Source organism: Nonomuraea sp. NPDC049378 (assembly GCF_055586745.1).
The window spans coordinates 78,489-135,099 of sequence record NZ_JBVJHP010000018.1 but is presented as its reverse complement, the minus strand read 5'-3'; the positions used below and the strand labels follow the sequence as shown (position 1 = coordinate 135,099).

Here is a 56,611-nt window from a genome sequence, read left to right as displayed (position 1 = left end):
GGCGAGGCCGGTGGCCGGAGCGGAGGCGCGCTCGCGTTCAGGGACCTGCTCGCCGGGCGACACGAGCAGCGCGCGACCGCCGATGACCAGCAGTGTCACCACGGCTCCCGCCGCCAGGACGGTGAGGGCTAATCGGGCCATGCCCATCGGATCTGACCTGTGGCGTCCCACAGGGGGAGCGTACAGCGGATGATCCGCCGTCGCGGCTAGTGCCGGCCGTTGGTCACCCGATGCCTGCCGCCGGGGACGGCGGCGACCTTGTCACCCCTGCGCTTCTTGATCACCTCGACGATGATGGGGATGATCGAGATGAACACGATGAGGAAGACGCCGGGCAGGATGTACTTGTCGATCTGCTTGGGATCGACCTCTCTGCCGAGGGCGTTGCCGAGCAGGATGAGCCCCTCGGTCCAGACGATGCCGCCGATGACGTTCCAGACGAGGAAACGTTTGGCCGGCATCTCCAGCACGCCCGCCACCGGGTTCATGAACGTGCGGACGATCGGCACGAATCTCGCCAGCACCACCGCCTTCGCGGGGCCGAACTTCTCGAAGAACTCCTCGGCCCGCAGCACGTGCTCGCGCTTGAACAACCGTGAATCCGGCTTGTCGAACATTCTCCGGCCGAACCTGGCCCCCAGGTAATGCCCGAGCTGGGCGCCCGCGATCGCGCACAGCGGCGTGCCGACCAGCAGCACGGGCAGCGAAAGCGGGGTGATGCCCATTCCCTGGGCCACCGCCGCCGAGCTGAAGATTCCCGCCGCCACCAACAGCGAGTCGCCGGGCAGGAAGAACCCGAGCAGCAAACCGGTTTCGGCGAAGATGATCGCCAGAACGCCGACCGTGGCGAAAGCGCCGAGAATCGTCAGCCACCACGTCGGGTCCAGGAGGTTCCAAAGCCAGTCCACCAGGAGAGCCTACCTGTACTGGAGAGGCGCCAGATGACCAATGAGGTCGCGTTGTCTCTACCACGCGGGGTAGGGAGCCGGGATACTGGGCTCGCGCGAAGCCGTTTACTTCTCAGGGAGATGAATCATGCCTATAGCGACTCCAGAGGTCTACGCTGAGATGCTCGACCGGGCGAAGGCCGGCGGATTCGCCTACCCGGCGATCAACGTGACCTCATCGCAGACGCTGAACGCCGCCCTGCGGGGCTTCGCCGAAGCCGAGAGCGACGGCATCGTGCAGGTCTCCACCGGCGGCGCCGACTTCCTGTCCGGCACCACGGTGAAGGACATGGTCACGGGCGCGACGGCGCTGGCCGAATACGCCAGGGTGGTGGCCGCCAACTATCCGGTCACGGTGGCGTTGCACACCGACCACTGCCCGAAGGACAAGCTCGACGGCTTCATGCGGCCGCTGATCGACATCTCGCTGGAGCGGGTGGCCAAGGGGCTCGACCCGCTGTTCCAGTCGCACATGTGGGACGGCTCCGCCGTACCTCTCGAGGAGAACCTCGACATCGCCAAGGAGCTCCTGGACAAGTGCGCCCGGGCGCGGATCATCATGGAGATGGAGATCGGCGTCGTCGGCGGCGAGGAGGACGGCGTCGTCGGCGAGATCAACGAGAAGCTCTACACGACCGCCGGCGACGCGCTGGCCACCGCCGAGGCCGTGGGCATCGGCGACAGGGGCCGCTACATGCTGGCCGCCACGTTCGGCAACGTGCACGGCGTCTACAAGCCCGGCCACGTCAAGCTGCGCCCGAGCGTGCTGAAGGAGATCCAGGACGCGGTCGGCGCGAAGTTCGGCAAGGACAAGCCGTTCGACCTGGTCTTCCACGGCGGCTCCGGCTCGCTGCTCGAGGAGATCCACGAGGCCATCTCGTACGGCGTGGTGAAGATGAACGTCGACACCGACACGCAGTACGCCTTCACCAGGCCGATCGCGGACCACATGTTCCGCAACTACGACGGGGTGCTCAAGGTCGACGGCGACGTGGGCAACAAGAAGACCTACGACCCGCGCTCCTACGGCAAGGCCGCCGAGGCCGGGATGGCCGCGCGCGTCGCGGAGGCGTGCCAGAGCCTGAAGTCGAGTGGGACGAAGATCTCCTAGCCACTTCGGCGGCCCGGCGGGTATGACTTGTCGTATGGATAACCTTCTCGCCGGGCCGCCCCCGACGCACCTGCCGGACCTGCCCGAGGCCAGGGAGGCGCTCGAATCCGGGGCCAAGGCCTCCGACGTGGCCGCCCGCTTCCCCGCATTCCCCGCGGCCTGGGCTTCGCTCGCGGAAGAGGCCTTCGCCCAGGGGCACGCCGTCACCTCGTACGCCTTCGCCCGCACGGGCTACCACCGCGGGCTCGACCAGTTGCGCCGTAACGGCTGGAAGGGTCACGGGCCCGTTCCCTGGGAGCACGAGCCCAACCGCGGCTTCCTGCGCTGCCTCTACGCGCTGTCCAGGGCCGCCCAGGCCATCGGCGAGAAGGACGAAGCCGAGCGGTGCCTGCAGTTCCTCAAGGACAGCACGGAAACGGGTTACGACGCGCTGACCCAGAGCTAGCCCTTGGGACGAATAACCACGTTCGGGTAGTCTCTCCACGCAAGAGCCCCTGTCGCGCTTGCGCCAGGGGTTTCGTTTTGTGCTCGGGAGACTGAACCATGCCGGCTGCCGTACTCGTTGGTGCCCAGTGGGGCGATGAGGGCAAGGGCAAGGCCACCGATCTGCTCGGTGGCGACGTCGACTACGTCGTCCGCTATCAGGGTGGCAACAACGCGGGTCACACCGTGGTCATCGGAGACCAGAAATACGCGCTGCACCTGCTACCGACGGGGATCCTGTCGCCTGAGGTGGTGCCGGTCATCGGCAACGGCGTGGTCATCGACCCCGGCGTGCTGCTGGGCGAGATCGACGGGCTGGCCGCGCGGGGCATCTCCGCGGAGCGGCTGCTCATCTCGTCCAACGCGCACCTGATCATGCCGCACCACAAGGCGCTCGACAAGGTCACCGAGCGCTACCTCGGCAAGGCCAGGATCGGCACCACGGGGCGCGGCATCGGGCCCGCGTACGGCGACAAGGTCGCCCGCATGGGGGTGCGCGTCCAGGACCTGCTCGACCCCGGCATCCTGGCGAAGAAGATCGAGGTCGCCCTGACCGAGAAGAACCAGGTGCTGACCAAGGTCTACAACCGGCGCGGGATCGACCCGGCGGCGGTCGTGGAGGAATATCTCTCCTTCGCGGAGCGCCTCAAGCCGCACATCGCCGACACCTCGCTGGTGCTGTCCAAGGCACTGGACGACGACAAGTTCGTGCTGCTGGAGGGCGGGCAGGGCACGCTGCTCGACCTCGACCACGGCACCTACCCGTTCGTCACGTCGTCGTCGCCCACCTCGGGGGGCGCGTGCGCCGGGGCCGGCATCCCGCCCAACCGCCTCACGAAGATCATCGGGATCCTCAAGGCGTACACCACCCGCGTCGGCTCCGGGCCGTTCCCGACGGAGCTCACGGACGACATGGGCGAGTGGCTCCGCCAGACCGGCGGCGAGTTCGGCGTCACGACCGGCCGCGACCGCCGCTGCGGCTGGTTCGACGCGGTGATCGCCCGGTACGCCACCCGCATCAACGGCGTCACCGACTATTTCCTCACCAAGCTGGACGTCCTGTCCGGGCTGGAGCGCGTCCCGGTGTGCGTCGCGTACGACGTGGACGGCGTGCGCCACGACGAGATCCCCATGACGCAGACCGACTTCCACCACGCCAAGCCGATCTACGAGGAGTTCCCCGGCTGGCAGGAGGACATCACGGGGGCCAAGGTCTTCGAGGACCTGCCGCCGAACGCCCAGGCGTACGTCAGGGCGCTGGAGGAGATGAGCGGCGCCCCGGTCTCCGCCATCGGCGTCGGCCCCGGCCGCGACCAGACCGTCGTGGTCCGGCCGCTCGTCTAGCCGTTTCTGCGGGGGTGGGTCACGCCCCCCGCAGGTCCCGGGAAGCCGTGCCCCATGACGGCGGTTCAGGGGCCGGTGAGGACCACGGCGGTCATCGGGGTGTGCAGGGTCCAGCCGAGCGTTTCGTACAGGGCCCTGCCGTCTGCCGTGGCCACCAGGACGCCCTGCCGCGCGCCCGCCGAGGCGGCGGCCGAGGCGAGCGTGCGCATGATGACGGTGCCGAGGCCGCGCCGGCGGTGGCGGGTGGCCGTCTCCACCTGGTCAACGACGGCCGTCCTGCCCGCCGGCGCGAACTGGCCCCTGGCCGCGACCTCGCCGGCGTTCGTGAGCAGGCGGGCCACCGTGACGCCCGCCCTGGTCGTGACGGCCGCCGTGTAGCCCGCCGGGGCCGCGGGCCGGGCCGTGCGGGGCAGGCGGGTCGTGGTCATCATGAACTCCGGCTCCTGGATGCGCCAGGAGGGCGGGAGGTGCGGGACGACGGCCTCGGCGGGCGCGCAGAGTTTGAGCCAGGTGCCGGGGGTCGTGATCCTGCTGGTCAGCTGGTGGAGGATGTCGGGGGTGGGGGCGGCCACGATGTGGCGGGCCACGTGTCCGGGGAGGCCGACGTCGACTCTCCACCCCCACGGTTGGGGTACGGGCCGTGGGGCTCTGCGGGAGATCACCCACCCGTCCACCCATGCCCCGACCGTTGCGGAATGGGCCTTTTTGAGAACCTCCGTCATGCAATCCAGCCTATTGTCTGAGGTCTAGTCATCGACCGGGCGTAGCAGGATAAAAAGGACACGGCGTGGCACTGTCTAGTCGCCCCTCCAGCCAGGTAGGGTCCGGGTTGTGCGCGTTGAGATTCATGGTCACCGGGGTGCTCGCGGCCTCTGGCCGGAAAACACCCTGCCGGGGATGAGCCGCACGATGGAGCTGGGCGTGCACGCGCTCGAGCTCGACGTCGCGCTCACCGCCGATCGGCGCCTCGTGCTCACGCACGACCTCACGGTCTCCGCCGTGACCAGCGCCGACAGGCGTCCCATCCGCGCCGGCGACCCGCTCTTCCCCTATGTCGGCCGGCCGATCAACGCGCTCACCCTCGCGCAGCTGCGCACGCTCGACGTGGGCGTGCGGCTGCCGCGCCATCCCGACGACCCCTTCGCGCTGACCCAGGTGCCGATGCCCGAGACCCGGATGCCGACGCTCGGCGCGGTGCTGGGCCTGGTGAACGCCTACGACGCCGAGAGCGTACGCCTGCACGTCGAGCTGAAGTCCGACCCGACCAGGCCCGAGCTGACGCCCGACCCCGAGGCCTTCACCGAGCTCGTCGTGGAGGAGCTCGACCGGCACGGACGGCTGGACAACGTCGCCGTCCTCAGCTTCGACTGGCGGATCATCCGCCACGCCGCCCGGCTCGTCCCGGGCACGCGCAGGTTCGCGCTGATCGAGCCCGACACCCTGCACTGGCACGACGACCTGGGCGACGACATGCCGGCCACCGCGCGCGAGGCCGGTGCGACCACGCTCTCGCCCAAGCACCCCATGGTCGACGAGGCCCTGATGGCGCAGGTGGGGGCGGCCGGTCTCGACGTGGCGGTGTGGACGGTCAACGACACCGAGCTGGCGGGCCGGATGCTGGATCTGGGAGTGGCCGGGATCGTGACCGACTATCCCGACCGGATGCGGGAGTTGTGGCGCGAGCGCGGCCTGGAGCTGCCCGAGCCGGTGGGCCCGCTCAAGCCGGTCGGCGTCTAGAGGGCCGGAGCCGGCCGGTGCCTAGAGCCAGCCGTTGCGGCGGAAGCCGCGATGGAGCAGCACGCAGGCCGTGATCATGACGCCCAGCACCGCCGGATAGCCCCAGACCTGCTCGGTCTCCGGCATGAAGTCGAAGTTCATGCCGTAGATGCCGGCGATCATGGTGGGCACCGCGAGGATGGCCACCCACGAGGAGATCTTGCGCATGTCCTCGTTGGCCAGCGCGTTGGAGCGGGCGAGCGCGGCCTGGAGGATGGAGCTGCACAGCTCGTTGGACGACTCCACCTGCTCGCACACCCGCGACAGGTGGTCGCCGACGTCGCGGAAGTATTCGCGCATCTCCGACGGGACGACGCGGCGCTGGGGCAGCGCCGACAGCGGCGCCTGCAGCGGGGTGACGGCCCGCTTCATCTCCAGCATCTCGCGCTTGAGCTGGTAGATCCGGTTGATGTCACGGGAGCTGACGTCGGCGAACACGGTCGCCTCGACCTCCTCCAGCTCGAGCTGCATGAGGTCGGACACCTGGAGATACTGGTCGACCACGTGGTCGGCGATGGCGTGCAGGACGCCGGCCGGGCCGCGGCTCATCAGCGTGGGCTTGTCCTCGAGGCGCTCGCGGACCGCGGTGAGCGGGCAGTGCTCGCCGTGCCGCACGGTGACCACGAAGTCGGCGCCGAGGAACACCATGATCTCGCCGGTGGCGATGATCTCGCTGGTGCCCGGCGCCCGGACGGGGTCGAGGTAGGCGATGGTCTTGAGCACCATGAACAACGAGTCGCCGTACCGCTCGATCTTGGGGCGCTGGTGGGCCTTGACCGCGTCCTCGACGGAGAGCGGGTGCAGGTCGAACACCTCGGCCAGCCACTCCACCTCGGGCGCGCCGGGCTCGTGCAGCCCGACCCAGACGAACGCGTTGGCGCCTTCGGCGCTCTCGTTGTGCTCGCGTACGAGGTCGAGTGCTTCGACGATGGCCGGGGCCGCGACCTTCTCGCCGTGGACGTAGGCGCCGAACTCGACGACCGAGTCAACGGGAGGGACGCGGACGTCGCGCACCGCGCCGCCCGCCGGAGCGGCGTGCTGGCGTGCGACGTGCTGGCGCACAGGGTGACGGTTGATGCGACGGAAAAGAGTGGACGAGCGCATGGCGGGCCCTTTCCGCCCGACCTGGCACGCTCCACGCGCGACGAGAAGTCACCTCAATCAAGAACAAGGGCGTGGAGGCACGATCAGGCTGCCGTATTGGAGTGGTCGGGGGTACGCACGGAGTACGTGAAAAAGCACGTACTGCTGGGATCACCAGGTTTCATCCCGGACCACCTCCAATCACACAGGGACGCCGCAAAGCCGCCTCAACCTATCACAGGCGGGTGAACCAATCTGACGATACTCGCCTGAGAGCACGCGTCTCCGGTAGAACTCACCAAAGATTGTCGCCTGTTCCGGCACGTGTCGGGCGCGGCGGACCTGTGGGTGCGCATGGCGGCGGGCCTGCGACAATGAGCGGGTGCGCGTTCTAGTCATTGGTTCCGGTGGGCGTGAGCACGCCCTGTGCCGTTCCCTCAAGCTCGATCCCCAGATCAGCGAGCTCCACTGCGCTCCGGGCAATCCGGGCATCGAGCAGGTCGCGACCGTCCACGCGGTCGATCCGCTCGACCCGGGCCAGGTGGCCGGCCTGGCGACGCGGCTGCGGGTCGATCTCGTCGTCGTCGGGCCCGAGGCGCCGCTCGTGGCGGGGGTGTCCGACGCGGTGCGCGAGGCCGGCATCGCCTGCTTCGGGCCGTCCAGCCAGGCGGCCATGATCGAGGGCAGCAAGGCGTTCGCCAAGGAGATCATGCAGGCCGCCGACGTGCCCACCGCACGGTCGCGGACCTGCGACAGCGAGGAGCAGGCCGCGGCGGCGCTCGACGAGTTCGGCCCTCCCTACGTGGTCAAGGACGACGGGCTGGCGGCGGGCAAGGGCGTCGTCGTCACCGATGACAGGCGGGCGGCGCTCGACCACGCGCGGTCGTGCGGGCGCGTGGTGATCGAGGAGTTCCTCGACGGGCCCGAGGTGTCGCTGTTCGCGCTGTGCGACGGCAGCACCGCCGTCCCGCTCCAGCTCGCCCAGGACTTCAAGCGCGCCCACGACGGCGACCAGGGCCCCAACACCGGCGGCATGGGCGCCTACACGCCGCTGCCGTGGGCGCCCGACGGGCTCACCGACCAGGTCATGCGGGAGGTCGTGCACCCGACGATCGCGGAGCTGGCGCGGCGCGGGCTGCCCTACCAGGGGGTGCTCTACGTCGGGCTGGCCCTGACCACGAAGGGCCCGAAGGTGGTCGAGTTCAACGCGCGCTTCGGCGACCCCGAGACGCAGGTGCTGCTCGACCGGCTGGAGACGCCGCTGGGCGGGCTGCTGATGGCGAGCGCGACCGGTGAGCTGGGGCTCGACCCGGTGTTCAAGGGCGGCTCCGCCGTCACGGTGGTGATCGCCGCCGAGAACTACCCCGACACCCCGGTCAAGGGCGACGTGATCACGGGGATCGAACCGTCCGACGACGCCTACGTGATCCACGCCGGCACCAGGCGCGAGGGCGACACGATCGTCTCCAACGGCGGGCGGGTGCTCAGCGTGGTGGGCCACGGCCCCGACCAGGAGAGCGCGCGGCGCAACGCCTACGACCTCGCCGCGCGGATCACGCTGCGCGGCTCCCACTACAGGACGGACATCGCCCCATGAAGCACGTGCACTCCGGCAAGGTGCGCGATCTCTACGAGACGGACGACGGCCTGCTGCTGATGGTCGCCTCCGACCGGGTCTCGGCCTTCGACCACGTGCTGGAGCCCGGCATCCCCGACAAGGGCGCGATCCTCACGCAGATGTCGTTGTGGTGGTTCGACCAGCTCAAGGACGTCGTGCCCAACCACATCGTGGCCAGGGGCGACGAGCCGCGCAGCGTGGTGTGCAGGCCGTTGACGATGGTCCAGGTCGAGTGCGTGGCCCGGGGCTATCTGACGGGCGGCGGGCTGGCCGAATATCGCGAAAGCGGCACCGTCTCCGGGGTGCGCCTGCCCGAAGGGCTGCAGGACGGGTCGCGGTTGCCCGAGCCGATCTTCACGCCGTCCACCAAGGCGCCGATGGGACAGCACGACGAGCCGATCTCCTACGGCCAGGTGGTGGCGGAGGTCGGCGCGGAGACGGCGGAGGAGCTGCGCCGCATCACGCTGGCCGTCTACACGCGCGGCGCCGAGATCGCCCGCGAGCGGGGCATCATCGTGGCCGACACCAAGATCGAGCTCGGCTGGGACTCCGACGGTGTGCTCACCCTGGGCGATGAGGTTCTGACGCCCGACTCGTCGCGTTTCTGGCCGGCTGACGCCTGGCGACCAGGCCGTTCGCAACCTTCTTTCGATAAGCAATTTGTACGCGATTGGCTACTATCGCCCGAATCCGGATGGGACAAAGCATCTGGAAACCCCCCACCTCGCCTACCTGACCCCATCGTGGAACGCACACGCGAACGATACCTAGAAGCGTATGAGCGCATCACGGGAGCTCCCTTTAGCGGATGATTCGGCTGGGTCATGTGGTGTTAGCGACTACTGTTGGCCCGATCGAGCCTCACCGCCAGAATTCAAGGAGCCGCACGAAATGGTCCGTTACCGCGTGCGCGGTGGCAACGCACTGCGTGGAACCGCGTTCATCCAGGGCGCGAAGAACGCCGTGCTTCCCATGATCGGTGCGGCTCTGCTGGCCGCGAAGGGCCGCACCGTCCTGCGCAACGTGCCGATCATCGAAGACGTCCGCCGCGCGATCGAGCTCGCCGAGGCGGTCGGCGCGTACGTCGAACTCCACGAGTCCGAGCGCACGCTCGTCATCGACGCCTCCCGGCTGTCCAGCCCGGTGCTGCCCGCGGAGATCGCCCGGCGCTTCCGCGGCTCGGTGCTGTTCACCCCCGCGCTGCTGCACCGGCTCGGCGAGGCCGTCGTCGAGGGCGTCGGCGGCTGCAACCTCGGCAGCCGCAACCTCGACTTCCACTACCTCGGCTACAAGCGGCTGGGCGCGATCGTCGACGAGGGCGAGACCGTCATCCACGTCAAGGCGTCCGGCCTGACCGGGGCGACCCTCTACCTCGACACCCCCTCGCACACCGGCACCGAGAACCTCATCATGGCCGCCTCCCTGGCCAACGGCACCACCGTGATCGAGAACGCCGCGCTCGAGCCCGAGGTGCTCGACGTCATCGACATGCTCACCAAGATGGGCGCGCGCATCAGCGGCGGCGGCACCGGCTTCATCACCGTCGAGGGCGTCGACGAGCTCCACGCCGTCGAGCACACGGTCATGCCCGACCGGCTCGACGCGGGCGTGTTCGCGATGGCCGCGGCGATCACCGGGGGCGAGCTGAGCCTCGTGGGCACCGGCCTCGACCTGGGCGTGGTGCGCTACAAACTGGAGCAGATGGGCGTCGAGTTCGCCCGGCAGGGCGCGGTGCTGCACGTGCGCTGCGAGGGCCCGCTGCGGCCGATCAACATCATCACCGACACCTATCCCGGGTTCGCGACCGACCTGCAGTCGCCGATGATGGCCGTCGCGGCGCTCGCCGACGGCACCAGCTACATCCACGAGCGCATCTTCGACGGCCGCTTCGCGCTGGCCGGCGAGCTCAACAAGATGGGCGCCGGCGTCGAGGTCGACGGCAGCAGGGCCATCGTGCGCGGCCGCACACCCCTGACCGGCGCCGAGGTGACGGCCCACGATCTGCGTTCCGGGATCGCCCTCGTGCTCGCCGGACTCGCCGCTGAAGGCGAGACCGTGATCGGCTCCGGCTACCTGATCGACCGCGGCCACGCGCATCTCGCCGCCCGAATGCGCGCGCTCGGCGCGGACATTACACGAGAGATTTCCACGCACTAACAAAGGCGAGAAAAACCTCGTTGAGCTGCTAGGACATCTTGTCGGGCGGTCAACCTGAACGGCTTTCCGGAAAAGTCGGGCGTGACATTACGGCCCCCGCGAGCGATCGTTCCAAAAGAGAGCACTGCAACGGACAGCAGGATGGGACGAACATTGGTCGAGAGGGCCGAAGAAACTCCCCGAGTGTCACGCCCGGGCGCCATGACACCGGACCTCACCATCGGCGTGGTCGGACCCCACGACCTTGTCGAGCGAGTCATGCTGATGGGTCACGCCGCGGCACCGCTGCCATGTCGACTGGTGGCGGCCGCCTACCGCGACGAGCAGGAGGCACCCGACAAGGTGACGAGGCTCGGGCCCGGTGTCGACGCATGCTTGTTCGCCAGCCCGGTCCCCTACGACCTGGCCAGGCGATCCGGCGTGCTGACGATGCCCGCGACCTACGTGCAACTCGGCGGAGCAGCACTGGTGGCGGCGCTGGCCAAGGCCGCGATCGACACCCGGATGGACCCCAAACGGGTCAGCATCGACGTGGTCAGCCGGGCTGACGTCGAGGAGGCGTACACCGACCTCGGCATCCCCGCCACGGACGTGCACAGCCGCGACGAGCCGGGAGCCACCGGCACGATCGCGGCCTACCACGAACGCCTGGCCAGGCAGGGCGCGACCACGGGAGCGCTGACGTGCCTGCCCTCGGTGGCCGAGCGCCTGCACACGGCGGGCGTACCGGTCATCAGGATCAGGCCGACCTCCGCCGCGGTCCGCACGGCGCTGCACACAGCGGCGCTGCTCGGGGCGCATCACCGGCTGGAGGAGTCGCAGCTGACCGTGGTGCTGGTGGAGGTGCCGACGCTGCGCGAGCCCGTGCGCCGCGCCGCGCCCCGCTACTGGCGCGACGAGCTGCGGCTGTCGCTGCACCGGCTGCTGGTCCAGGAGGCGAACCGCATCAACGCCACCGTCTGGCCCATCGACGATCACAGCTATCTGGTCACGGCGACCAGGGGCTCGATCGCGGCGGCCACCGACGGCTTCCGGGTGTTGCCGTTCGCGGCCAGGATCAGGGACGAGCTGGGGCTGGCGGTCGAGGTCGGCGTGGGCATGGGTCGTACGACCCACGACGCGGAGTCGCACGCGCGGGCGGCGCTGGCCCGCACGCAGGCGGGCAAGCAGGCGCAGGGGTTCGCGGTCGACCGCGAGGGGCGGGCGCTCATCCCGGCCCCGCGGATGCCGCCGACCGGGGCCACCGCACTCAAACCCAAAGGGGTCGAGGTGCTGGCCCGGCTGGCGGCCAAGCTGGAAGGCGGCGACACGGTCGTGGACGCCGAAGGGGCCGGCAAGATGCTGGGGGTGACACCCCGTACGGCTCGGCGGTTGCTGCGCACGTTGGTTGACGAGGGACTCGCGTGGCCGCTACCGCCCAACCGCACCCCCCAGCCCGGCCGGCCCCGGCAGCTGTACCGGCTGATCGTGGAGAAGCTCGGGCCGCGCTGATCCGTCAGGGCTGATCCGGGCCGATCCTCCACCGGGCTGACCCCCGGAGGGCTGATCCACCGGATACAGGGCCCGCCGCCGCACCTTCCCCCTCCGACGGCGGCGGGCCCGCTTCCGGTTGCCCCGCAGCGGGGCCTCCCGTGCCCTGGCGACTGTCCGGCGGGCCAGCACTTGGCCAACTGGCGGTTGACATTTGGGGAAATGGCGGTTGGTCCTCGTGAGAAGGGGTATGAATTGCGACGCCCCCGATCGACGGGATTCGGACGGGGGCACCAATCTTTCGATGGTCCCTCGTCCGGCGCGCGCAGGTGAGAGCTCCCCGCAACCGCAAGGATCGGGCCAGTAGGTTGTCCGATAGTCGCGCGGTTTCTGTCGGGCTGCTCGACTACTGTCATGACCCATGGACCGCAACGCTCCTGACCAACGATCCCCGCTCATCGTCTGGGGCGCCCTCGCCATCGTCTACGTGGTCTGGGGGTCGACCTACCTCGGCATCGGCATCGTGGTCGAGTCGATCCCGCCGCTGCTCGGCGCCTCCATGCGGTTCCTCGCCGCGGCCGTGCTCCTCGGCGGGTTCCTGCTCCTCACGTCCGGCAGGCGGGCGTTCACGATGACCCGGCGGCAGCTCCTCAGCGCCTCGCTGGTGGGCGTGCTGCTGCTCACCCTGGGCAACGGCATGTTGTCCGTGGCGGAGCAGTACATCTCGACCGGGCTGGCGGCGCTGCTCGTGGCGTCGGTTCCGCTGTGGCTCGTCGCCTTCAGGTTCGCGGTGCGTGACCGTCCCAGGGCCGCCACGATGGCGGGCGTGCTGGTGGGCCTCGGCGGGGTGGCGGCGCTCTCACTCACCGGCAACGAAGGGGCGGCCGCCACGGGGATCGCGGTGGTGCTGGTCGCCTCGCTGCTGTGGGCCGTGGGAGCGTTCCTGTCGGGCCGCGTCACGATGCCGGCCAACTCGTTCGCGACGAGCACGATCGAGATGCTCGCGGGCGGCCTCGGCCTGGCGGTGCTCGGCACCGCGACGGGTGAGCGGCTCGACCCGTCGACGATCACCGGCAGGTCCTGGATCGCGCTCGCCTACCTCATCCTCGTGGGATCGCTGATCGGGTTCACGGCGTTCTCGTGGCTGCTCGGCAACGCCCCCATCTCGCTCGTGTCCACGTACGCCTACGTCAACCCCGCCGTGGCGGTGGTGCTCGGCGCGCTGGTGCTGAGCGAGCCGATCACGCCGCGGATCCTCGTGGGCGGCGTGATCATCCTGGTCGGCGTCGCGCTGGTCATCTCGACCGAACGCAGGTCAAAGGTCCCGCAGCGCGCCGGCGAACGCGTCGACCGTGGCGGCGACGTCCGCCTCGGTGTGCGCCGTGGACATGAACCACAGGCCGCGCGGGACCATGTTGACTCCCCGGTCGAGTAGCGCGGCGTGCAGCCTGGCCATCCCGGCCCGGTCGGTGGCGGCGAAGTCCCGGTAGTTCCGCACGGCGGGCGCGTCGGTGAAGTACGTCTGGAACACCGGTCCCGGGCCGTCCACGAGCATCGGCACGCCGGCGCCGGCCGCGGCCGACCGCAGGCCCTCCATCAGCGACTTGCCGCGCTCGTACAGCGTGCCGTAGATCTCGTCGCGCTGCTCGTCGAGGATGCGCAGCGTGGCCTCGGCGGCGGCGATGCCGACCGGCTGGGAGTTGAACGTCCCCGCGTGGGCCACCTTGCCCGTCGAGATGTGGTCCATGACGGCCGCCCGGCCGGTCAGCGCCGACACCTGCATGCCCGCGGCCATGGCCTTGCCGAACACCGACAGGTCGGGAGTGACCCCGAGGTGTTCCTGGGCGCCTCCGGGGGCAAGCCGGAAGCCGGTGATGATCTCGTCGAAGATCAGCAGGGTGCCGTGCTCGTCGCACAGCCGCCGCACGCCCTCCAGGTAGCCGGGGTCCGGGCTGATCGCCCCGGTGTTGCACAGGATCGGCTCGGCGATGACGGCGGCGATCTCCCCCGAGTGCCGTTCCATCAGGCCGGCCAGGGTCTCCAGGTCGTTCCACGGGCAGATGACCAGGTCGTCCGCGTGCCCCGGCTGCTGTCCCGCCGTGCCGGGCACCGCCATGGGGGCGCCGGCCGGCCCGGCCGCGTCCACCGCCGGGTGCACGCTGTAGAGGACGGGGTCGAGCCAGCCGTGGTAGTGACCCTCGAACTTGAGGATCTTCGACCGGCCGGTGTAGCCGCGGGCCAGCCTGAGAGCGCCGTGGACGGCCTCCGACCCGACGGTGTTGAACCTGACCCGTTCGGCCGAGGGCACCATGGCACAGATCCGCTCGGCCACGCGCACCTCGGCGGCGTGCTGGGCCGAGTAGACCATGCCGCGCGCCGCCTGGGCCGCGATGGCCTCGACGACCGCCGGCGGGCAGTGGCCGAGCAGCGCGGGCCCCTGGCCGAGCACGTAGTCGACGTAGGAGTTGCCGTCCACGTCCCACAGGCGCGCGCCCTGGGCACGGTCCACGTAGAGGGGGACACCGGCCACCCGGCGGGCGTCGCTGGAGACGCCGCCGGCCAGGTAGTGCCGGCCGGCGGCATAGAGGTCACGGCTGACGTGCAAGGTCCTGCTCATGTGACCATCAAAGGCCGCGGCTCCGCCCGCCGACAAGGAGGAGAGCAACAAGGAGGGCGGCATCGCAAGGACGGGCCCTTGTGAGGCCCGCGACGCTCCTGGTGAGCTGCTCATGGAGATCTGCTGAGCGGGCTGCCGCCACGGCCTGACCGGAGAAGACGTCTGAGCAGGTTTCCTGTGAGTGAAGCGACTTCCAGGAAGGAACGGCCGTGTTTCTCGGGCGCATCCGGCGGTCTCCCGCCGAGCAAGTCGAACTGGTGGCCTGGCGCGAGGGTGGCGAACTCCTCAGCCTGGCCGGGCTGGACGCCGGTGACGATCCGGTGGCCCTGCTCGATCGGTACGGGCTGGACCGGCTCACCGGCGAGGTGAACCGGCTCTGGGCCGGCACGCCGGCCGTGCTCGACGAGTCGTCGGTGGTGTTCGAGCCGCCGGTGGCGACCTGCACCAAGATCTGCTGCCTGGCGCTGAACTACGTCGCGCACGCCGAGGAGAGCGGGCTGGAGGTGCCGCCCGAGCCGGTGCTGTTCTTCAAGCCGCCGTCCGCGCTGACGGGCCACAACCGCCCGGTGACCGCTCCGGCCCGTACGAGGCATCTGGAGCACGAGGTCGAGCTGGCGGTCGTGATCGGCTCGACGGTCCGCGACCTGCCCGCCGAGCGCTGGCGGGAGGCCGTGGCCGGATACACCGTGATCAACGACATGACGGCCCGCGACCTCCAGCTGGCCAACATCGCCCGTAACGCTCCGTGGGACCAGTCCAAGGGGTTCGACACGTTCGCCCCCGCCGGGCCGTACCTCGCGACGGTGGACGAGGTGCCCGACCCGCAGGACCTGGAGCTGACGCTGGAGGTCGACGGGGAGGTGCGGCAGCGGGCGAACACCAAGCAGATGGTGTTCGGGATCCCCGAGCTGATCGCCGACCTGTCGGACGGGATGACGCTGCTGCCCGGCGACCTCATCGCCACCGGCACCATCGCGGGGATCGCCCCGCTCAGTGACGGGGACGTCATGCGGGCCACCGTGCAGGGCGTGGGCACTCTGGTCAACCGTGTCGACTTTCGGCCCGCCTAAACCATAGATATCGGCGCACCTTACTCGTACCCTTGGAGGCATGGACTTCACGGTCGGCGCCCTCATCGACATCGACGACTACGTCGCCTCGACGCGGGCCCGCGGCCGGGAGTGGGCACGCCGGCAACTCGGCCAGGCCGATCGCGCGGTGCGCGCGGTGGCGGCACGACGGCCGGCCTCCTGCGAGCCGCTGCCTCCCGACGAGTGGCTGGTCCGGCTGAGCGGCGACGACCCCGACAGGCTGATGGGCGAGGCGACCGCGCTGGCCGAGCAGATCCGCGCCGGCATCGTCAGCGCCACCGACCTCACCGCGACCGTGAGCCTGGGCACCCCTCGGCGGGGCCCAGACAGCACGACGGCGACCGAACGGGACGCGCGGCGTACCAACGCCTACAAGCTGCTGCTCGGCGGCGACAGGGTCATCACGGCCCCGCAGGAGGAGCCCTCCGAGGCGGCGCCGCCCGTGCGCATCGAGGCGGAGCTGGCCCGCCGGATCCAGGCCGGCGACAGGGGCGGCGCGGCCGGGCTGCTGGCGGGCTGGGTGGACAGGTGCGTCCAGGAGCGCGGCCTGTCCCCGAGGACGCTGCACAACTGGCTGATGGGCGAACTGCTCTTCGTCGTGGACGTGGTCAACAGGGGCCGGCTCGCGGGCGGCTCCACCGACTGGGTCGACGCCTTCGCGCGCCTGCCGATCGAGGAGCTCACGACGGTGACCCAGATCCACGAGCGCTCCTACCTGCACATCTGGATCGAGGAGACGTTGTGGCGGCTGATGCCGCCCGCCGCGCGCGACATCCTCTCGATGGCCGAGAGCTACATGGCGGCGCACTACACCGACCCGCGCCTGCGGCTCGCGACGGTCGCGGAGGCCGTCTCGGCCAGCCCGTTCTACATCGCGCACCTGTTCGCCGACGTGCGCGGGACGACGTTCCTGCGCCACCTGACCGGGCTGCGGCTGCGCCACGCCCGCGTCCTGCTCACCGCCACCACCGCGCCGATCGACACGGTCGCCGCCCGCTCGGGCTATCTGAGCGCGAAGGTGTTCCGCGGCGTGTTCAAGCGCCACGTCGGCTGCTCGCCCAGCGAATATCGCCGCAACCACCGGCCCCTGCCCTTGTGAGACCCGCACCCGGGCGCGCTAGTCGACGCGCGACACCAGCCGGTACGGCTGCCTCGGCCGCCCCGCCTGCGACGACCTGACCGGCGGGAGAGCCCACGCCAGCCCTTCCTCGACGAGGCTCTGCAACACCCGGCGGGCGCTGCGCGGCGCGACGCCCAGCACCTCGGCCACGCTCTCCGCGTCGACCACCATCGCCTCGGGGTCGTCGCCCAGCCGCTGGAGGAGCCGGTCGAGCGTCCTGGCCGCCTTGGAGTCGGCCATGGGCTCGTCCACCTGCTCCCGCCTGCGCCGCTGCCGCAGGGGCAGCGAGGTCGCGGTGCCGTCGCCGCTGACCAGGAAGGCGGCGGTGGCGTCGGCCGCACGCGCCCGCTCGACGGCGATGAGGGCGTGGGCGTCGGCGTCGCGGGCGGTGTTGCCGAGCCCGATGCCCACCTCGACGACCATCCCAAGGTCGGCGCGCACCCGGTCGGCGAACGGCGCCACCCGGAACCCGTCGGTGGCCTGCGAGAGCGCCCCCACGGTAGCCGTGATCACGTAGCTGTTCTCCTCGCGCGGGGCCACGGTCGCGCCCATCAGCCGGGCCTCGGCGAGCAGCGACCTGTGCAACGACAGCTTCAGCTCCTGCTGCCAGTAGTTGCCAGGACCCGACTGGGCGGGGCGGGCCGAGGCCGCGAGCTCGACCAGCACGATGGCGATCTGCGACTCCTCCAGGCGGCTGCCCGTGCCCAGCAGCGTCGCGGTGTTGATGGCCAGGCGCAGCGTGTGCGGAGTGGGCATCATCCGCAACACCGGCACCTTGGCCGCCTCCAGCTTGCGGGCCACGGTCCTGACCGTGGTCAGCGCCGCCGTGGTGGCGCCCTCGCGGTAGAGGCGCTCGTGGAAGCCGACGAAGTCGCGCACCGAGTCGGGCTGGCGGTATTCGGAGACGTGCACGCCGTCCATGGGCACGCCGATCTCCTGGTAGGCCTCGGCCACGTCGGCGCGCGCGATCGAGTCGATGCTCACCCTGGCGGGGTCGATCCGCATGGACAGCGTGCCGCGCAGCAGGCTGGAGTAGAGGCCGGCCCCGCTCACCGGCACGAACGTGGCGGGCACCGGCAGCTCGCCCGCCTCGGTGGCCAGGTCGTGCTGGAGAGGCCCGGTGAACAGGACCGCGTCGATGTTGCCCGCTATCTTGGCGAGCTTCTCGCGCGTCTCGTGCTCACCCGCGTGGGGGGCGCCCACCAGCCGGAACGACGCGGCCGACGGCAGGCTCGCGCCGATGTGCACGATCTGCTCGACCAGATCGTGCGGCCCCACCACACCAATCGCGATCTTGGATCGTAGCCCGTCCACCTCTATGCCCCTGTTCTCCCGAGCAGAGCGGTGATCGTGCCCCCGAGTACCGCTGCCCTGTCGTCGTCGCCGAGATCTGAGAACAGTATCCGCCCTAGCGACATGCGCAGATCGATGAAGGGAAAGTCCGACCCGTACACGACCCGGTGCGCGCCGAGCCTGCGGACCATCTCGGCGATGTCCGCGCCCGTGTTGAAGGACCCGCACACCTCCAGGACGACCCGCTCGTGCCGCTCGGCCACCTCGATCGACTGGTCGATGCCCAGCGGCGTCACCCCCGAGTGCCCCGCCAGGATCGTGGCCCGCGGGTGCCTCCCGGCCACCTCGTCGACCAGGGGCAGGTCGTTGTACGGCGAGCCGGAGTAGGTGTGGGTGAGCACCGGCCGCCCGGTGAGCTCCGCGTACTCCCAGACCGGCGCGTAGCGCGAGCCGGTCAGCGGGTATTCGTGCAGGTCGGGATGGAGCTTGATCCCGCCGAAGCGCGGGTCGCCGCCCCACCGGTCGAGCTCGGCCACCGGGTCCTGCCACGGGTTGACGGTCAGGTAGCCGGTGAACCTGTCGGGCGCCCGGTCCACGATCTCCGCGGTGACCGCGTTGCCCCTGGCGGCGTCGAGCTGGATCGCCAGATGGCTGGAGAGCATCGCGTGCGCGACGCCGCACCGGTCCATCACCCCGATCATCCCGGCCGGGTCGGGGTCGGGGATGAAGAACACGCTGTACGGCCCGGCATGGGCGTGCGCGTCGACGATCCTCGTCGCCTGCTGCGGGCGGCGCTCCCACAGAGCCGTCGTCAGCTCGTTCATGCCGCTCTGATCTCCCTCCTCAGCAGCCGGTGCACGTTCCCCGCGCCGATGGCCGCGACCTCCGCCTGCCCGAGCTCCGACCAGAGCAGCCGGGTGACCGCCTCGGCGGGATCGCGGTAGGGCGCTCCGGTGCCGAAGACGAACCTGTCCGCGCCGAACCGGGCGACCAGCCACTCCAGCCCGCGGTGGGAGGACAGGTCGGCCAGCCCGATGTGCACGTTGCCGGTCCTGTCCAGGACGCCGGCGATCTGCCGCAGTTTCCGGTAGCCCACGCCGCCGACGACGATCCGCAGGCACGGGTGCGCCCGCGCGAGCGCCTCCACCTCCTGCCAGCTGGTCTGGCCGGCGTCCACGAGCAGCGGCAGGCGTACGGACTCCACGGCGCCGAGAACGGCGGCCGCGTCGGGGCCCGCGAGGTCCCAGCCGTGATCGAGCGGGAAGGCGCGCACGGCGACCACGCCCGCCTCCACGGCGGCCCCGGCGAACCCGGCGCCCGTCTCGCCGCACGTGTCGGGCACCATCACCCAGCAAGGGCTGAGCCTGGGCTCCCCCGCGAGCCGGCCGATCAGCTCGCGGTTGCCCCGCGCCGGGTCGTGCAGCCACGACGTCATGCTGCCGACCACGGCCTCGGCGATGCCCACGCGGTCCATCGCGGCGAGCAGCTCGGCCACGGTCCCCCCGCCCACGTCGCGACGCGGATGGCGGCCGAGCATGACGTCCGCGTCGATCAGGACCGGCCGGTCCTCGCTCATCGGCCGCCCCAGTGCTCGGCGAGCCCGTCCCGCGCCCAGCCGTGCGCGGTGAACGTGTCGGTCACGCCGCCCACGCTGATGGTGGACGGGCTCGCCTGCACCTCGGGCGGCGCGTCCCTGAACGGGAAGACCGCGACCGTGAACCGGCCGTCGCGGCGGCGCAGCCCCAGCGAGTGGATCTCGCCGTACGGGGCGGTCGCGGTCTCCGGGTCGGGGATCCTGGCCCGCCCGCTGCCGAACGTGACCTCGTCCGGCGGCTCCACGGGCACCACGAGCAGCCCGGGGCCCTGGCTGCTCGCGTAGCCGCCGCCGTGCTCGACCCACGGCGACGTGCCGTGCAGCAGCCAGATCGCCTCCGCGTCGATCGCGTCGGTGATCAGCCAGTACGACGGCTCGCTCCTGACGAAGACGATCCGGCGGTCGTGCCTGGCCCGGTAGCCGTGGTGGTGACCGGCGAAGACGTCCACGTGCTCGCCCGCGTGGAACAGGTCGCGGGCCGCCCTGCGGTCCTCGGTGTACTCCTCGCCGGGCACGAGCAGGGTGTTGTGGCCCCTGGTGGCCTGGAACCAGTCGTAGTAGCCGGGATCGTCGTACGACGGCGGGCCGCCCGCCTCCCACGCCAGCGGCACCCCCCAGCCGGACAGCACGAAGTCGAGCGCCGCGTGGTGGCTGTGCGGCTCCAGCTCGTGCCCGATGTACGGGCCGTGGTTGATCACGGTGTGCAGGGTGCCCGCGCGGAAGATCGTGTAGGCGCTGTCCTCCAGGGCGTGCGAGCCCTCGGCGGGCGCGATCGCCTCACCCAGCAGCCTCTCCCCTGTGCGCACCATCTCGGCGGGCCAGACCACGCCGCTGTCCTGCAGGTGCGGGACCCACCCGCCCGAGGTCGTCAGCGAGACCAGCCAGTCGTGCATGGCGCGGAAACGGGGGTGCGCGACCAGGTCGGAGTCGACGGACGCGGCCCGCTGCACGCCTCCCAGGCACATGCCGTGGTAGCCGGGGGAGCGCTCGTGGTGGCCGCCGTCCTCACGCACGTCCCGTTCCAGGTGTTCCAGGATGCGCGCCCTGGCCACCTCGGCCCACTGCCCCGACTCGGGCAGGTCGGCGAACACGCGGGCGACGTGCAGCAGCTCGCAGACGGTGGCGAACTGCCAGTTGCCGTGCCGGAACTCGTCGTGCTCCTCGGCCGCCCACCGGGCGCCGCCGAGCACGGTCTTCATCATCTGCAGCCAGCACTCGTCGCTGAGCGCGGGCTCGGTGGAGAAGACGGCCAGCGCCCGGGTGACGTGCATCGACCGGGAGGACACCCCGAGGGAGTACCAGACCACGTCGAGCCCTGGCCAGTCGCCTTCGACCTGGTCGCGGCTCGCGTACCACTGCCGGAAGAAGCGGTCCCACTCGCGGGCGTAGCGCGGGTCACGGGTCTGCGCGTAGGCCGAGACCAGGGGCATCATCCACCGCAGGTAGTGGAACCCGTACAGCCGGGACCGGCCGTGGCCCTTGTCGAGGAAGTCGACCTCGGTCCCGATCAGCCGGTCCGCCTCCGCCACGTCCTCGGGACGGGGCTGCGGCCACACCGGGTCGGGCCGCCGCCACGGCCGGGCCTGCGCGACCGTCGTCACGCCCAGCTCGGCGAGCAGCGCCTCGTCGGTGATGTGCCGCATCCGCGCCTGGTCAACGTGCGGCGGCTTCTCCACGTACGTCCCCATCAGAGCTTCACCGGCTGCCCCGTCCGGGCCGACTCGTGCGCGGCCGCCAGGACCGCGGTCACGTGCCGGGAGCTCTCCACGGTGATCAGCGGCTCGGTGCCGGCGATCGCGCAGTCCACGAAGTGGTGGATGGCGTCGCGGTAGGCCCCCGCGGGCACCCCGTGCACGACCCGCTGCAGCATGTTCCTCGGGTAGGTGTAGCCGTCCTCGGTGGCCAGCTGGATGTTCTCCTTCTGCCGGTCGAGCTGGATGACGCCCGTCTCGCCGGCCACGGTGACGTAGCTGTCCACCATGGTCGGGAAGGTGTTGGGGTAGATCCAGGCCGACTCGAACGTGGCGACCGCGCCCCTTCCGAACCTGGCCTGGATCTGCATGGCGTCGGGAGTGTCGATGCCCCGGCCGCGCAGCTTGCCGTATCTGGCCGTGGCGAACACCTCGACGACCTCGTCGTCGTACAGCCAGGTCAGCAGGTCGATGTCGTGGCTGGACAGGAACCAGGCGCAGGTGGTCCGGTCGGCCCAGCCGATCATCTCGGTGGGCACGTAGATCGTGTCGTCCTTGCGCGCGTAGCCCACGACCGGCTCGCCGATCACCCGCATCTGCTCCTTGGCCTGCGCGTACGCCGGCACCCAGCGGTGGTTGAACAGGCACATGGCCACCACGCCGGCCGACCGGATCGCGGCGACGGCGCGGTCGGCGTCGGCCACGGTGGTGGTGAACGGCTTCTCGACCAGGATGTGCACGCCGGCGCGGGCGGCGGCCACCATGACGTCGGCGTGCAGGTGGTCGGGTGTGGTGATGGAGATCGCGTCCACGGTGCCGGAGTCGAGCAGCTCCTGGTAGCCGGGGTAGACGGTCGCTCCTGGGGCGTGTTCGAGGGGCCTGCGGGCGACCGCGGTGATCTCGGTTGCGGGATGGGCGGCGAGGACCTCGGCGTGGCCGCGGCCCATCAGGCCGGCGCCGACGATCCCGATGCGAAGTTCAGGCAAGTGCGTCATTCCATTTTTTCTCGGCGGCGTCGAGTGCTTCCTCGGCGCTCTGGGATCCCTGGAGGAAGGCTCTGACCTCTTCCATGAGGTATTCGGCGAGCTCGGCGTCCTTGCTGGTGCCGAGCGGGAGGTACTGCAGCTGGGGCAGCCCCTTGACGATCACCTGGCGGGCGGCGGCCATGGGGTCGTCGCCCGCGGCCTCGGTGAAGAAGGGGTCCTTGGTCGACGAGACCGTGGACGGGTAGATCGGCACGATCTTGCAGAACGCCAGCTGGTTGACGCCGTTGGTGAAGAACTTGATGAACTCGGCGGCGGCCTTCTTGTGCGTGGAGGCCTTCGGGATGGAGAAGGCCTGCTGCGCGAGCAGCAGGTAGCCGCCGGTGTTCATCTTCACCGGCTCGGTGATGACGAGGTCCTTGTAGACGTCGGGGGCGTTCTTCTGGATGTTGAGCAGCTCGGCGGCGTTGGCCATCGGTTTGAAGGCGACCTGGCCGTTCTCCAGCGACTGGGGCAGGTTGCGGATGTCCTTGGAGATGGCGCCGGGCGCGATGCCGTGCTTGTCGTAGCTCTTCTTGAACGTCTCCAGGACGGCGATCGCCTCGGGCGTGTTGAAGGCCGCCTTCTTCTTGTCGTCCGTCAGCAGGGAGACGCCGTGATAGCGCAGCGCGGTGTGGTCGGGGATGGCGTTGGTGCCGTTGACCTTGGTCTTCTCGTAGACCTTGTCGGCCAGCGCGAGCGCCTCGGCGAAGGAGGTGGGCGGAGCCTTCTCGTCGAAGCCGGCCTTGCTGACGACCGACTTGCGGTACATCGCGACCGGGGAGCCGCCGTTGTACCAGGGCACGGCGTAGAGCTTGCCGTCCATCCGCATCGGCTCGACCAGGTTGGGCTGGAAGTCGGCCAGCTCTTTCTGGCCGAAAAAGGCGTCGAGCGGCTCCAGCGACGGGACGAACCTGCCCAGCTCGACCGAGTTGACGTTGACCGCGTCGGGCACGTCGCCGCTGGCGACGGCGGCGAGCAGCTTGGTCGCGCTCTCCTGACCGGGGACGTCCACCCACTTGATGCTGACCTTGGGGTGTTCCTTCTCGTACTGGGCGATCAGGCCGGTGATGTAGTCGCTGTAGTTCTTCTTCAGGTTGATCGTCCAGAACTCGACCTCACCCTCGAAGGGCTGGTCGTCCGCGGGCGCGGCGGCGGTCTGGGGCGACGTGCCGGCGACGCAGCCGGCGGTGAAGAGGGACAGCGCCAGCGCGCCGATCGTTAAGGCACATCGAGTCATCTCCGCGAGCCTCCTGCAAGATATGGCCGTCCTTTATCGCCACTTTCGGCACCATGTCAGCCCTGAGACGGAACGTCAAGAGGCAGGTCTTGACCATGTCGATCAGCCGAATGTACGCTTCCCCAAATTCTGGCCAGCCTTTATCAAATCTTAGGACGGCAAAAAGGATGTGATGCGATGGCCGCCGGCCGGATCCCAGGGCAGCGGTGGTACACGCCCTACCTGTTCGTGATCCCGGCACTCGCCCTGTTCGGCGTGTTCTTCGCCTGGCCGGCGATCACCGCGATCCAGCTGTCATTCCTCGAGTACGACGTGGTGTCGCAGCCGGTCTTCGTCGGGGTGGAGAACTTCACCAGGATCGTCGGAGACAGCAGATTCTGGACCGCGCTGCTCAACTCGCTGCTCTTCCTGGTGGGCATGTTCCCGCTGCTGGTGGTCGTGCCACTGCTGCTGGCCGTGCTGGTCAACCAGAAACTCCCCGGCATCAGAACGTTCCGGATGCTCTACTACCTGCCGGTCGTGACCTCGATGGTCGCCGTCGGCGTCGCCTGGGAATACGTCTTCCACCAGCAGGGCGTGCTCAACTGGATCCTCACCGGAGCCGGGCTCCTCGACCAGCCCATCCAGTACCTCCTCGACCCCTTCTGGGCGCTGCCCGCGCTCGTCCTGGTCGAGGGCTGGAAGAGCATGGGCTTCTACATGATGATCTATCTGGCCGGGCTGCAGACCATCCCCGCCAACCTGTACGAAGCCGCGAAGGTCGACGGCGCCACCGCCTGGCACCGGCTGCGCCACATCACGGTGCCGCTGATGGTGCCGTACATCGCGGTCGCGGTGACGGTGGAGATGCTGGACGCCATGCAGGCCTTCACCTCCATCTACGTGATGACCAGGGGCGGCCCGCAGGACGCCACCCTCACCCTCGGCTACTACATCTGGTCGGCGGCGTTCGAGCACTACGAGATGGGCTACGCCAGCGCGATGGGCCTGGTGCTCTGGGTGCTGATGATCGCCATGGCCATCCTCAACTACCGGCTCACCCGCGGACGGACGGTCACCCCATGAGCCTGCCCATGAAACTGCGGCGCGCGGGGATGTACATCCTGCTGACGGCGATCGCCCTGGTCTTCGTCGGCCCGTTCCTGATCCTGCTCAGCGCGGGGCTGAAGCCCGCTGGCCAGGCGGTCTTCTCCTTCCCGCCCGACGTCATCCCCCGGCCGCCCGTGCTCGACTGGGCGGTCGAGGCCTGGACCGCCATCCCGTTCCCCACCTACCTGCTCAACTCGGTGATCTACGTCGGCGTGACGGTGCCGCTCTACATCGTCGTCTCCGCGTTGTGCGCCTACCCGCTCGCCCTGATGACCTTCAGGGGCAAGAACCTCATCTTCTTCGCCATCCTGTCCACGATGTTCCTGCCGAGCGAGGTCATGCTCATCCCCAGGTTCCTCGTGGTCTCCGAACTCGGGATGGCCGACACGTTCGCCGGGGTGATCCTGCCCGGGGTGCTCTCCGCCTTCGGGATCTTCCTGCTCCGGCAGACGTTCGCGGGCGTGCCCCGCGAGGTCGTGGACGCCGCCCGCACCGACGGCTGCCACGAACTGCGGATCTTCTGGCACGTCATGCTCCCCGCCGCCCGCCCCACCCTCGCGATCCTCGGCATCTTCGGCTTCATCTCGGTCTGGAACAGCTTCATCTGGCCGCTCGTGGTGCTGAAGGACTCGGCGAAATACCCGGTCGCGCTGGGGATCGCCTATCTCGCCGGAATCACCGGCACGGATGTTCGCAGCCTGGCGGCCGGAACGATCATCTCGATCATCCCGGTCGTCATCGTTTTCATGATCATGCAACGGCACGTACTCGAAGGCATGCGCGGCGCGGTCAAGGGCTGACGCCGCCGGAGGTGATGGATCGATGGTGACACGCAGGCAGTTCGGTCTCGGCGCGCTCGCGATGGGCGTGCTGGGAACCGTGCACACGGGCACGGCTCGCGCCTCGGCGGGCCACGACTACACGGCGCGGGAGACGTTCGACCTCTTCGAGCGGACCTTCCACGAGAGCGGCGGCGTGGGGCAGCCGACCGACACCAACGAACACGGCGGCCTGGCCTGGGGCCAGTCCTACGTGCTGGCCGCCTTCATCCGCATGTACGAGGCCTACCGCGACACCCACTACCTGGACCGGCTGGTCACCAACATCGACCTCGTACTGGGCAACCGCGACTCCGAGCGCGGCGTGGCCGACTATCGCGGGGAGTCGCTGCCCGCGTGGCGGGCGATGCACCCCTACACGGTCGGCATCGCCGCGTTGAAGGACGCGACCGGCCGGCCCGTGCTGGAGGTGCGCAGCTCGCTGTCCTACGCCGACCTGACCACGGCCACCGTACGGGCGGGCAGCGGCGAGGACCGCTTCACGTTAGAGGTGAAGACCAGCAGGACCGGCGCGGTCGCCACCTTCACCGACCTGTCCATGGACCCCGGCTCCCCCGACTACGCCGTACGCAGGATCCTCGACGCCTACCCCACGCCCACCCAGGTCACCGCGCGCGACCTGCGCGAGGGAGGGGAGGTCGCGCCCCCCGCCCACGGCGCGACCCAGCTCGTCTCCCAGCCCGTGATCTTCGCGGTGCACACCGGCATGATCACCTACCCGATCGCGTCGTTCGCCCGGATCGTGATGCGCACGCCGAAGCTCCGCGCCGACCCGCGCTACCGGGCCAAGGCCGCGGAGTATCTCGAGGCCGCCAAGGCCGCGGCCGCCGTGCACGACCGCGAATGGCGGCAGAGCGACGACGGCGGCGGGCACCTCGCCTGGGTCAAGGGCACCCCGCTCGGCTACGACGGCACCGAGATGCCCACCAACCAGTTCCTCGCGCTCGGGCTCACCTACGCCGAGATCGCCGCCGCCACCGGCGACCCCGCCTACGCCGACCGGGCCAGACGGATGGCCCGCACCTTCGCCCGCGAGCTCAGGACGAACGACAAGGACGCCTACACCTGGTCCTACTGGCCGTCCTTCGGCGTGACCTACCGGGGCTTCTCGGCCGCCGACGGCATCTCGGAGTTCACCCCGTCGGGCAACGGCGCCAAGCAGATCGAGGACCTCAGCCACGGCGCGATCGACGTCGAGTTCGCCGCACTCGCCTTCCGTCACGGGCTCGGCTTCAAGGGCGCCGACATGGCCAGGTTCGCCAGGTCCTACAGCAAGAACATGGCCACCACCGATCCCGACGGCGTGCCGACCACGTTCCTGCGCGTCGACGGCACCGGCGGCCTGGCCTCCTCGGGCCAGTATCTCCAGGCGCCGCGGTGGATGGCCGTGGCGCAGTGGGACCGGGTGGTGTTCGACCACGCCAGGTCGATCTACGAAGCCCGCGCGCTGGAACCCAGCCAGGGCTCCCACATCGCCGGCGTGGGCTACCTCAACTGGCAGGCCCGCCGGCAGGATTGACGGCCCTACCTGGCGAAAGTGGCGGCGGCGGCCAGGAACGCGTCATTGGCCTCGGGAGAGCCGATCGAGACGCGGACGCCCTCCTCCGCGAAGGGCCTGACCGCCACGCCCTCCGCCGCGCACGCGGCGGCGAAGTCGAGGGTGCGCCCGCCGAGCCGGAGCCAGACGAAGTTGGCCTCGGTGGGCGGCACCGTCCAGCCCTGCGCGAGCAGCGACTCCCGCACCCGGGTGCGCTCCTTGACCACCTGCTCGACCCGGTCGAACAGCTCCTCCTCCGCCCGCAGCGAGGCGATGGCCGCGACCTGCGCGAGGTGGTTGACCGCGAACGGGATGATCGTCTTGCGCACGGCCGAGGCCACCGGCTCCTGCGCGATCAGGTAGCCGACCCGCAGGCCCGCCAGCCCGTACGCCTTGGAGAAGGTGCGCAGGACGCAGACGTTGGGCCGGTCGCGGTAGAGGGTGAGGCCGTCGGGGACGTCGCGGTCGCGGACGTATTCGTGGTAGGCCTCGTCCAGCACGACGAGCACGTGCTCGGGCACGCGGTCGAGGAACGCCTCCAGCGCGCCGCAGCGGATGGCCGTGCCCGTGGGGTTGTTGGGGTTGCACACGAACACCAGGCGCGTGCGGTCGTTGATCGCCTCGGCCATGGCGTCGAGGTCGTGGTCCTCACCGGCCAGCGGCACCTGGACCGAGGTGACCCCGGCCAGGTCGGCGAGGAGCGGGTAGGCCTCGAAGGAGCGCCACGCGTAGACGACCTCGACCCCCGGCTCGCCCACCGTCTCGAACAGCTGTTGCGCCACCGTGACCGACCCGGCCCCGAGCGCGACGTGCTCGGGCGGCACGGAGCAGCGCTCGGCGACGGCCTCGGTCAGCTTCGTCGCACCGGGATCGGGGTAGCGGTTGATCTGCCGCGCCCCCTCGGCGATGGCCTCGACCACGGACGGCAGCGGGTCGTACGGCGTCTCGTTGGACGACAGTTTGTACGACCGCCCATCGGGAGCCGCTACGGCCTTGCCCGGTTTGTACGGGGCCATGGTGTCGAGAATGTGGCGGAAACGAGGCATGGCCCAACTGTAGAAGGCGCGGCGCGGTGAAGCATCACCCGTCCCTGCCTTCAGCGGAGCTTGACGAGGGACGCCTGGACGAACCTGGCCGCCCTGTCGCCCGCGGCGAACCCGGGTCTACGCGTGGTGACGGCCACCTGCACCCAGACGTCCGACGAGCGGAAGGTGATGTCGGTCTTGTAGAGCTGCCCGCTGAACGAGAAGGGGCTCTTCTGGGTGTAGCTGAACGCCTCGTCCCCGACCTTCGGCCCCTTGCGGAGCTTGGTCCCCGGGACACGTTTCGGCTCTTCCTTCATGGTCACGACCGACTGGTCGAAGGCCATCTCGACGCCCATGGCCATGCGGCTCGCCACGAGGCTCACGTTGCTGCCGTCGTCCCGTCTCCACCCGCAGCTGGCGGCGACGACGAACTGGCGTTTCGCCGGTCCTCCGAGCACCTTGCGCACCTGCGCGGCCGTCAGCAGGTCGCAGGCTTCGAAGTCGCGGGTCTTCTTCTTCGGCGGCGACGGCGACGGCTGCACGCTCGCGAACGTCTGCGGCACGGAGTAGGTGGCGCGGGGCGTCACGATGAACGCGATCGTGCGGATGATGTTCGGCATGAACGGCACCATGGCCACCGCAGCCGCCGTGACCAGCGCCACCGCGATCGTGGAGCCCACGACGACCCGGCGGCGGGGGCGGCGGGGCAGGCGGCCGGGCGCGGTCCGCTGCCTGCTCAGGGCCGGGTCGGTCGTGGGGTTGCCCTGAGCGACGGCGTCGAGCCAGCCGGCCACCTGGTCGGAGGTGCAGCGTCGCGCCGGGTCCTTGTCGAGGAGGGCGGCGAGCACGGGTGCGAGCGGGCCGGCCCGCCGTGCGGGGTCGGGCTCCTGCATCAGCACCGCCGCCATCACGGCCGCCTGGTTGGGCCGGGCGAAGGGCGGCGTGCCCTCCACCGCCGTGAACAGCGTGGCGCCGAGCGACCACAGGTCTCCGAGCGGGCCGTCGGCCTCGCCGCGCAGGCGCTCGGGGGCGATGTAGCCGGGCGAGCCGCTCAGGAACCCGGTCTGGGTGAGCTCGGCGTCCCCGGAGACGCTCGCGATGCCGAAGTCGGTGAGCAGGACCCGCCCGTCGTCGGTGAGCATGACGTTGGCGGGTTTGACGTCCCGGTGCAGGATGCCCGACGCGTGCGCGGCGCCGAGCGCGTCGAGCATGCGCGTGCCGATCCAGGCGACCCTGTGCGGCGGCAGCGGCCCGCCCTCGCGTACGGCCTGGTCGAGGGAGCGGCCCCGCACCAGCTCCATGACGATCCACGGCCGGCCGCCGTCGAGGACGACGTCGTGCACGGTGACGATGGACGGGTGGGAGCGCAGCCGCGCCGCGGCCCGCGCCTCGCGCAGCGTGCGCTGGGTCAGCTCCTCGCGCGACGCCGCGTCGAGGTCGGGCGGCAGCTTGACCTCCTTGACGGCGACCTCCTGCTGGAGCAGCTCGTCCATGGCCCGCCAGACCGTGCCCATGCCGCCCTGGCCGAGCTCCGCCAGCAGCCGGTAGCGGTCGGCGAGCAGCGGCGTCATCGGGCCGTCGCCGGCGCCGAAGGGATCCCCTGCCATCCGCCGTCTCCCTCGATTCGCGACCGGCCCGCATGTTGACATGTGATCTTACGGGCGTACGGAGCTGATTGTCCGGTTTTCTGGGGAAGCGCGAGCGCGTCAGTCTTTGAGGGTGCGCAACATCGGCGGGTGGAGAAGCTCGGCCGGGCCCCGGCGGTAGAGCTTGGCCGGGCGGCCCCCGTCGCGGGTCGTGGTCGCGCCCGTCTCCACCAGGAACCCCTCGGCCTTGGTGACCTTGCGGTGGAAGTTGCGGGGGTCGAGCACCCGGCCCCAGACGATCTCGTAGACGCGGCGCAGGTCGGCCACCGTGAAGTCGGGCGGGCAGAAGGCCGCGCCCAGCGGGGTGTATTCCAGCTTGGAACGGGCCCGCTCGACGCCGTCCTTCATGATGCGGCGGTGGTCGAAGGCCATGACGGCGAGCGAGTCGACCGGCTGCCAGCTCATGTGGGCCTTCTCCGAGGCCGGCAGGTCGGGGGCGAGGCCGAGGTAGGCGACGCTCAGCACCCGCTGGCGGGGATCGCGGTCGGGATAGCCGTAGGTCTGGAGCTGCTCCAGGTGCACGGGCGCCCCCGGCAGGCCGGCCCGCTCGGCCAGGATGCGGTGGGCGGCGGCCGGCAGGTCCTCGTCGAGCTGGATGAAGCCGCCGGGCAGCGACCAGCGCCGCAGGAACGGCGGATTGTCGCGCCGCCACACCAGCGCGCTCAGCGCCTGGTTGCGGACGGTGAGCACGACCAGGTCGACGCTGACCGGGATGCTCGGGACCATGGCAGGCACGTTACACGCAGCCGCGGACGGGGAGCGAACGCTGCGACGGCCCTCGGGGTCAGGTGTCGATCCGCACGTGTAACGGCTCCGTCGTCGACTGGCCTGACGGCAGCTTCACCCCGATCCTGACCCACTCTCCGGCCGGCACCTGTGACCAGTTGAACGGCACCCACGCGGTGGCCATGCCCTCGGGCAGTTCCTCCAGCGGGTCCTCGTCGAGCCAGCCGACCGCGGACACCACCAGCTCCTCGGTCCCGCCGGACCACTGGACGGTGACCGTGCCGCCCCTGAAGTTGTAGCCGCGCACCTCCACGCCGTCCTGGACGTCACGCCCGCGGCGGATCGCGTCGACCGCGAGCGGCCGCCGCCAGTCGGCGGTGATCTCCTGCTCCAGCGAGGGCTGGCCGCACGTCATGAAGTCGCTCCACATGTAGGAGACGATCTTCTGCACGTAGCGCCCGGCCATGGTCACGGCCTGGTCGAGCCGCTTCTTGTCAGTCTTGCCGCGGGTGCCGTGCGGGGCGCACGGCTGGTCGCCGGACGGCTCGAACGCCTCCACGTTCGCCCACAGCTGCACCTCGTAACCGGCCATGAGCAGCTCTTCGCGGGCGAGCGACATCTCGCGGTAGTAGTCGCGCGTGGAGCCGTGGTACGCGGTCTCGTACGTCGACTCCCCCACCACAGGCCGCAGCCGCTCGTCGACCTCGCTCTCGCGCTCGTCGGGCCAGAACAGGCCCACCTTGCCGGTGCCGCGGCTGTCCTGGGGCGCGATGATGCCGACGCCCGTCTTCGTCAGCGCCCTGAACCCCTCGGCCACCTGCCTGGGCGTCTGGCCGAACGCCACCCGCTTGCGGGCGTCGAGGTAGGGGCTGATCAGGATGGGCTTGCCGGGGAGTTCCTGCTCCACGATCCGGTGCTGGTCGGCGTAGACCTCCAGCGTCGGGTTGTCGGCCAGGGTGTCGGACATCTGGACCTCGAACGGCTGGTAGACGCCGCCCAGCGACTCGCGCTCGGCGAAGCGCACGCCGTAGTCCTGCAGGATGCGCCGCGTCACCGTGGTGAGCGTGCCGATGTGCTTCTTGTTGGCCCTCGTCGGCGTCTTGGGGTCGCGGGGCGCGAGCGGCAGCGCGGGGAAGACCCGCATGCCGAACTGGTCGGCCAGCCCGAGCAGCTCCGTCAGGCTGTCCGTGGGCTTGCCCGCGATCAGGATCATGTCGTAGGAGACGGCCTTGCCGCTGAAGTCGCACGTGGAGTCGTCCGAGCCGTCCGGCTGGGTGATGAGCCGGAAATAGGTGCGCTTGGGCGTCTGGATGGCGTGTTCCATCTCGGGGCAGCGGAACAGGCCCTCGCCGAACGACTCGTCGGTGCGGTAGACGTACGTGCGGCCGATCCGGTTGCCGGGGTTGGCCTTCTTCAGATCCCGCTCGGCGGCGTCGTGACAGGTCAGGCCGTCCTCTTCGCACGCCTCGTACAGCGAGTCGAGCTCGCCGTCCTTGGTCTTGATCTCGCCGGAGCGGGTGACGGGGCGGTATTGCAGGCCGTAGCCGATCCTGATGATCGTGTCGCCGCCGACGCTGTGGATCTCCTGCAACTGCTTGCGCCAGGTGCAGGGGTTGGACTTGGGGGTGATCCAGTAGCCGGTGACGGCGTAGGGGGCCTGTTCCTTCGTCTCGAACGTTCCACACCGGTCGGTGACCGCGCTCACCTTCGGCGTCGGCTGGGTGCTCGACGGCTTGGGCGTGGCCGGCCGGGTGACCGGTTTCTCCGACGAGATGGGAAACACGATGATCGCCGCCGCCACAACGGCGAGAATGGCCGCGCCCACAGCGAGGAAAAGCCAGCGCACGTTCAGGTACCTACCGCCCTTGAAGGAGAACCGTTATCGGCTGAGGCCCGCCCACGACTCCAGCTGGGCGACGAACCGCTTCGCGGAGTTGGGCCAGTGATGGTTGGTGCGGGCCGCCGCGTAACCGCGCGCCCCCTGGGCCCGCCGCTCCCGCACGTCGTCGCGGAGGGTCAGCACCGCCTGCGCGACCGCCTTGGGGTCCTCCCACGGCACGACGACGCCGCTGTCGTAACGTTCGACCAGCTCGACAGCGCGCGGGGAGGGGGTGGTGATGACGGGGATGCCGTGGGCCATGTACTCAACGATCTTCGTCGGCATGGAATGCCGGTAGTTGGGCTCGTCGTGGAGTAAGGAAAGCCCCGCGAGCGCCCCGTCGAGCCGCTTGAGCGCCTCGTCGTTGGGCATGAAGTCGCGCCATTCCAGCAGGCCCTCGGTGACGGCCTGGTTGAGCATCGGACGGCTCTGCGGGTCGGCGTACCCGATCAGCTCGACGGCCACGCGGTACGGCTGCAGCAGCTTGGCCACCTCGACGGCCTCGATCACGCCCCTGGCCCGCGACAGCCAGCCGAGATAGACGACCCGGTCGTCGCCGGGCGGGGTCACGGAGTCGGGCACCCAGGTCTCGTTGGGCACGATGGGGTGGGCGTGCTTGAACCGGCCCGCGTACGCCGTCTCGGCCAGCATCAGGTGCATGTGGCGCTCGGCGGTGCCTTCGAGCATGCGGGCCATGAAGCGCACGGGCGGCCGCAGGGGCGAGGGGAGCCAGGGCTTCAGCGAGAGCGTGGCCGGGGTGTCCTCGTGCACGTCCCACACCACGGGCGGCCTGTTGCGTACGCCCCACACGGCGAACAGCAGCTCGGGGTCGTGGACCAGGACCAGGTCGACCTTGTCGCGCATGCGCTTGAACAGCCGGCGGGCGGCCCACACCGCGGACAGGCGTTTGCGCTGCGCGGCCCTGGGCAGATCGACGCCCGTGACCCAGGGACGGGGGACGACGCCGAAAGCGGTGAAGGACGCCGCGTACGTGACCTCATGACCGGCGTCCACGAGAGCGCGTATCTGCCGATGCAGAATCCTCGCGTCCTCGGGGTTATGCACCACCGTCATGACGAGCACGTGCACTGCGCGCAGCCCTCCGTCGCTACAGCCGCTCGACGCGTTCACCCTCGGCGAGAACGCCTCGGGTGTCCAGCACGAGCCTGGCTTTCGCTTCGACCATGTCGAGGTCGAACGCGGCGTGCTGCTGCAGGAGCAGCGTCACGTCCGCGTTGGTCACGGCCTCGGCGAGATCCTCCTCACGCGGCACCGCGGTGCCGTCGACCGACCACTCCTTGACGTACGGATCGGCGAACGAGAGCTCCGCTCCCAGTTCCAGCAGCGCCCGCGCCACCGGGAGCGCCGGGGTTTCACGTTCGTCGGCGATATCCGGTTTGTACGTGACGCCGAGCATAACCACTTTGGCGCCGTTCACGGGCTTCTTGTTGCTGTTCAGCAATCGCTGGACCCGCGCCACCACGTACGACGGCATCCGCTCGTTGATCTCCTGCGCCAGCTCGACGAACCGGAACGGGTAGCCGAGCTTGCGCACGGTGTAGGAGAGGTAGGACGGGTCGACGGGGATGCAGTGCCCGCCGACGCCCGGTCCTGGCAGGAACTTCTGGAAGCCGAACGGCTTGGTCGCGGCGGCCTCTATCGACTCCCACAGGTCGATGCCGAGCTCGTCGCAGAAGATCGCCATCTCGTTGACGAGGGCGATGTTGACGTGCCGGTAGGTGTTCTCCAGCAGCTTGGCCATCTCGGCCTCGCGAGTGCCGCTGACCGGCACCACCTGCTCGATGAATCCCCCGTAGAACGCCGTCGCCCGGTCGCGGCAGGTCAACGTGTAGCCGCCGACGACCTTGGGGGTGTTGTGCAGCCCGAACTTGGGGTTGCCCGGGTCGATGCGCTCGGGTGAGAACGCCAGGTGGAAGTCCTCGCCGGCGCGCAGTCCCGAGCTCTCCAGCAGCGGCCTGGCCACCTCGTCGGTGGTGCCCGGCCAGGTGGTGGACTCGAGCACGACGAGCGTGCCCTTGCTCAGGTTGCGGGCGACGGTCTTGGTGGCGCCCTCCACGGCCGACAGGTCAGGACGGTGGTCCTCGTCGAGCGGGGTGGGCACGCAGATGACGATGGTGTTGCTTCTGGCCAGCACGGTCTCGTCGAGCGTGGCGCTGAACCCGTTGGCCAGCATGTGCTCGAGGTCCGCGTCGGTCAGGTCATCGATGTAGGACTGCCCGGCGTTGAGCGCGTCGACCTTGCGGGGGTCGACGTCCACGCCGACGACCCGCAACCCGGCGGCCGCCGCCTCTTTGGCGAGCGGCATGCCGACGTAGCCCAGACCGATGACAGCCAAGTCGATTTCTGTCACAGCTGTGCCTTGAGGAGCCGGAAACAACACTTCATGGTCGCAAAGGTTATCTCAAGTCCACCTAGCTCACGCCTAATGCGACCGAACCCGTCGTAAGAGACAGCCAACACGAAGGTCATCATTCACCAAGAGACCGGTATAGAGCTTGATAAGTCTCGGCAACCCGGCTCCACGTGCGCTTCGCCGCCACTTCGGCCCGTCCCGCATCGCCCATCTCCGCGCGCTTGCCGGGATCTTCCCTGAGCCCGGCGAGCGCCTTGGCCAGCGCGGCGGGATCGCCGGGCGGCACGAGCATTCCGGCGCCGTCGGAGCCGACGAGCTCGGAAAGCGCGGGCAGATCGCTCAGCACGACGGGTTTGCCGAGCGCCATCGCCTCGACCGGTTTCAATGGCGTAACAAGTCGGCACACGCGAAGGTCCTCGCGTGGGCAGACGAAGATGTCGATGGCGTCCTGCGCCTGCAGCGCCTCCTCGGGACCGACCCGCCCCGGCAGGACGGCGTCACTCAGACCCAGCTCGTCGACCAGCTCGAGCAGGTTGTCGCGCTCGGTGCCGTCGCCGACGATGAGCACCCGCACCGGGGTGCGGTCGTCACGCAGCAGCGCGGCGGCCCGCAACAGTGTGGCGAATCCCTCGTAGGCCACGATGCTGGACACCGACCCGACCACGATCTCGCCGGGCTCGATGCCGTACGCCTGCCTGAACGAGGCGCCGTCGTAGTGGGCCGACAGCAGCGAGTCGTCCACGGCGTTGGGCGCCAGGTGGATCTTCTCCCTGGGCACGCCGCGCTCGACGATCTCGGCGGCCATCGTCTCGGCCAGCGTCACCACGGCGTCCGCCTCGCGCATCAGGAACGCCTCGCGCTCGCGCTGGAGCACGTGCCGCTGGCTGCCGACGCGGATCGGGTCGCGCGAGGCCCAGGTCTCCTCCAGGAAGCCGCGCACCTCGTAGACGAACGGCGTGCCCGTCCTGTCGCGCACGGCGTGGGCGATCGAGCCGTTGCGGTGGTCGGTGGCGGCGTGCACGACCCGCGGCCGCAGCTCGGTCACCAGCTTGGTGACCCCGTCGGCGCCCCGCGTGATGCGGCCCTGGGTCTCGAACGGCATCTCCCCGTGCCCGTCCGGCAGCAGCCGGTAGTAGGGGATGCCGTCGATCTCTTCGTACGGGGCCGCGTCGGCGTGGCCCTGCAACATCGGCCAGCCCCAGCTCGTGACCACGTGCGGATCGATGCCCGCGGCCTTCTGCGAGCTGACGATGCGGTGGGTGCGGACGGTGTAGCCGGCCTGCGTGTACGGCAGCGCGTTGGTGACGACGTGCAGCACGCGGTTCTCGACCCGGCTCAGGATGGCCACCTTGGGGGCCGGCGGGATCGGGTCGGGGCTGATGGCGGCTAACTCGCCTCGGTAGTAGGCGGCCCTGCGCTTGACGAAGGGGTATTTGGTGTGCGCCTCGAGCACGGCGGCGGCCTCGCTGACGCGGCCGGCGTCCCAGTGGGTCTTGGCTTCGTTCCACGGACCCTTGACCACGCGCATGCCGAACTTGCGCACCATGCGCCGGGCCCGGCGCGCGGCCGGCCAGGCCACGCTGCCCACGATGGGCCGCATCCGGGGCGGAAGCGTGTCGGCGGCGGCCTGGGCCACGCGGACGGGGTCGGATCTGACCTTCGTCATGACCACCCGGGAAACGATGATCGGGTGCTGGACGAAGCCTTTGAGAAGTCCACCGACGCCGGCACGGGCGGACTTCGCGGAAACCCTGTCGGATGAGCGGGAGGAGTCTTGACGACTGGCGTCGGATGCCACGCGGTGACCGTACCATAGGCAGCGTTTTTTCCCTTCCGCTATGAAAGGCGAGGTCAATGAGGGAGAACCCCCTGGTCCTGCACGTATTGGGTGCTCGTCCCAATTTCGTGAAAGCGGCCCCGGTGGTCCGGGCACTCGGTGAACTCGGCGTGCGGCAGGGCATCATCCACACCGGTCAGCACTATGACGCGCTGATGTCGGACGTGTTCTTCGCCGATCTCGGCCTGCCCGAGCCGGTGGCGAACCTGGGCGTCGGCTCGGGCAGCCACGCCAGGCAGACCGCGGCGCTGCTCGTCGGCCTGGAGGAGGTCGTGCAGGAGCAGGAGCCCGACCTGGTCGTGGTGTACGGCGACGTCAACTCGACGCTGGCCGCGATCCTCGTCTGCGCCAAGCTGGGCGTGAAGACCGCGCACGTGGAGGCGGGGCTGCGCTCGTTCGACCGCGGCATGCCGGAGGAGGTCAACCGGGTCGTCACCGACGCGCTGGCCGACGTGCTGTTCGCCACCTCGCCCGAGGCGCTGTCCTACCTGGCGTCCGAGGGCGTGCCCGCGTCGAAGGTGCACCTGGTGGGCAACCCCATGATCGACAGCCTGTACGCGGCCCTGCCCTCGCTGGACCCGGCGCCCGTGGTGGAACGGCTCGGCCTGCCCGGCCGCTACGCCGTGGCGACCCTGCACAGGCCGGCGAACGTGGACACGGCCGAGGCCGCCAAGGAGCTGGTCGACGCGGTTCTGGACGTGTCGCGGCAGATCCCGCTCGTGGTGCCCGTGCACCCGAGGGGCAAGGCCCGGCTGGCCGAGGCGGGCCTGGTCGACGGCCCGTCGGTCAAGGTGGTGGATCCGCTGGGTTACGTGGACTTCCTCTCACTCGTCCGCGGGGCGGCGCTGGTGGTCACCGACTCAGGGGGCGTGCAGGAGGAGACGACCGTGCTGGGCGTGCCGTGCCTGACCGTACGGCCCAACACCGAGCGGCCGATCACGATCACCCACGGCACGAACCGGCTGGTCACGCCCGCGCTGCTGCCGGCGGCGGCGGAGAAGTCACTGGCCGACGGCGCCTTGACGCCCGCGGGCGAGCTCCCGGTGTTGTGGGACGGCCAGGCCGGCCCGCGGATCGCGAAGGTGATCTCCGCCTGGCTCAAGGGGGACAACCTGGCCCCTGCCTCTCAGGGCAAACGCCCCGAATAGTGGCCATTTCCGCCGTAGCATGATGTACCTCCGCTGAGCGTTAGGCGTCCCACCATGGCCGAAAATCCTCGCGGGGGGCAGGCCCCCCGCGTTCCCCCCGAGAATCTCGGTGCTTCGCACGGATCTTCCCAACACGAACCCTCCGAGTTCGTGTACCAGCGACTCGGCCCCGTCAACTGGCTGCCCGAGGACCGCAAGGTCGTCGAGCGGTACGAGGCGGAGCTGAGAGAGTTGCGGCGGCGGCTGGAGATCGCCGAGGCCAAGGCCGCGTACGCCGGCTGGAAGCTGGAGGCCACGCAGGCCAAGCGCACGTTCAAGCTGGGCGAGGCGCTGGGCACGAAGAGCCCCGGAAAGATCGTCGAGGCGGTCAGGTCGAAGCAGAAGGCCCCCAAGCCGCCCACACCCGTCACCGAGGCCATCGAGGCGGCGAACAACCGGCCGCCGCTGGTCGACGTGCCCGCGGTGAAGTGGCCGGCGGGCCCGGTCAACCGGCCCGACCTGAAGGTCGCGGTGATCCTCGACGACTTCTCCAGGATGGCCTTCCGCTACGAGTGGGACCAGATCGAGTTCGGGCTCAAGGACTGGCCCGAGATCTTCGCGGACAAGCGGCCCGACCTGCTGTTCTGCGAGTCGGCCTGGCACGGCAACCAGGGCCGCTGGCGCTACCAGATGACCGGCACCAACGCTCCCAAGGAGCCGCTGCGCGACCTGGTGGCCTGGTGCAGGCAGGAGGGCATCCCCACGGTCTTCTGGAACAAGGAGGACCCGCCGAACTTCGACTTCTTCATCGACACGGCCAAGCTGTTCGACTACGTGTTCACCTGCGACGGTGACATGTTGCCGAAATATCGCGAAGTTCTCGGACATGACCGGGTGGACGTGCTGCAGTTCGCCGCCCAGCCCCGCGTGCACAACCCCATCCAGCAGCGCCAGGGCCGCCTGCACGACGTGGTGTTCGCCGGGATGTACTTCCGCGACAAGCACCCCGAGCGCCGCGAGCAGATGGAGACCGTGCTCGACCCGATCAGGGAGCTCGGGCTGCACATCTTCGCCCGCAACGGCGAGGTGGACGAGAAGTACGCCTGGCCGGAGAAGTACCGGCCGCACATCGTGGGCGAGCTGCCCTACGACCGGATGCTGGCCGCGTACCGGATGTACAAGGTCTTCCTCAACGTCAACTCGGTGCTGGACTCGCCGACCATGTGCGCCCGCCGCGTCTTCGAGCTGTCGGCCTGCGCCACCCCCGTCGTGTCGGGGTGGTCACGGGCGATCGAGGAGACCTTCGGCGAGCTCGTCCCCATCGCGCGCGAGCCGGTCGAGTCGTACAACCAGGTGCTGCACCTGATCAACAGCCCCGAGCTGCGGGCCAGGACGGGCCACCTGGCGATGCGCGAGGTCTTCGACAAGCACCTGTTCTCCCACCGCGTGGACCAGATCCTCCAGCTCCTCGGGCAGCAGACGCCGGCGAGGTCGCGCTCGATCTCGGTCGTGCTGCCCACCAACCGCGCCGCCCAGATCGAGCACGCGATCTCGTCGGTGGCCCGCCAGATCCACCGGCCGCTCCAGCTCGTCATGGTGCTGCACGGCCTGGACATCGACCCGGTCGTGGTCGCCGACAAGGCCCGCATGGCGGGCATCACCGACGTCGTCGTCCTGCCCGCGGACGCCTCGCTCTCGCTCGGCGCCTGCATGAACCTGGGCATCGCCGCCGCCGAGGGCGACCTGATCGCCAAGATGGACGACGACAACCTCTACGGCGAGCACTATCTGTCGGACCTGGTCAGGGCGTTCGACTACTCCGACGCCGAGCTGGTCGGCAAGGGCGCGCACTACGCCTATTTCGAGGGCATGAACACGACCATGCTGCGCCTGCCCGGTCTGGAGCACCGCTACTCGTTCCTCGTCCAGGGCGGCACGTTCCTCGGCAAGGCCGACATGTTCCGTTCGTACGGCTTCGCGGACATCACCCGCGGCGAGGACACCCAGCTGGTACGGCGGCTGAAGGAGGACTCCGTCAAGATCTACTCGGCGGACCGCTTCAACTTCGTCTACTGGCGCAGCGCGGACGCCTCGATGCACACGTGGCAGGCCGACCACATCAAGCTGACCCGCAACGCGCAGTTCGCCTTCGTCGGCCGCCCTGACGACCACGTGCTCATCTGACCCGTCAGGCGACCTGTTCGAGGTTCTTGTCGGCGAGGCGGGCCAGTTCGTACAGGCCCTGCGCCTTCACCTTCTGGCCGACCACGAGCATGCTCATGACCACGGTGCCCCGCCTGATCATGACGGAGCCGATCTGCGCGTTCTTCTCGCCGCCGGCCGCCGAGGTGAGGTAGGCCCGCGACTCGTCGCCCTTGGGCGGCATCTTCAGCGTCCTGGTCGTGTACGTCACCTGCGTGCCGCCGACGTCGGCCGTGTAGGAGGCGCACTGGCGCGGCAGCGGCTTGGGGAAGGACTCCGACGGCAGCGACACCACCGCCTGCGTGATCGAGCCGCGCTCGGCGGCGAACGCGATCACTGCGGCGGGCGCCCCCGCGATGTCGGGCTGCTCGATGTCGAGCTGCGCCGCGCCCGCGCACTCCGGGCGCTGCAGCTTGGCCTGGCGCAGCGCGGCGATGCCCTGCTGGGTGGACTTGAGCTTGCCGAACGCGCCCAGCTCGGGGCCGTAGGCGACGTGCATGCCGTCGGGCACCGGCAGCAGGGCGGCGCGGAGCTTGGCCGATGCGGCGGACGGCGAGGACGCGGACGCCGAGGCGGCGGGGGCCTGCGGCTCCTCCCCGGAGGAACATCCGGCTAGGGCCAGCATGCCCAGACATATGCCAGAAATGGTCTTAAGCATATACGCTCCAATTCGCTCGCGCGGCATTGTCGAAAACGCTAGAGGAAGCGGAGAGTACGCAGCCGGGCAACGTCGCTATTCGCGGAATTCAATGGTTTCGCGGCTTTTCCGGTTCCGCGGCCCACGAAGGGTGCCGCGATCGTGCTGGTCAGGCACCCGCCACCGCCAGGAGGCTGCCAAGAGGGGCGTGCCGGCCACTTGACTCTCCGGCCTGACATGCCGGACGGGTGACCCGATCAGGCATTCGCCGTAATAGGTCGCGCAAAATGTTTCTCGAACCACTGCGCGGCATGACGCCGCTTTTCACCCGGCTGCTGATGATCGCGCCATGGGCCTGACTCCACGCGACCTCGGGATGAAACAGATCATTTCCCGCCGGGACTTCTTCGACGGCATAGCCGTGAGCGCTCTGGGGAGCCCGGCGGCGGCACGAGTGGCGCATGGCGCCCCTGGGCAGGCTGAGACGCCCCAGAACGCCGCGTACGGGCCGGGCGGCTTCACGGTGCGGGGAGACACCAGTGAGGCGCTCAGCGTGCCGCACGCGCTGCGGGACGGGCGGTTCTGGGCCCACGCGGGCGCGCCGGAGGCGACAGGCGAGCGCTACGACCTCGTGGTGGCCGGCGGCGGGCGCAGCGGGATGAGCGCCGCCACCGCATGGCTGCGGCACGATCCCGGCGCCTCCGTCCTCGTCCTCGACAACCACGACGAGGCCGCGGGGCAGGCCCGGCGCGACGCGCTGCGCCGCAGGACCCGCCAGGGAGCCGAGCGGGGACGGCCCGACAGCGTGATGTGCGACGCGGAGACCTTCGGCGCGGACACGCTGGTCAGGCTCGACTCGCCCGGATGGGCCGGCGAGGCGCCGATCGCCGAGCGGGCCAGGCGCGACCTGCGCATGCTCCACGAGAACCCGCCCGACTGGTTCCCCAGGCTGTCGGCGGAGGAGAAGCAGGAGCGGCTGGCCGCGCTCACGTACTCCGAGTTCCTGCTCCAGGTGTGCGGCGTCCATCCCGACGTCGAGCGGTTCTGCCGGACCATGCCGTGCCGCGAATGGGCCTACGACACCCGGGCCTTCGGCGCGATCGACGCCTGGGGCACCGGCTATCCGGGGTTCGCCGGCCTCGGGCTCGACCGGGACAAACCCTCCCGGCTCAACTCGCCCAGCGTGCGGCAGGAATGGCAGGCCGGCGTCCGAGGCGACCACGTCGCCCCGCCGCCGTCCGACGGCCGGGCGCGGCTGCGGCTGTCCAGCCCGGTGGTGTTCGCGCGCGACGGCGCCCGCGCCGCGACCGTGGGTTACTTCGACGGCCACCAGGTCATGACGGTCGAGGCCGGGGCGGTGATCCTGGCCTGCTGGAGCGCGGTCGTCCCGTACCTGGTGCCCGAACTCCCCGAGGACCAGCGGCGGGCGCTGCGCTCGGCGATCAGGGTGCCGCTGCTGCACGCCACGGTGCAGGTGCGCGACGCGCACGCATGGCGGCGGCTCGGCGTCCGGCGGGTGCGCTGGACGGGCGCGTACTGGTGCTTCTGCGAGCTCGAACCGCCCGCCACCGTGCACCTCCTGGCCGCGCCCTGCCGCTCCGAGCTGGGGCCCGGCGCGGGCGCCGCGGCGGGCAGGCGGGAACTGGTCAGGACGCCGTACGGGCGGCTCGAGCACACCATCCGCGACCAGCTGGCCCGGCTGCTCGGCCCTGCCGGCTTCGACCCCGCGGCGGACATCGAGGCGATCACGGTCGACCGGTGGGGGCACGCGAACACGCCCGAGTACTGCCGGCCCTGGCACCCGTACTATCCCGACGGGCCCTTCCCCGCGGATGTCGCGCGCAGGAGCTTCGGCAGGATCGCGATCGCGGGCTCCGACTCCGCGCCCGTCGGACGCGCCGACGCGGCCGTGTCCGCCGCGCTGCGCGCCGTCGCGGAACTCGGGCGATGACGCCGGTGTCTGGACTGAGGAGGAGGAAGCGCAGCGACCGAACGACGAGGGAAGACACCGGACCCAAGCGACCGAGCCCGCGATCCGCAGGATCGCCATCAACCCGCGAGGGAGCGCCGGTGTCTGGACTGAGGAGAGAGGGAGCGCAGCGACCGAACGACGAGGGAAGACACCGGACCCAAGCGACCGAGCCGCGATCCGAAGGATCGCCATCAACCCGCTTCGGCCCGCCGAGAGCCCCAGATCCCGTCCCAATAATCCCGGTAATGAACGTCTTCCCCCCACTGCGCGGGGACCATAAACGGTGCTAGTCTCCTGTGCGATCTTCCGGAGGTGTATTTACACAAGGTGTGGAAATGCCCCCGACTCGAGGTTGGGACATGGGCTCGCGAAACCGGTCAATTCGGTTCAAGATCTTCTTATTGCTGCTGCTACCCCTCCTGTCTCTGAGCGCGCTGTGGGGTTTCGTGCTCAACCTCACCATGGGCGACACCCAGTCACTGCTCCGGGCGGACACGCTCTACCAGACGATCGGTGTGACCTCCACCGACCTGGGCTTACAGCTGCAGGCCGAACGCGTGCGCTCGATGGAACCGCTCACCGCGCGTGAGCTCTCCGAGGTGCTCGGCAGCCAGCGCTCCCGCACCGACAAGGCCGTCGACGACTTCCGCCGGGCCGTCGACGAGGCCGGCGACGCCGTCGACAGCGACCTGCGCCGCCCCATCGGAAACCTCAACGTCGCCCTCGACCGGCTCGGCCAGATCAGGGCCGGCGTCGACGAGAGCCGCGGCAACCGCCTCACCACGCTCAACGCCTACAACCACGTGCTCGACCGGCTCTTCCTGGTCTACGACCACCTGGTCACCGTCTCCGACCTGGCCATCTACCAGCAGGCCTCCGCGATGCAGGCCATGGGCATGGCCCGGGAGTACATCGCCAGGGAGCACGCCCTCATCGTCGGGACGCGCGGCGCCGAACGGCTCAGCGACGCCGAGGCGGCCGCCTTCACCGAGTACGTCGCCTCCAGGAAGTTCCTGCACGCGCGCGGGCTGGCCGGGCTCGACGTGCGGCTGCGCGAGCCGTACAAGCTGGTCTTCGCCACCGACCCCTTCCTCTCCTTCACCAGCCTGGAGGCGCGCGTCGCCGGATCCGGCGAGCTGCCCGCCGACAACGACCGCTGGCACGAAATCGTCGACCGGCTCACCACCCAGCTCGACGAGATCGGCGCCGAGTCGTCCGCGACCGTGGCCACGCGCGCGGCCGAGGCCGCCACCTCAACCATCGTCAAGATCGCCATCGCGGGCGGCGTCGGTTTGATCGCGGTGCTCGCGTCAATCATCATCTCTGTACGCTTCGGTCGCCGCCTGGCCGGCGAGCTGGGCGGGCTGCGTTCGGCCGCGGTCGAGCTGTCGCAGACCCGGCTGCCCGAGATCGTGGCGAGGCTGCGCAGGGGCGAGGACGTCGACGTACGGAAGGAAACGAAGGCGATCAAGGTGAGCGGTTCCGCTGAGATCACCGACGTGGCCAGGGCCTTCGGCTCCGTGCAGCGCACCGCCGTCAACGCAGCGGTCGGCCAGGCCTCGCTGCGGCGCGGCGTCGGCCAGGTCTTCCTCAACCTCGCCCGCCGCAAGCAGGGCCTGCTGCACCGCCAGCTCGCGCTCCTCGACGGCATGCAGCGCCGCACGCACGACCCCGACCGGCTGGAAGAGCTCTTCCGGCTCGACCACCTGACCACCCGCATGCGCCGCCACGCGGAGAGCCTGATGGTGCTGTCGGGCGCCGAGCCAGGAAGGGCCTGGCGCAAGCCGGTGTCCGTGATCGACATCGTCAGGGCCGCGGTCGCCGAGGTCGAGGACTACACCAGGGTCGCCGTGGAGGCGATGCCGGTCGGCGCGGTCGACGGCACCACAGCGGCCGACATCACCCACCTGGTGGCCGAGCTGGTCGAGAACGCCACCATCTACTCGCCGCCCGACACCACGGTCCGGGTGAGCGGCGACATGGTGAGCAACGGCTACGCCATCGAGGTGGAGGACAAAGGCCTCGGGCTGTTGGCCGGCGAATACGCCCAGTTCAACGCGCTGCTGGCCGCGCCACCCGAGTTCGACCTGGCCGACAGCGACAGGCTCGGCCTGTTCGTGGTGGCCAGGCTGGCCGAACGGCACGGGATCCAGGTGCTGCTGCGACGCTCGCCCTTCGGCGGCACGACGGCCATCGTGCTCGTGCCGCGGACGCTGGTGTCCGACCAGGCGACACTGGAGGCGGGCGGCGGCGACGGCAAGGCCGCCCTGCCGAGCCGTACGAGAAAGAAGGCGCTCGCGGTCGTGACCTCGGGCACCCACGCCGGGCTGCCCAGGCGAGTGCGTCAGGCCAAGCTGGCGCCGCAGCTCAAGCAACAACCGCCTGAGCCGGAGCCGCAGGCCGAACGCTCTCCCGAAGAGGTACGCGACCTGTTCTCCGCGTTCCAGCGGGGAACGCAACGCGCCCGAGAAGAAGCCTCTGAGGAGGGGCCCATGAGTAAGGGGGATGCATGAGTGTGCCGGCCACCAACACCGGTGAACTGAACTGGCTGCTGGACGACCTCGCGACGAGGGTCGCCGCGGTCCGCCAGGCGGTCATCCTGTCGACGGACGGGCTGGCGGTGGGTTATTCCAGCGCGCTGACCCGTGACGACGCCGAGCACCTGTCAGCGGTCGCGGCCGGGTTCCAGAGCCTGGCCCGCGGCACCGGGCGGCATTTCGGCGGCGGCGACGTGCGCCAGACCATCGTGGAGATGGAGAGCGCGTTCATGTTCGTCACCGCGGCCGGACAGGGCACCTGCCTGGCCGTCATCGCCGATGCCAGCGTGGACGTCGGCCACATCGCCTACGAGATGGCGATGCTGGTCAAGCGGGTGGGTCAGCACATCAGCACCAACCCACGCGCTGGAGCGTCATGAGCGATAGCCCGCAGTGGTTCGATGAGGAGGCGGGGCCGATCGTCCGGCCCTATGCTCTCATCCGCGGTCGCACGCACTCCTCCGGAGACACGTTCGACCTCGTGGCCACCGTGCGCGTCATCGGCGACCCGCCTGACGAGCTCGGCCCAGAACAGCAACTGATCCTGCGGGCAGCGCGAAACCCGATCTCGGTGGCGGACCTGGCCGTCGAGATCGACCTGCCCGTCGGCGTCGTCCGGGTCATGCTCGGCGACCTGCGTGACAACGGCCTCATCTCGGTGACGTCGCCCTCGGCTGGAGGGGCGCGCTCGAACGAGCGCATTCTCAAGGAAGTGATCAATGGACTCCGTGCTCTCTGAGGACCCCGTCGCGCTCAAGATTCTTGTCGCGGGGGGGTTCGGCGTCGGCAAGACCACACTGGTCGGGTCGATCAGCGAGATCAAGCCGCTGCGCACGGAGGAGGTGCTCTCCGACCGCGGGATCGGCGTCGACGACCTCGACGGGGTGGAGGCCAAGTCCACCACCACCGTCGCGATGGACTTCGGTCGCATCACGATCCGCGACGGGCTCGTGGTGTACCTGTTCGGAACGCCGGGCCAGGAGCGGTTCTGGTTCATGTGGGACGAGCTGTCCCACGGCGCGCTGGGCGCGGTCGTGATCGCCGACACCAGGCGGCTGACCGACTGCTTCCCGTCCGTCGACTACTTCGAGCAGCGCGGCACGCCGTTCGTGGTGGCCGTCAACTGCTTCGACGGCGCCGCCCGGCACAGCGTCGACGACGTGCGCATCGCGCTCGACCTCGAGGACGACGTACCGGTGATGCTCTGCGACGTGCGGCGGCGCACCTCCGCCAAGGAGGTCATGATCACCCTGGTCGAGCACTCCTTGCGGACCCTCGCCTCGGCGAACTGACGCGCGGGCCCCGGCTACAGGGCACGCAGGCCGTTGATCACCTCTCGGAGCAACGACTCCGAGGGGGCGGCGGCCTTGTCGCGCGGCGGGCGTACGGTCACCAGGCCGTGGTCGAGCAGGTCTCCCAGCAGCACCCGCACGACGGCGACCGGCAGGCCGAGGGTCGAGGCGACCTCGGCGACGGGCTTCGACTGCCCCGCCACGCAGGTCAGCAGCCGGCGGTGCTGGGAGCCGAGTTCCGCCTTGGCGGGCGCGGGCAGGCCCGTCGAGGCGACGGTCGCCAGCAGGTCGAGCGCCGACGACGACGTGGGCCTGGTGCGCCCGCGGGTGACCGCGTACGGCCGGACGACCGGCCCCGCCTCCTCGTCGACCCACTCGTGCTCGCGACTCACGATCCAGATCCCCCATCCTGCTCGCTGTCCTGCCGCCCGCGCTGCCAGCCGGACTGGAGCGAGGAGAGCAGCGCTCTGGCCTCCTCAGGTGAGCGCTCCGCGACCGGCTGCTCGGCGGGCGGCGCCTCCTTGAGCCGCTGCGGCAGGTTCGCCTGCCGCTCGCGCCGCGGCAACCCCGTCTCCCGTTCCCGCTGGGGCAGGCCCGTCGTCCGCTCGCGCCTCGGAAGCCCCGCGTCCCGCTCGCGCTGCGGCAGCCCTGTCTCCCTTTCCCGCTGCGGCAGCCCCGTCTCCCTTTCCCGCTGCGGCAGCCCTGTCTCCCGCTCGCGCTGCGGCGGCTCGGCCGGCTCGGGGTCCTGCCGCTGTGGCAACGCCGTCGGGCCGCCCTGGAGTTGCTGCGGCACGGCCGTACGACCGTTCCCCTGGGATTGTTGCGGCACCACCGTGCGAGCGTTCCCCTGACCCTGCTGCGGCACCGCCGCCGGGCCGCTCCCCACCGCCCGTCTGCTGGTACGGATCCGGCGCGGCAGCTCGCCCGGCCCGGTCGGCTCCTCCCTGACGACCGACACGGAGACGGGCTCGAAGTCCATCGGCTGCACGGGCGTGGGGATGGGCTCGACCAGCGAACCGGGCACCAGCACGATGGCGGTGGTGCCGCCGTACGGTGAGGGTTTGACCGTGACCTTGACGCCGTGCCTGGCGGCGAGCATCGCGACCACCGCGAACCCGAGCCGTTCGGTCTGCGCGGGGTCGAACTCCGGCGCGCTGGCCAGGCGCTCGTTGATGGCCCTGCGGGTGTGCTCGTCCATGCCCAGGCCGCGGTCCTCGATCTCGACCGCGAAGCCCTTGCCGACCATCTCGCCGCGCACGGAGACCTCGTTGCCGGGGGAGGAGAACGAGGTGCCGTTCTCGATCAGCTCGGCGAACAGGTGCATCAGGTCGGCCACCGCGGCGCCGGAGACGCCGCACTCGGCCATCGGGTAGACGCGAACGCGGGTGTACTCCTCGACCTGGGCGGCCGCGCCGCTCAGCACGTCCTCCATCGGGATGACGCCGCGCCACCTGCGGCCCGCCGAGCCGCCCGACAGCAGCACGAGGCCCTCGGCGTGGCGGCGCATGCGGGTGGTGAGATGGTCGAGCCTGAACAGCCGTTCCAGGGCCTCGGGCTCCTCCGTCTGCCGCTGCATCTCGTCCAGCAGCCGGAGCTGGCGCTGGAGCAACGACTGGCTGCGCCTGGCCAGGTTGCGCAGCGCCTCCGACACGCCCTCGCGCAGCCTGGCCTGCTCGACGGCGGCGTCCACGGCCGTGCTCTGGACGCTGTCGAACGCCGCCGCGAGGTCGCTGACCTCGCTGGTCGAGTTCTCGCTCACCCTGATCGGCGGGGCCTCGGTCGCGATGTCGACGCTCTCGCCCTTGCTCAGCTTCGACACGACCTCGGGCAGCCTGATCTCCGCCAGGTCGAGCGCCGTGCGGCGCAGCGCGGCCAGCTCGCGGGTGATGCGGCGGCCGACCCTGATCGAGACGACGACGGAGAACACGACCGCGATCAGGCCGAGCGCGCCGGCGACGCCGGCCTGCACCAGGACGGACACGCCCGCGGGCTCCATCCTGGCGAGCAGCTTGTCGCCGGTGGTGCCGATGGCCTCCCGATATTCGGCCTGCACCTGATCGGCGATGCCGCGCCAGAGCTGCATGTCCACCCGCTGGCCGCCGATGTAGCCCTCCAGGAGGTTCTCCATCGTGACGTATCGGGGCGAGTAGTACAGCTTCTCGAACGGCGCCCGCAGCTCGGTGTCGAGGTTGGCCAGGGCCTGGGGATACAGGTACGTCCTGGCCCCGTCGATTCCGGCCAGCATGTGCGTCTCGTGCATGGTGGCGCGGCCGTTCGTGGCCACGATCAGCGCGTGCTCACGGCTCAGCAGCTCGCGCGCCTGGTCGGCGGTGATCAGGCCCTGCCCCTGCAGGGACAGCTCCAGGTCGGTGCTGACCACCAGCCTGGAGTACAGCAGGTGGATCTCGTCGGAGACCTTCGAGTATTCCGTGACGAGGTTGCCGGCGACGAACCTACGGTCGTCGACCTTCTTCCTGATGTCGGGCAGCCGGTCGGCCTCCGCGAGCACGGTCTGGAGCTGGGTCCGCATGTCCGGGGTGAGGACGTCCTGGGTGTCCTGCGCCATCGCTCCGTCGCGCAGCTCCTTCCTGGCCACGTCGACCTTCTCCCGAGCCTGCGCCAGCGCCTTCGGATCCTGCACCGCGCCCGCGAGCCGCTCGGCCGAGGCCAGCCGCTCGGCCTGCAGGCCGGACACCAGGGCGTCGGCCCTGTTGATGACACCGGTCCAGATGGTCTCGACCTTGAGCAGGCTGAGCGCCTCTCCCGACGTTGTGCTCGCGGCGAAGCCCCAGAGCGCGATCAGGGAGACCAAGGGGATGACGAGCAGCGTCGAGATCTTGAATCTGATGGATCTGCCCGATGCCATGACACCTGCTCCCGGATAGAAGATCGCGGGAGAGAATAGCACCGAAACAGATGCTTTTAAGATCGACTAGCGATAAATCTGTGATATGTCGGGAAATTGACGGCCTTTGCGGCGGCCGGACGCCAGGCCAGCCACGCCAGCCACCCCGCGAGCACCGCCAGCAACGACACCTCCGCGGCCAGCAGCAACCGCTCCACCAACCCGATCATCACCCGCTCGCCCGGCAGCGCCACGTAGGTGATCGCCAGCAGCCCGAACCCGCCCGCCAGCGCCACCCACTCCACAGCCCGCGCGACGGGCTTCCACGCCGCGTGCGCGGTCAGCCGGGGCACCAGCAGCGCGCCCGCGGCCGGCAGGCTCACGAACGCCGCGACCGACGCGTACCTGTGGATCTGCGCCGCGAGATCCGGATCCTGGCCGATGGGTGTGGTCGGGATGATCGCCGCCACGATCAGCGCTCCCGACCACACCATCAGCAACCGCCCGGGCATCCCCCGCACGGGCGCCCCCGCGGACCGCAGCCCCGCCAGCAACACCAGAGACCCGACCCCGAGAACCGCCATCGCCATCTCCGTCACGCCCCCGCGGTCGGACACGGCGAACTCGCTCACGGTCACGTTCATGGGGTCGAGGTAGGGGGCCGAACCGAACTGGCCGGCCACCACGGCGACCACCGAGAACAGGATCGAGGCGCAGGCGATCAGGGGGTAGAGCCTCTTTGCTGCGGTCATAGGCCCTACCCTGCCCCTGGCGACCGCTCCCCCGCATCAGGCCCCGCCCCCGACCCGACCCTGACCCGTCCCTGAGTCCTCATCTGTGGGCAGGGCGCGCGCCCGTGCCGCCACGCGGCGCGGAGCCGGCGCGGCGGGCCGGCGTCAGTCGAGGATGTGCGCGGTCGCGCGGGCGTAGCGGTGGCGGATCTCCTGCACCGCCTGACCTTCGTACGTCTGGGTGTCCCCCGAGCGCCAGTCGGGGGTGGTGACCAGGGTGGCGGCCTGGTGGGCGGCGCCGTCGGCGACGTATTCGGCGGGTGGCGGCACCGCGATCGGCACGCCGAAGATCGTGGGGGCGATGCGGCGGACCGCCTCCGAGCGGGCCGCGCCCCCGATCAGCAGCACCCGTTCCGGCCGCAGGCCGAGCGCGTCGTGCGCGTCGGCCAGCCCGCACAACATGCCTTCGACGGCGGCCCTGGCCAGGTGGGCGGGGGTGGCGGTGGACAGGGTAAGCCCGTGGATCGACCCCGTCGCGGTGGGCCGGTTGGGGGTGCGCTCGCCTTCGAGGTAGGGGACCAGCGTGAGCCCTTCGGCCCCCGGCGGCGCCTGGAGGGCGAGGTCGCTCAGCTCGTCGAGCGAGACGCCGGCGATGCGGGCGGCGGCGTCCATGACGCGGGCGGCGTTGAGCGTGCACACCAGCGGCAGGAAGCGCCCCGTCGCGTCGGCGAACCCGGCGACCGCGCCGGTGGGGTCGGCGCTGGGTGTCTCGGCGACCGCGAACACGGTGCCGGACGTGCCGAGCGACACCACGACGTCGCCGGGCCGGGCGCCGACGCCGAGCGCAGCCGCCATGTTGTCGCCGGTGCCCGGCGCGATCAGCACGCGTCCGGAACCCGGCGCCGCCTCCTGCGGCCCGAGCACCTTGGGCAGGTGCGGGACGGTGCCGAGGGCGGTCTTCAGCAGGTCGGTGCGGTAGGCGCCGGTCGCGGGGGACCAGTAGCCGGTGCCGGAGGCGTCGCCGCGGTCGGTGGCGAGCTGGTCGAGGGGCGGGGTGGGGGCCTCGCGCCAGGCCCGCGCGTCGAAGGGGCCGGAGGCGAAGGCGCCGGCCAGGCGCCAGGTGAGCCAGTCGTGCGGCAGGCACACCGCCGCCGTGCGCTGGACGCCGGCCGGCTCGTGCTCGGCCAGCCAGCGCAGCTTGGTCACGGTGAACGACGCCACGGGCACCGAGCCCACCGCGTCGGCCCACGCCTGAGGGCCGCCCAGCTCGGTGACCAGGTCGGCGGCGGCCTGGGCGGAGCGGGTGTCGTTCCACAGGAGGGCGTCGCGGACGACGTCGCCCGAGGCGTCGAGGCAGACCATGCCGTGCTGCTGGCCGGCCACGCTGATGGCGGCCACGTCGTCGAGCCCGCCGGCCTCCTCGATGGCCTGCAGTAGTGCGGCCCACCAGTGTGACGGGTGGACCTCGGTGCCGTCGGGGTGCGGGGCCCGGCCCTGCCGGACCAGCGCGCCCGTCTCGGCGTCGCGGATGACGACCTTGCAACTCTGCGTGGAGGAATCGACCCCTGCGACCAGCGTCACCCGCGTACTCCTAACACGTGTTCCAGCGCCGAACTGGTTGAGATGGGGGGAATGCTACCCGCGCCCGGCGGGGGCGCGGGTGACCAGGGCGTCCGCAGCCGTCCGGGAGATGCGCCCGTCGGCGCGGTCAGCTCGCCCATGTCTCGATGCTCCCCCCGCGATCAGGTGTTCACAAGCCCGACGGGTCGCGGCCCACGCTGATCTCCTCGGCGATCCTGCGGATCTCCGTCACCTCGAGGCCGGGAGCCTTGGGCAGGTCGCGCAGCAACGCGTCCATCACCACGGGCACGGGCTGGCCTGCGAGCCTGCCCGCGATGCCGTGGACCGCCCTGAACAGCGCCTCTTCGGTGTCGTGCATCGGCAATCTCCTCGGTTCGGGTACCCGGAGAACGGTACGGCCTCTGCCCGACAGTTGCGCGCCACACCCCGCCCGCGTGTTCCCCGCAGCCGATGGGCCCCGGCAGGCCCCACCGGCCGTCGCTCGGCGGCAGCGGGGCTCCCCAAGTGGTTGAATTCTCATACATTTGAGGTGGCTCCATCGAAAGGGGTACACCATGCCGGTTCAGCGGCTCAACCACGCGGTCCTCTACGTGCGCGACATGGAGCGCAGCGTCGCCTTCTACCGTGAAGCCCTCGGTTTCGAGGTCGTCATGAGCCTGCCGGGCGCCGCCTTCCTGCAGGCCCCTGGCTCGACGAACGACCACGACCTGGGCCTGTTCGAGATCGGCGGCGACGCGGCCCCCTCACCCGCGGGCCGCACCTCGGTCGGCCTCTACCACCTGGCCTGGGAGGTCGACACCCTCGACGAGCTCGATCGCATCGCCGCCAGGCTGCGCGAGCTCGGTGCGCTGGTCGGCGCCTCCGACCACGGCACCACCAAGGCGCTCTACGCGAAGGACCCCGACGGGCTGGAGTTCGAGGTGTCGTGGCTGGTGCCCGCGGCGTTGCTGACCGACGAGGTGCTCGCCGCCCGCTCCAGCATCCGCCCGCTCGACCTGAGCGCCGACAAGGAGCGGTACGGCGCACGGACCCGAGGCGGCGTGGGCGTGTCCGTCCCGGCCTGAAGTACGGTGGTGATGACGGCTCCTTCGCCACGGAGCGATTCCACCGGGTGACTTCCAGGGGAAACGGCCATGCCAAGCGATCCTGACCATGTGCTCGACGCGATCGACGGCGTAGTCGACGAGTGGGAGACGCTGAGCGCCGACGCCATGCGCTGGGCGCCTCCCGAGAGCAAGAGTCCCGACCTCATGACCGAGGTGACCGAGATCTTCGGCCCGCTGGTCAACGCGTTCACGGAGGTGCTGCGGCCCGTCGGCGACGCGTTCGAGCGGGTCCTGCAGTCGTTCGACGACGACGACCGCTGACGCGACCCCCTCCACCGGCGGGCCCGTCCGCTCGGCCTGGGGTCGCGGAGGGGTGGACGGTGACAGAGGGTGCACTAGACTGGCTCGCATGACCTGGCGACATTGATCCATAACCAGGGGCCGGCGCGGGGCGCGCGGGCCTCCGAGGCGACAAGCACTCGGAGTCCCTACTCGTCCCCCTGGAAGGCCTCATGCTTGTCGCATCACTCTACGTCTACGCGTTCCTCGGCGAATTCCTGCTGATCTACCCGGTCTACACGCTGCTGTTCATCGACACCGGGTTGTCCGTGGCCGAGACCTCGTCCCTGTTCGTCATCTGGTCGGCGACGGGCATGGTGCTCGAGATCCCGTCCGGTGCCTGGGCCGACCGGCTGTCCAGGCGCGTCACCCTGTTCCTCGGGCCGCTGCTGGCCGGGCTGGGTTTCACCCTGTGGTTGGTCTTCCCTTCCTACTGGGCGTTCGCGCTCGGCTTCGTGTTGTGGGGCGCCGAGGGGGCGCTGGTTTCCGGCGCGTTCGAGGCCCTCTCCTACGAGGAGTTGGAGCGCCGCGGCCAGGCGCACCGTTACACCGCGGTCATAGGCCGGGCCACCGCCGTGGGCACCGTCGCCGCCGCGGCGGCGATCGGCCTGGCCACGCCCGTTCTCGCGGCCGGCGGCTATCCGGCCGTGGGCGTCGCCAGCGTGCTGGCCTGCGTCCTGTGCGCGGCCACGGCGCTCACCCTGCCCGAGCACCGCACGCGCGGCGACGGCGCTGAGGAGGGTTACCTGGCGATCCTGAAGGCCGGCCTGACGGAGGTCCGCACGGATCGCCGGGTCCTGCGCGCTGTGCTGCTGGTCGCCTTCGTGACGGCGATCTGGGGAGCGCTGGAGGAGTACGTCCCCTACCTCGCGATCGAGGCGGGCGTGACCAAGGCCGTGATCCCGATGCTCATCCTCCTGACCTGGGTCGGCGCCACGGCGGGCGGCCTGCTGGCCGGACGCGCCCGGCACATGCCGCCCCGCGCATACGCCCTGACCCTCGCCCTCGCGGCGCTGGCCATGGCGGCGGGGGCGGTGAGCGGGCACCCGGCCGGGTTCGTGCTGATCGCCCTGGCCTTCGGGGCGTTCCAGCTGGCCGGGGTGGTGGCGGACGCGCGGATGCAGGAGCAGATCACCGGCACGGCCAGGGCCACCGTGACGTCGGTCGCCGGTCTGGGCATGAACGTGGTCACGCTCGCCGTGTACGCCGCGTACGGGGCGACGTCGTCGTACGTGTCGAACGGCCTGACGTTCGCCCTCATGGTGGTGCCGTACGCGTTCATCGCCCTGGTGACGGCGCGCTCGACGGCGCTCGCCCCGGCGCGCCGGTGACCGGGGCCGTTCCCCGGCGGCGGCCCTGCTCGCCGCCGGGGACGGCCTTATGGGCGGAGGGCCGCCGGTTCGGGCCCACGGCCGAAACCGCGGATATAACACCGAAATAGGGCCTGTTTGACATCTGACGAGAAGCGTTAACCTCCGTTAACTTGACAGCACCCCCAACCGAGGAGTGCTCATGTTGAGTAAACGCGGTGCGGTGGCAGGATCCATCATCCTCGCCGCCTGCCTGGCCACCCCCCTCAGCCCAGCGTTCGCTGAGCCGGCACCGCAATCAGCTCCCCCCTCCGCGCCTCCCCCCGTGATCGACGCACTCGAACGCGACCTCGGCCTTTCCGAGGAGCAGGTCATCACCCGGCTCGCCAACGAGCAGCGCGCCGCGGCCACCGAGGCCTCGCTCAGCGGCAAGCTGGGTGCCGACTCGTTCGGCGGCGCCTGGCTCAACAAGGACGCCTCCAAGCTCATGGTCGCCACCACCGACGCCGCCGAGACCGCCGCCATCGAGGAGCAGGGCGCGCAGCCCGTCGTCGTCAAGCGCACGCTGGCCGAGCTCGAGGGGATCGTTCAGAAGATCGACGAGGCTCCGGAGACCGCCAGGTCCGGTGCCGCCCTCTGGTACGTGGACGTGACCGCCAACAACGTCTCCGTCCAGGCCTCCACGGTGGAGGCCGCGCAGGCCCTCGCCGACGCCGCGGGCGTCGACAAGGAGGCGCTGACCGTGTCGGCGACGACTGAGCAGCCGAAGCCGTTCATCAACATCATCGGCGGGTCGGCCTACTACATCGGCTCGAGCCGCTGCAGTGTCGGCTTCTCGGTCACGCGGGGCAGCACCCCCGGCTTCGTCACCGCCGGGCACTGCGGCCGGGCCGGCTCCAGGACCACCAACCCGACCGGCACCTTCCAGGGCTCGTCCTTCCCTGGCAACGACTACGCCTGGGTCGCCGCGCCCGGCAACACCCCGCAGCCGTTGGTGCGCGGCTCCGGCGGCTCGACCGTGACCGTACGCGGCTCCTCGCAGGCCTCCGTCGGCTCCTCCATCTGCCGCTCCGGCTCCACCACCGGCTGGCGCTGCGGCACCATCCAGCAGCACAACGCCAGCGTCACCTACCCGCAGGGCACGGTACGCGGCCTCACCCGCACGTCCGCCTGCGCCGAGCCCGGCGACTCCGGCGGCTCGTTCATCTCCGGCAACCAGGCCCAGGGCGTGACGTCCGGCGGCTCGGGCAACTGCAGTTTCGGTGGCACGACGTACCACCAGCCGGTCAATGAGATCCTCAGCGTGTACGGGCTCACGCTCCGCACCGGCTGACCTTCCCGCGAACACGCGCAGCGCGCCCCCCGCCGCGGGCGCGCTGCGCCTTTTCCGGTCCGTGCGCAGGACCGTCGCGGCGGCGGCGATGAGTTTCTGGCGGCGGGCCGGTCTGTCGTGGTGTAAGGCACATCGACGACAGAGGAGTGGGCCATGAGGCGACCCGTTCTCGACAGCATGCTGCTCGCGAGCACCGATCCCGACAGGCTGCGCGACTGGTACGCCGCGGCGCTGGAGCCGGAGGAGAAGACCGACGTCGGCGTGATCCGGATGCTGAAGTACGGCGGCTTCCATCTGCTGATCGACACGCGGGCGGACATCGCGGACAAGAATGCCGAGCCCGGCAGGGTGATACTGAACTTCGACGTGGCCGATGCCCGCGCCGTGGTCGCCCGGATGGAGAGTCTGGGAGTTTCGTGGCTGGCCGAGCTGGAGGACCGCGACGGCAGCCTGTTCGCCACCGCGATCGATCCCGACGGCAACTACGTCCAGATCATCCAGCTCAGCGAGGCGCACCGCGCGGCGATGTGACGAGAGGGGGCGGTTATCGTGTTCGGCACGACGAAGGCGTTCAGCGGTTTCTCCGTGAATGACGTCGCGGCAGCGAGAAGTTTTTACGGCGGCACGCTCGGGCTCCGGGTTTCCGAGGAGCACGGAATGCTGACGCTGCACATCGAGGGCGGCAACGGCGTCCTGGTATATCCGAAGGGCGACGCCCACACGCCGGCCTCGTTCACGGTTCTCAACTTCCCGGTCGAGGACATCGACAAGGCGGTGGAGGAGCTCGCGGCGCGGGGAGTGCGTTTCGAGCGTTACGAGGGCATGCCGATGGACGAGAAGGGGGTTTTCCGCGCGGAGGGCCCGCCGATCGCGTGGTTCAGGGATCCGGCGGGCAACGTCCTGTCGGTCATTCAGGTCTAGGCCTCGCGCGGGGGGGCCCCCAAGGCGCCCCCCCCCCCCGAAACACCCTGGAAACACACCGCCCGGTCTCCCGGTCTTCCCACGCCCACCCCTCTTGACAACCCTTTCCTCGCCCGCCATTTTGTGTAA

The 56,611-nt window shown here is 70.3% G+C and carries 51 protein-coding genes (1 of these 51 running past the window's edge); 27 read left to right on the top strand and 24 right to left on the bottom strand.

Features of this window, described 5'->3' with window-relative positions; genetic code table 11:
* A protein-coding gene (locus ACZ6SA_RS34625) for a hypothetical protein (RefSeq protein ID WP_347646094.1) crosses the window boundary here: on the bottom strand, positions 1–141 show its 5' end (the start). The gene continues 273 nt to the left of window position 1, outside the view; the window shows 141 of its 414 coding nt (coding positions 1–141); it begins with the start codon at positions 139–141; its stop codon lies off the left edge, out of view.
* A 65-nt stretch (positions 142–206) separates the two neighbouring features.
* Positions 207–908 (bottom strand): DedA family protein, encoded by a 702-nt coding sequence (locus ACZ6SA_RS34620; protein ID WP_443154279.1) that lies wholly within the window; start codon positions 906–908, stop codon positions 207–209.
* Between the two features lie 127 nt (positions 909–1,035).
* Here ACZ6SA_RS34620 and fbaA point away from each other — a divergent pair, with 127 nt between their 5' ends.
* From fbaA to ACZ6SA_RS34605, 3 genes are all read left to right on the top strand, one after another.
* On the top strand, positions 1,036–2,058 hold the full coding sequence (gene fbaA, locus ACZ6SA_RS34615) for a class II fructose-bisphosphate aldolase (RefSeq protein WP_347646092.1): 1,023 nt from the start codon (positions 1,036–1,038) through the stop codon (positions 2,056–2,058).
* A 34-nt stretch (positions 2,059–2,092) separates the two neighbouring features.
* A complete protein-coding gene (locus tag ACZ6SA_RS34610) occupies positions 2,093–2,503 on the top strand; it encodes a DUF3151 domain-containing protein (RefSeq protein WP_347617423.1) in 411 nt (136 codons plus the stop codon).
* 98 nt (positions 2,504–2,601) lie between these two features.
* The gene (locus ACZ6SA_RS34605; protein WP_465832939.1) at positions 2,602–3,885 is read left to right on the top strand and encodes an adenylosuccinate synthase; all 1,284 of its coding nucleotides are present in this window, start codon (positions 2,602–2,604) and stop codon (positions 3,883–3,885) included.
* Positions 3,886–3,950: 65 nt separating this feature from the next.
* On the opposite strand, the gene ACZ6SA_RS34600 is transcribed toward ACZ6SA_RS34605, so the two are convergent.
* Positions 3,951–4,607 carry a GNAT family N-acetyltransferase gene (locus ACZ6SA_RS34600; RefSeq protein WP_465832937.1) on the bottom strand — a complete coding sequence of 219 codons (657 nt, stop codon included), beginning with the start codon at positions 4,605–4,607 and terminating at the stop codon, positions 3,951–3,953.
* A 109-nt stretch (positions 4,608–4,716) separates the two neighbouring features.
* Here ACZ6SA_RS34600 and ACZ6SA_RS34595 point away from each other — a divergent pair, with 109 nt between their 5' ends.
* Positions 4,717–5,622: a glycerophosphodiester phosphodiesterase family protein gene (locus tag ACZ6SA_RS34595; RefSeq protein WP_347646088.1), complete on the top strand. Its 906-nt coding sequence runs from the start codon at positions 4,717–4,719 to the stop codon at positions 5,620–5,622.
* Between the two features lie 21 nt (positions 5,623–5,643).
* Here the strand turns inward: ACZ6SA_RS34595 and corA are convergent, their stop codons facing one another.
* Positions 5,644–6,723: a magnesium/cobalt transporter CorA gene (corA, locus tag ACZ6SA_RS34590; RefSeq protein ID WP_347646087.1), complete on the bottom strand. Its 1,080-nt coding sequence runs from the start codon at positions 6,721–6,723 to the stop codon at positions 5,644–5,646.
* 403 nt (positions 6,724–7,126) lie between these two features.
* On the opposite strand from corA, the gene purD reads away from it, so the two are divergent.
* The 5 genes from purD to ACZ6SA_RS34565 all read left to right on the top strand — a co-directional run bounded on the left by purD (position 7,127) and on the right by ACZ6SA_RS34565 (position 13,424).
* Positions 7,127–8,341, top strand: a complete 1,215-nt coding sequence (gene purD, locus ACZ6SA_RS34585) for a phosphoribosylamine--glycine ligase (RefSeq protein ID WP_465832934.1) — start codon at positions 7,127–7,129, stop codon at positions 8,339–8,341.
* The gene (locus tag ACZ6SA_RS34580; protein ID WP_465832932.1) at positions 8,338–9,174 is read left to right on the top strand and encodes a phosphoribosylaminoimidazolesuccinocarboxamide synthase; all 837 of its coding nucleotides are present in this window, start codon (positions 8,338–8,340) and stop codon (positions 9,172–9,174) included. Before purD ends, ACZ6SA_RS34580 begins: the two co-directional genes overlap by 4 nt.
* 79 nt (positions 9,175–9,253) lie before the next feature.
* Positions 9,254–10,519 carry a UDP-N-acetylglucosamine 1-carboxyvinyltransferase gene (gene murA / locus ACZ6SA_RS34575; RefSeq protein ID WP_347646084.1) on the top strand — a complete coding sequence of 422 codons (1,266 nt, stop codon included), beginning with the start codon at positions 9,254–9,256 and terminating at the stop codon, positions 10,517–10,519.
* Positions 10,520–10,720: 201 nt separating this feature from the next.
* Entirely contained in the window at positions 10,721–12,010 is a 1,290-nt protein-coding gene (locus ACZ6SA_RS34570) for a GTP cyclohydrolase IIa (protein ID WP_443154484.1), read from the top strand.
* 400 nt (positions 12,011–12,410) lie between these two features.
* Entirely contained in the window at positions 12,411–13,424 is a 1,014-nt protein-coding gene (locus ACZ6SA_RS34565) for an EamA family transporter (RefSeq protein WP_347646083.1), read from the top strand.
* Here ACZ6SA_RS34565 and ACZ6SA_RS34560 read toward each other — a convergent pair.
* Entirely contained in the window at positions 13,305–14,606 is a 1,302-nt protein-coding gene (locus ACZ6SA_RS34560) for an aspartate aminotransferase family protein (RefSeq protein ID WP_347646082.1), read from the bottom strand. The two genes, ACZ6SA_RS34565 and ACZ6SA_RS34560, sit on opposite strands and share 120 nt — an antisense overlap.
* A gap of 209 nt (positions 14,607–14,815) precedes the next feature.
* Here ACZ6SA_RS34560 and ACZ6SA_RS34555 point away from each other — a divergent pair, with 209 nt between their 5' ends.
* Positions 14,816–15,676, top strand: a complete 861-nt coding sequence (locus ACZ6SA_RS34555) for a fumarylacetoacetate hydrolase family protein (protein ID WP_465832930.1) — start codon at positions 14,816–14,818, stop codon at positions 15,674–15,676.
* A 40-nt stretch (positions 15,677–15,716) separates the two neighbouring features.
* Positions 15,717–16,796 (top strand): helix-turn-helix transcriptional regulator, encoded by a 1,080-nt coding sequence (locus tag ACZ6SA_RS34550; protein ID WP_465832928.1) that lies wholly within the window; start codon positions 15,717–15,719, stop codon positions 16,794–16,796.
* An 18-nt stretch (positions 16,797–16,814) separates the two neighbouring features.
* On the opposite strand, the gene ACZ6SA_RS34545 is transcribed toward ACZ6SA_RS34550, so the two are convergent.
* From ACZ6SA_RS34545 to ACZ6SA_RS34520, 6 genes are read right to left on the bottom strand one after another with little or no spacing between them, the layout of a single operon-like run.
* Positions 16,815–18,131, bottom strand: coding sequence for a transcriptional regulator (locus ACZ6SA_RS34545; RefSeq protein ID WP_347646079.1), 1,317 nt, complete (start codon positions 18,129–18,131; stop codon positions 16,815–16,817).
* A gap of 2 nt (positions 18,132–18,133) precedes the next feature.
* Positions 18,134–18,934 (bottom strand): amidohydrolase family protein, encoded by an 801-nt coding sequence (locus ACZ6SA_RS34540; protein WP_443154289.1) that lies wholly within the window; start codon positions 18,932–18,934, stop codon positions 18,134–18,136.
* Positions 18,931–19,686 (bottom strand): amidohydrolase family protein, encoded by a 756-nt coding sequence (locus ACZ6SA_RS34535; RefSeq protein ID WP_465832925.1) that lies wholly within the window; start codon positions 19,684–19,686, stop codon positions 18,931–18,933. The genes ACZ6SA_RS34540 and ACZ6SA_RS34535 overlap by 4 nt, the downstream gene beginning before the upstream one ends.
* A complete protein-coding gene (locus ACZ6SA_RS34530; RefSeq protein WP_465832923.1) occupies positions 19,683–21,392 on the bottom strand; it encodes a heparinase II/III family protein in 1,710 nt (569 codons plus the stop codon). Before ACZ6SA_RS34530 ends, ACZ6SA_RS34535 begins: the two co-directional genes overlap by 4 nt.
* Positions 21,392–22,390, bottom strand: a complete 999-nt coding sequence (locus ACZ6SA_RS34525) for a Gfo/Idh/MocA family protein (protein ID WP_465832921.1) — start codon at positions 22,388–22,390, stop codon at positions 21,392–21,394. The genes ACZ6SA_RS34530 and ACZ6SA_RS34525 overlap by 1 nt, the downstream gene beginning before the upstream one ends.
* Positions 22,374–23,657: an ABC transporter substrate-binding protein gene (locus tag ACZ6SA_RS34520; RefSeq protein WP_347646074.1), complete on the bottom strand. Its 1,284-nt coding sequence runs from the start codon at positions 23,655–23,657 to the stop codon at positions 22,374–22,376. The genes ACZ6SA_RS34525 and ACZ6SA_RS34520 overlap by 17 nt, the downstream gene beginning before the upstream one ends.
* A 177-nt stretch (positions 23,658–23,834) precedes the next feature.
* Between ACZ6SA_RS34520 and ACZ6SA_RS34515 the strand changes: the two genes are divergently transcribed.
* The 3 genes from ACZ6SA_RS34515 to ACZ6SA_RS34505 are packed head-to-tail and all read left to right on the top strand — an operon-like array spanning position 23,835 to position 27,104.
* Entirely contained in the window at positions 23,835–24,722 is an 888-nt protein-coding gene (locus tag ACZ6SA_RS34515; RefSeq protein WP_347646073.1) for a carbohydrate ABC transporter permease, read from the top strand.
* Positions 24,719–25,546, top strand: coding sequence for a carbohydrate ABC transporter permease (locus ACZ6SA_RS34510; protein WP_347646072.1), 828 nt, complete (start codon positions 24,719–24,721; stop codon positions 25,544–25,546). The genes ACZ6SA_RS34515 and ACZ6SA_RS34510 overlap by 4 nt, the downstream gene beginning before the upstream one ends.
* A 22-nt stretch (positions 25,547–25,568) precedes the next feature.
* Positions 25,569–27,104 (top strand): hypothetical protein, encoded by a 1,536-nt coding sequence (locus ACZ6SA_RS34505; RefSeq protein WP_465832918.1) that lies wholly within the window; start codon positions 25,569–25,571, stop codon positions 27,102–27,104.
* 5 nt (positions 27,105–27,109) lie between these two features.
* Here the strand turns inward: ACZ6SA_RS34505 and hisC are convergent, their stop codons facing one another.
* The 7 genes from hisC to ACZ6SA_RS34470 form a co-directional block, all read right to left on the bottom strand.
* Positions 27,110–28,168 (bottom strand): histidinol-phosphate transaminase, encoded by a 1,059-nt coding sequence (gene hisC / locus ACZ6SA_RS34500; RefSeq protein ID WP_465832916.1) that lies wholly within the window; start codon positions 28,166–28,168, stop codon positions 27,110–27,112.
* A 50-nt stretch (positions 28,169–28,218) separates the two neighbouring features.
* On the bottom strand, positions 28,219–29,754 hold the full coding sequence (locus ACZ6SA_RS34495; RefSeq protein WP_465832915.1) for a serine/threonine-protein kinase: 1,536 nt from the start codon (positions 29,752–29,754) through the stop codon (positions 28,219–28,221).
* Between the two features lie 99 nt (positions 29,755–29,853).
* Positions 29,854–30,519: an NUDIX hydrolase gene (locus ACZ6SA_RS34490; RefSeq protein WP_347646068.1), complete on the bottom strand. Its 666-nt coding sequence runs from the start codon at positions 30,517–30,519 to the stop codon at positions 29,854–29,856.
* Between the two features lie 58 nt (positions 30,520–30,577).
* Positions 30,578–32,365: a DUF4434 domain-containing protein gene (locus tag ACZ6SA_RS34485; RefSeq protein ID WP_347646067.1), complete on the bottom strand. Its 1,788-nt coding sequence runs from the start codon at positions 32,363–32,365 to the stop codon at positions 30,578–30,580.
* 33 nt (positions 32,366–32,398) lie between these two features.
* Positions 32,399–33,487, bottom strand: coding sequence for a glycosyltransferase (locus ACZ6SA_RS34480; protein ID WP_347646066.1), 1,089 nt, complete (start codon positions 33,485–33,487; stop codon positions 32,399–32,401).
* Between the two features lie 19 nt (positions 33,488–33,506).
* The gene (locus ACZ6SA_RS34475; protein ID WP_465832912.1) at positions 33,507–34,769 is read right to left on the bottom strand and encodes a nucleotide sugar dehydrogenase; all 1,263 of its coding nucleotides are present in this window, start codon (positions 34,767–34,769) and stop codon (positions 33,507–33,509) included.
* A gap of 118 nt (positions 34,770–34,887) precedes the next feature.
* Positions 34,888–36,438 (bottom strand): glycosyltransferase family 4 protein, encoded by a 1,551-nt coding sequence (locus tag ACZ6SA_RS34470; RefSeq protein ID WP_347646064.1) that lies wholly within the window; start codon positions 36,436–36,438, stop codon positions 34,888–34,890.
* 188 nt (positions 36,439–36,626) lie between these two features.
* On the opposite strand from ACZ6SA_RS34470, the gene wecB reads away from it, so the two are divergent.
* A complete protein-coding gene (gene wecB, locus ACZ6SA_RS34465; protein WP_465832909.1) occupies positions 36,627–37,757 on the top strand; it encodes a non-hydrolyzing UDP-N-acetylglucosamine 2-epimerase in 1,131 nt (376 codons plus the stop codon).
* 150 nt (positions 37,758–37,907) lie between these two features.
* A complete protein-coding gene (locus ACZ6SA_RS34460) occupies positions 37,908–39,920 on the top strand; it encodes a glycosyltransferase family protein (RefSeq protein WP_347646062.1) in 2,013 nt (670 codons plus the stop codon).
* A 4-nt stretch (positions 39,921–39,924) separates the two neighbouring features.
* Here ACZ6SA_RS34460 and ACZ6SA_RS34455 read toward each other — a convergent pair whose 3' ends face one another.
* Positions 39,925–40,563, bottom strand: a complete 639-nt coding sequence (locus ACZ6SA_RS34455) for a hypothetical protein (protein ID WP_347617454.1) — start codon at positions 40,561–40,563, stop codon at positions 39,925–39,927.
* Between the two features lie 361 nt (positions 40,564–40,924).
* Between ACZ6SA_RS34455 and ACZ6SA_RS34450 the strand changes: the two genes are divergently transcribed.
* The 5 genes from ACZ6SA_RS34450 (at position 40,925) to ACZ6SA_RS34430 (ending at position 46,376) form a co-directional block, all read left to right on the top strand.
* Positions 40,925–42,526 (top strand): NAD(P)-binding protein, encoded by a 1,602-nt coding sequence (locus ACZ6SA_RS34450; protein WP_465832907.1) that lies wholly within the window; start codon positions 40,925–40,927, stop codon positions 42,524–42,526.
* Positions 42,527–42,948: 422 nt separating this feature from the next.
* Entirely contained in the window at positions 42,949–45,060 is a 2,112-nt protein-coding gene (locus ACZ6SA_RS34445; RefSeq protein ID WP_465832905.1) for a sensor histidine kinase, read from the top strand.
* Positions 45,057–45,464: a roadblock/LC7 domain-containing protein gene (locus ACZ6SA_RS34440; RefSeq protein WP_347617457.1), complete on the top strand. Its 408-nt coding sequence runs from the start codon at positions 45,057–45,059 to the stop codon at positions 45,462–45,464. The genes ACZ6SA_RS34445 and ACZ6SA_RS34440 overlap by 4 nt, the downstream gene beginning before the upstream one ends.
* Positions 45,461–45,823 carry a DUF742 domain-containing protein gene (locus ACZ6SA_RS34435; protein WP_347617458.1) on the top strand — a complete coding sequence of 121 codons (363 nt, stop codon included), beginning with the start codon at positions 45,461–45,463 and terminating at the stop codon, positions 45,821–45,823. The genes ACZ6SA_RS34440 and ACZ6SA_RS34435 overlap by 4 nt, the downstream gene beginning before the upstream one ends.
* Complete coding sequence (locus ACZ6SA_RS34430; RefSeq protein ID WP_347646058.1) at positions 45,804–46,376, top strand: GTP-binding protein; 573 nt, start codon at positions 45,804–45,806, stop codon at positions 46,374–46,376. Before ACZ6SA_RS34435 ends, ACZ6SA_RS34430 begins: the two co-directional genes overlap by 20 nt.
* 14 nt (positions 46,377–46,390) lie before the next feature.
* Here the strand turns inward: ACZ6SA_RS34430 and ACZ6SA_RS34425 are convergent, their stop codons facing one another.
* The 5 genes from ACZ6SA_RS34425 to ACZ6SA_RS34405 form a co-directional block, all read right to left on the bottom strand.
* Positions 46,391–46,768: a DUF742 domain-containing protein gene (locus tag ACZ6SA_RS34425; protein WP_347646057.1), complete on the bottom strand. Its 378-nt coding sequence runs from the start codon at positions 46,766–46,768 to the stop codon at positions 46,391–46,393.
* Positions 46,765–49,242, bottom strand: a complete 2,478-nt coding sequence (locus ACZ6SA_RS34420) for a sensor histidine kinase (RefSeq protein WP_465832901.1) — start codon at positions 49,240–49,242, stop codon at positions 46,765–46,767. The genes ACZ6SA_RS34425 and ACZ6SA_RS34420 overlap by 4 nt, the downstream gene beginning before the upstream one ends.
* Before the next feature lie 56 nt (positions 49,243–49,298).
* Positions 49,299–49,973: a DUF998 domain-containing protein gene (locus ACZ6SA_RS34415; protein WP_347646055.1), complete on the bottom strand. Its 675-nt coding sequence runs from the start codon at positions 49,971–49,973 to the stop codon at positions 49,299–49,301.
* 144 nt (positions 49,974–50,117) lie between these two features.
* Positions 50,118–51,533, bottom strand: coding sequence for a xylulokinase (locus ACZ6SA_RS34410; protein WP_465832898.1), 1,416 nt, complete (start codon positions 51,531–51,533; stop codon positions 50,118–50,120).
* A 169-nt stretch (positions 51,534–51,702) separates the two neighbouring features.
* A complete protein-coding gene (locus ACZ6SA_RS34405) occupies positions 51,703–51,891 on the bottom strand; it encodes a hypothetical protein (RefSeq protein ID WP_132341854.1) in 189 nt (62 codons plus the stop codon).
* A gap of 196 nt (positions 51,892–52,087) precedes the next feature.
* Between ACZ6SA_RS34405 and ACZ6SA_RS34400 the strand changes: the two genes are divergently transcribed.
* From ACZ6SA_RS34400 to ACZ6SA_RS34375, 6 genes are all read left to right on the top strand, one after another.
* Complete coding sequence (locus ACZ6SA_RS34400; RefSeq protein WP_347646053.1) at positions 52,088–52,597, top strand: VOC family protein; 510 nt, start codon at positions 52,088–52,090, stop codon at positions 52,595–52,597.
* A 69-nt stretch (positions 52,598–52,666) separates the two neighbouring features.
* Positions 52,667–52,900, top strand: a complete 234-nt coding sequence (locus ACZ6SA_RS34395; protein ID WP_347646052.1) for a hypothetical protein — start codon at positions 52,667–52,669, stop codon at positions 52,898–52,900.
* 191 nt (positions 52,901–53,091) lie between these two features.
* On the top strand, positions 53,092–54,249 hold the full coding sequence (locus ACZ6SA_RS34390) for an MFS transporter (protein WP_465832895.1): 1,158 nt from the start codon (positions 53,092–53,094) through the stop codon (positions 54,247–54,249).
* 304 nt (positions 54,250–54,553) lie between these two features.
* The gene (locus ACZ6SA_RS34385) at positions 54,554–55,561 is read left to right on the top strand and encodes a S1 family peptidase (protein ID WP_465832893.1); all 1,008 of its coding nucleotides are present in this window, start codon (positions 54,554–54,556) and stop codon (positions 55,559–55,561) included.
* A 153-nt stretch (positions 55,562–55,714) separates the two neighbouring features.
* Positions 55,715–56,092, top strand: coding sequence for a VOC family protein (locus tag ACZ6SA_RS34380; RefSeq protein ID WP_465832891.1), 378 nt, complete (start codon positions 55,715–55,717; stop codon positions 56,090–56,092).
* Positions 56,093–56,110: 18 nt separating this feature from the next.
* Positions 56,111–56,482 carry a VOC family protein gene (locus ACZ6SA_RS34375; RefSeq protein WP_465832889.1) on the top strand — a complete coding sequence of 124 codons (372 nt, stop codon included), beginning with the start codon at positions 56,111–56,113 and terminating at the stop codon, positions 56,480–56,482.
* The last annotated feature ends 129 nt before the right edge of the window (positions 56,483–56,611 follow it).

Bases quoted from the DNA above. Each gene is read 5' to 3' on its own strand.
- fbaA (WP_347646092.1), top strand. From the start codon at position 1,036: ATGCCTATAGCGACTCCAGAGGTCTACGCTGAGATGCTCGACCGGGCG.
- ACZ6SA_RS34610 (WP_347617423.1), top strand. From the start codon at position 2,093: ATGGATAACCTTCTCGCCGGGCCGCCCCCGACGCACCTGCCGGACCTG.
- ACZ6SA_RS34605 (WP_465832939.1), top strand. From the start codon at position 2,602: ATGCCGGCTGCCGTACTCGTTGGTGCCCAGTGGGGCGATGAGGGCAAG.
- ACZ6SA_RS34600 (WP_465832937.1), bottom strand. From the start codon at position 4,607: ATGACGGAGGTTCTCAAAAAGGCCCATTCCGCAACGGTCGGGGCATGG.
- ACZ6SA_RS34580 (WP_465832932.1), top strand. From the start codon at position 8,338: ATGAAGCACGTGCACTCCGGCAAGGTGCGCGATCTCTACGAGACGGAC.
- murA (WP_347646084.1), top strand. From the start codon at position 9,254: ATGGTCCGTTACCGCGTGCGCGGTGGCAACGCACTGCGTGGAACCGCG.
- ACZ6SA_RS34570 (WP_443154484.1), top strand. From the start codon at position 10,721: ATGACACCGGACCTCACCATCGGCGTGGTCGGACCCCACGACCTTGTC.
- ACZ6SA_RS34565 (WP_347646083.1), top strand. From the start codon at position 12,411: ATGGACCGCAACGCTCCTGACCAACGATCCCCGCTCATCGTCTGGGGC.
- ACZ6SA_RS34560 (WP_347646082.1), bottom strand. From the start codon at position 14,606: ATGAGCAGGACCTTGCACGTCAGCCGTGACCTCTATGCCGCCGGCCGG.
- ACZ6SA_RS34550 (WP_465832928.1), top strand. From the start codon at position 15,717: ATGGACTTCACGGTCGGCGCCCTCATCGACATCGACGACTACGTCGCC.
- ACZ6SA_RS34540 (WP_443154289.1), bottom strand. From the start codon at position 18,934: ATGAACGAGCTGACGACGGCTCTGTGGGAGCGCCGCCCGCAGCAGGCG.
- ACZ6SA_RS34535 (WP_465832925.1), bottom strand. From the start codon at position 19,686: ATGAGCGAGGACCGGCCGGTCCTGATCGACGCGGACGTCATGCTCGGC.
- ACZ6SA_RS34530 (WP_465832923.1), bottom strand. From the start codon at position 21,392: ATGGGGACGTACGTGGAGAAGCCGCCGCACGTTGACCAGGCGCGGATG.
- ACZ6SA_RS34525 (WP_465832921.1), bottom strand. From the start codon at position 22,390: ATGACGCACTTGCCTGAACTTCGCATCGGGATCGTCGGCGCCGGCCTG.
- ACZ6SA_RS34520 (WP_347646074.1), bottom strand. From the start codon at position 23,657: ATGACTCGATGTGCCTTAACGATCGGCGCGCTGGCGCTGTCCCTCTTC.
- ACZ6SA_RS34515 (WP_347646073.1), top strand. From the start codon at position 23,835: ATGGCCGCCGGCCGGATCCCAGGGCAGCGGTGGTACACGCCCTACCTG.
- ACZ6SA_RS34510 (WP_347646072.1), top strand. From the start codon at position 24,719: ATGAGCCTGCCCATGAAACTGCGGCGCGCGGGGATGTACATCCTGCTG.
- ACZ6SA_RS34505 (WP_465832918.1), top strand. From the start codon at position 25,569: ATGGTGACACGCAGGCAGTTCGGTCTCGGCGCGCTCGCGATGGGCGTG.
- hisC (WP_465832916.1), bottom strand. From the start codon at position 28,168: ATGCCTCGTTTCCGCCACATTCTCGACACCATGGCCCCGTACAAACCG.
- ACZ6SA_RS34495 (WP_465832915.1), bottom strand. From the start codon at position 29,754: ATGGCAGGGGATCCCTTCGGCGCCGGCGACGGCCCGATGACGCCGCTG.
- ACZ6SA_RS34490 (WP_347646068.1), bottom strand. From the start codon at position 30,519: ATGGTCCCGAGCATCCCGGTCAGCGTCGACCTGGTCGTGCTCACCGTC.
- ACZ6SA_RS34470 (WP_347646064.1), bottom strand. From the start codon at position 36,438: ATGACGAAGGTCAGATCCGACCCCGTCCGCGTGGCCCAGGCCGCCGCC.
- wecB (WP_465832909.1), top strand. From the start codon at position 36,627: ATGAGGGAGAACCCCCTGGTCCTGCACGTATTGGGTGCTCGTCCCAAT.
- ACZ6SA_RS34455 (WP_347617454.1), bottom strand. From the start codon at position 40,563: ATGCTGGCCCTAGCCGGATGTTCCTCCGGGGAGGAGCCGCAGGCCCCC.
- ACZ6SA_RS34450 (WP_465832907.1), top strand. From the start codon at position 40,925: ATGGGCCTGACTCCACGCGACCTCGGGATGAAACAGATCATTTCCCGC.
- ACZ6SA_RS34440 (WP_347617457.1), top strand. From the start codon at position 45,057: ATGAGTGTGCCGGCCACCAACACCGGTGAACTGAACTGGCTGCTGGAC.
- ACZ6SA_RS34435 (WP_347617458.1), top strand. From the start codon at position 45,461: ATGAGCGATAGCCCGCAGTGGTTCGATGAGGAGGCGGGGCCGATCGTC.
- ACZ6SA_RS34430 (WP_347646058.1), top strand. From the start codon at position 45,804: ATGGACTCCGTGCTCTCTGAGGACCCCGTCGCGCTCAAGATTCTTGTC.
- ACZ6SA_RS34420 (WP_465832901.1), bottom strand. From the start codon at position 49,242: ATGGCATCGGGCAGATCCATCAGATTCAAGATCTCGACGCTGCTCGTC.
- ACZ6SA_RS34415 (WP_347646055.1), bottom strand. From the start codon at position 49,973: ATGACCGCAGCAAAGAGGCTCTACCCCCTGATCGCCTGCGCCTCGATC.
- ACZ6SA_RS34405 (WP_132341854.1), bottom strand. From the start codon at position 51,891: ATGCACGACACCGAAGAGGCGCTGTTCAGGGCGGTCCACGGCATCGCG.
- ACZ6SA_RS34400 (WP_347646053.1), top strand. From the start codon at position 52,088: ATGCCGGTTCAGCGGCTCAACCACGCGGTCCTCTACGTGCGCGACATG.
- ACZ6SA_RS34395 (WP_347646052.1), top strand. From the start codon at position 52,667: ATGCCAAGCGATCCTGACCATGTGCTCGACGCGATCGACGGCGTAGTC.
- ACZ6SA_RS34390 (WP_465832895.1), top strand. From the start codon at position 53,092: ATGCTTGTCGCATCACTCTACGTCTACGCGTTCCTCGGCGAATTCCTG.
- ACZ6SA_RS34380 (WP_465832891.1), top strand. From the start codon at position 55,715: ATGAGGCGACCCGTTCTCGACAGCATGCTGCTCGCGAGCACCGATCCC.